46 protein-coding genes, 2 pseudogenes and 1 riboswitch (1 of these 49 running past the window's edge) are annotated in these 57,671 nt (G+C 53.3%); of the genes and pseudogenes, 28 read left to right on the top strand and 20 right to left on the bottom strand.

Annotated elements, in window-relative coordinates:
- The 5 genes from HMPREF2954_RS04150 to HMPREF2954_RS04130 form a co-directional block, all read left to right on the top strand.
- On the top strand, window positions 1-628 hold the 3' portion of the coding sequence (locus HMPREF2954_RS04150) for a BPSS1780 family membrane protein (RefSeq protein WP_045073972.1). The gene continues 299 nt to the left of window position 1, outside the view; only the last 628 of its 927 coding nucleotides appear in the window; the start codon falls outside the window, past its left edge; the stop codon is at window positions 626-628.
- Window positions 629-883: 255 nt separating this feature from the next.
- Entirely contained in the window at window positions 884-2,143 is a 1,260-nt protein-coding gene (gene rho, locus HMPREF2954_RS04145; RefSeq protein WP_003741568.1) for a transcription termination factor Rho, read from the top strand.
- Between the two features lie 96 nt (window positions 2,144-2,239).
- Window positions 2,240-2,638, top strand: coding sequence for an HIT family protein (locus HMPREF2954_RS04140; protein ID WP_045073970.1), 399 nt, complete (start codon window positions 2,240-2,242; stop codon window positions 2,636-2,638).
- Window positions 2,639-2,739: 101 nt separating this feature from the next.
- Window positions 2,740-3,930 (top strand): LD-carboxypeptidase, encoded by a 1,191-nt coding sequence (locus HMPREF2954_RS04135; protein WP_070689015.1) that lies wholly within the window; start codon window positions 2,740-2,742, stop codon window positions 3,928-3,930.
- 163 nt (window positions 3,931-4,093) lie between these two features.
- The gene (locus tag HMPREF2954_RS04130) at window positions 4,094-5,689 is read left to right on the top strand and encodes a peptide chain release factor 3 (protein WP_045073965.1); all 1,596 of its coding nucleotides are present in this window, start codon (window positions 4,094-4,096) and stop codon (window positions 5,687-5,689) included.
- A gap of 61 nt (window positions 5,690-5,750) precedes the next feature.
- Here the strand turns inward: HMPREF2954_RS04130 and HMPREF2954_RS04125 are convergent, their stop codons facing one another.
- From HMPREF2954_RS04125 to bioA, 3 genes are read right to left on the bottom strand one after another with little or no spacing between them, the layout of a single operon-like run.
- On the bottom strand, window positions 5,751-6,296 hold the full coding sequence (locus tag HMPREF2954_RS04125) for a chorismate--pyruvate lyase family protein (protein ID WP_052673333.1): 546 nt from the start codon (window positions 6,294-6,296) through the stop codon (window positions 5,751-5,753).
- A 3-nt stretch (window positions 6,297-6,299) separates the two neighbouring features.
- Complete coding sequence (gene bioD / locus HMPREF2954_RS04120; protein ID WP_045073962.1) at window positions 6,300-6,968, bottom strand: dethiobiotin synthase; 669 nt, start codon at window positions 6,966-6,968, stop codon at window positions 6,300-6,302.
- The gene (gene bioA, locus HMPREF2954_RS04115) at window positions 6,965-8,257 is read right to left on the bottom strand and encodes an adenosylmethionine--8-amino-7-oxononanoate transaminase (RefSeq protein ID WP_045073960.1); all 1,293 of its coding nucleotides are present in this window, start codon (window positions 8,255-8,257) and stop codon (window positions 6,965-6,967) included. The genes bioD and bioA overlap by 4 nt, the downstream gene beginning before the upstream one ends.
- Window positions 8,258-8,451: 194 nt before the next feature.
- Here bioA and HMPREF2954_RS04110 point away from each other — a divergent pair, with 194 nt between their 5' ends.
- Complete coding sequence (locus tag HMPREF2954_RS04110) at window positions 8,452-10,530, top strand: lytic transglycosylase (RefSeq protein ID WP_070689014.1); 2,079 nt, start codon at window positions 8,452-8,454, stop codon at window positions 10,528-10,530.
- A gap of 468 nt (window positions 10,531-10,998) precedes the next feature.
- On the opposite strand, the gene HMPREF2954_RS04105 is transcribed toward HMPREF2954_RS04110, so the two are convergent.
- Genes HMPREF2954_RS04105 through HMPREF2954_RS04095 form a run of 3 tightly spaced genes read right to left on the bottom strand, consistent with a single transcriptional unit; the run spans window position 10,999 to window position 16,989 of the window.
- Window positions 10,999-12,417: an efflux transporter outer membrane subunit gene (locus HMPREF2954_RS04105; protein WP_141744898.1), complete on the bottom strand. Its 1,419-nt coding sequence runs from the start codon at window positions 12,415-12,417 to the stop codon at window positions 10,999-11,001.
- A gap of 55 nt (window positions 12,418-12,472) precedes the next feature.
- Entirely contained in the window at window positions 12,473-15,685 is a 3,213-nt protein-coding gene (locus tag HMPREF2954_RS04100; RefSeq protein ID WP_045073952.1) for an efflux RND transporter permease subunit, read from the bottom strand.
- 11 nt (window positions 15,686-15,696) lie between these two features.
- The gene (locus tag HMPREF2954_RS04095) at window positions 15,697-16,989 is read right to left on the bottom strand and encodes an efflux RND transporter periplasmic adaptor subunit (RefSeq protein ID WP_009311020.1); all 1,293 of its coding nucleotides are present in this window, start codon (window positions 16,987-16,989) and stop codon (window positions 15,697-15,699) included.
- Between the two features lie 235 nt (window positions 16,990-17,224).
- Between HMPREF2954_RS04095 and mtrR the strand changes: the two genes are divergently transcribed.
- Complete coding sequence (mtrR, locus tag HMPREF2954_RS04090) at window positions 17,225-17,860, top strand: multidrug efflux system transcriptional repressor MtrR (protein ID WP_003764635.1); 636 nt, start codon at window positions 17,225-17,227, stop codon at window positions 17,858-17,860.
- 69 nt (window positions 17,861-17,929) lie between these two features.
- Here mtrR and HMPREF2954_RS04085 read toward each other — a convergent pair whose 3' ends face one another.
- A complete protein-coding gene (locus tag HMPREF2954_RS04085; protein WP_045073945.1) occupies window positions 17,930-19,336 on the bottom strand; it encodes a DEAD/DEAH box helicase in 1,407 nt (468 codons plus the stop codon).
- Window positions 19,337-19,795: 459 nt separating this feature from the next.
- Between HMPREF2954_RS04085 and HMPREF2954_RS04080 the strand changes: the two genes are divergently transcribed.
- Window positions 19,796-20,044 (top strand): hypothetical protein, encoded by a 249-nt coding sequence (locus HMPREF2954_RS04080; protein WP_003757173.1) that lies wholly within the window; start codon window positions 19,796-19,798, stop codon window positions 20,042-20,044.
- Between the two features lie 185 nt (window positions 20,045-20,229).
- Here HMPREF2954_RS04080 and HMPREF2954_RS04075 read toward each other — a convergent pair whose 3' ends face one another.
- On the bottom strand, window positions 20,230-20,871 hold the full coding sequence (locus tag HMPREF2954_RS04075) for a GrxB family glutaredoxin (RefSeq protein ID WP_045073943.1): 642 nt from the start codon (window positions 20,869-20,871) through the stop codon (window positions 20,230-20,232).
- A 75-nt stretch (window positions 20,872-20,946) separates the two neighbouring features.
- Here HMPREF2954_RS04075 and HMPREF2954_RS13375 point away from each other — a divergent pair.
- Both HMPREF2954_RS13375 and HMPREF2954_RS04070 read left to right on the top strand, forming a co-directional pair.
- Window positions 20,947-21,143, top strand: a pseudogene (locus tag HMPREF2954_RS13375) (hypothetical protein); the annotation flags it as partial.
- Window positions 21,144-21,184: 41 nt separating this feature from the next.
- Window positions 21,185-23,398: a RelA/SpoT family protein gene (locus tag HMPREF2954_RS04070; RefSeq protein ID WP_045073940.1), complete on the top strand. Its 2,214-nt coding sequence runs from the start codon at window positions 21,185-21,187 to the stop codon at window positions 23,396-23,398.
- 276 nt (window positions 23,399-23,674) lie between these two features.
- Here HMPREF2954_RS04070 and nqrM read toward each other — a convergent pair whose 3' ends face one another.
- Window positions 23,675-23,896 carry a (Na+)-NQR maturation NqrM gene (gene nqrM / locus HMPREF2954_RS04065; protein WP_003757168.1) on the bottom strand — a complete coding sequence of 74 codons (222 nt, stop codon included), beginning with the start codon at window positions 23,894-23,896 and terminating at the stop codon, window positions 23,675-23,677.
- Between the two features lie 38 nt (window positions 23,897-23,934).
- The gene (locus tag HMPREF2954_RS04060; RefSeq protein ID WP_045073987.1) at window positions 23,935-24,984 is read right to left on the bottom strand and encodes an FAD:protein FMN transferase; all 1,050 of its coding nucleotides are present in this window, start codon (window positions 24,982-24,984) and stop codon (window positions 23,935-23,937) included.
- 92 nt (window positions 24,985-25,076) lie between these two features.
- Window positions 25,077-25,186: riboswitch (SAM-I-IV-variant riboswitch) on the top strand.
- A 191-nt stretch (window positions 25,187-25,377) separates the two neighbouring features.
- Here HMPREF2954_RS04060 and metK point away from each other — a divergent pair.
- The 5 genes from metK to HMPREF2954_RS04035 all read left to right on the top strand — a co-directional run bounded on the left by metK (window position 25,378) and on the right by HMPREF2954_RS04035 (window position 29,175).
- Entirely contained in the window at window positions 25,378-26,547 is a 1,170-nt protein-coding gene (gene metK / locus HMPREF2954_RS04055; protein WP_045073985.1) for a methionine adenosyltransferase, read from the top strand.
- Between the two features lie 166 nt (window positions 26,548-26,713).
- Window positions 26,714-27,442 carry a pyridoxine 5'-phosphate synthase gene (gene pdxJ, locus HMPREF2954_RS04050; RefSeq protein ID WP_045073938.1) on the top strand — a complete coding sequence of 243 codons (729 nt, stop codon included), beginning with the start codon at window positions 26,714-26,716 and terminating at the stop codon, window positions 27,440-27,442.
- Window positions 27,443-27,494: 52 nt separating this feature from the next.
- On the top strand, window positions 27,495-27,872 hold the full coding sequence (gene acpS, locus HMPREF2954_RS04045; RefSeq protein WP_003755026.1) for a holo-ACP synthase: 378 nt from the start codon (window positions 27,495-27,497) through the stop codon (window positions 27,870-27,872).
- Window positions 27,873-27,947: 75 nt separating this feature from the next.
- Complete coding sequence (locus HMPREF2954_RS04040; protein WP_045073935.1) at window positions 27,948-28,751, top strand: NUDIX domain-containing protein; 804 nt, start codon at window positions 27,948-27,950, stop codon at window positions 28,749-28,751.
- A 1-nt stretch (window position 28,752) separates the two neighbouring features.
- The gene (locus HMPREF2954_RS04035) at window positions 28,753-29,175 is read left to right on the top strand and encodes a hypothetical protein (protein WP_036490984.1); all 423 of its coding nucleotides are present in this window, start codon (window positions 28,753-28,755) and stop codon (window positions 29,173-29,175) included.
- A gap of 83 nt (window positions 29,176-29,258) precedes the next feature.
- Here the strand turns inward: HMPREF2954_RS04035 and HMPREF2954_RS04030 are convergent, their stop codons facing one another.
- Window positions 29,259-29,942 carry a 2,3-diphosphoglycerate-dependent phosphoglycerate mutase gene (locus HMPREF2954_RS04030; protein ID WP_003766223.1) on the bottom strand — a complete coding sequence of 228 codons (684 nt, stop codon included), beginning with the start codon at window positions 29,940-29,942 and terminating at the stop codon, window positions 29,259-29,261.
- 183 nt (window positions 29,943-30,125) lie between these two features.
- On the opposite strand from HMPREF2954_RS04030, the gene HMPREF2954_RS04025 reads away from it, so the two are divergent.
- Together HMPREF2954_RS04025 and HMPREF2954_RS04020 are read left to right on the top strand one after the other, a co-directional pair.
- On the top strand, window positions 30,126-30,698 hold the full coding sequence (locus HMPREF2954_RS04025; protein WP_070689013.1) for a UbiX family flavin prenyltransferase: 573 nt from the start codon (window positions 30,126-30,128) through the stop codon (window positions 30,696-30,698).
- A 100-nt stretch (window positions 30,699-30,798) separates the two neighbouring features.
- Window positions 30,799-32,091 (top strand): valine--pyruvate transaminase, encoded by a 1,293-nt coding sequence (locus HMPREF2954_RS04020; RefSeq protein WP_045073930.1) that lies wholly within the window; start codon window positions 30,799-30,801, stop codon window positions 32,089-32,091.
- A 70-nt stretch (window positions 32,092-32,161) separates the two neighbouring features.
- Here the strand turns inward: HMPREF2954_RS04020 and HMPREF2954_RS12885 are convergent.
- Window positions 32,162-32,275, bottom strand: a pseudogene (locus tag HMPREF2954_RS12885) (IS5/IS1182 family transposase); the annotation flags it as partial.
- A 60-nt stretch (window positions 32,276-32,335) separates the two neighbouring features.
- Between HMPREF2954_RS12885 and HMPREF2954_RS04015 the strand changes: the two are divergent.
- From HMPREF2954_RS04015 to katA, 5 genes are all read left to right on the top strand, one after another.
- On the top strand, window positions 32,336-34,555 hold the full coding sequence (locus tag HMPREF2954_RS04015) for a TonB-dependent receptor (RefSeq protein WP_045073928.1): 2,220 nt from the start codon (window positions 32,336-32,338) through the stop codon (window positions 34,553-34,555).
- Between the two features lie 215 nt (window positions 34,556-34,770).
- Window positions 34,771-35,535 (top strand): ABC transporter ATP-binding protein, encoded by a 765-nt coding sequence (locus tag HMPREF2954_RS04010; protein ID WP_045074339.1) that lies wholly within the window; start codon window positions 34,771-34,773, stop codon window positions 35,533-35,535.
- 150 nt (window positions 35,536-35,685) lie between these two features.
- A complete protein-coding gene (locus HMPREF2954_RS04005; RefSeq protein ID WP_231574646.1) occupies window positions 35,686-36,597 on the top strand; it encodes an iron-siderophore ABC transporter substrate-binding protein in 912 nt (303 codons plus the stop codon).
- A complete protein-coding gene (fhuB, locus tag HMPREF2954_RS04000) occupies window positions 36,591-38,558 on the top strand; it encodes a Fe(3+)-hydroxamate ABC transporter permease FhuB (protein WP_052673336.1) in 1,968 nt (655 codons plus the stop codon). The genes HMPREF2954_RS04005 and fhuB overlap by 7 nt, the downstream gene beginning before the upstream one ends.
- A gap of 298 nt (window positions 38,559-38,856) precedes the next feature.
- On the top strand, window positions 38,857-40,371 hold the full coding sequence (katA, locus tag HMPREF2954_RS03995; RefSeq protein WP_070689012.1) for a catalase KatA: 1,515 nt from the start codon (window positions 38,857-38,859) through the stop codon (window positions 40,369-40,371).
- A 440-nt stretch (window positions 40,372-40,811) separates the two neighbouring features.
- Here the strand turns inward: katA and glmS are convergent, their stop codons facing one another.
- The gene (glmS, locus tag HMPREF2954_RS03990) at window positions 40,812-42,650 is read right to left on the bottom strand and encodes a glutamine--fructose-6-phosphate transaminase (isomerizing) (protein ID WP_045074332.1); all 1,839 of its coding nucleotides are present in this window, start codon (window positions 42,648-42,650) and stop codon (window positions 40,812-40,814) included.
- Between the two features lie 519 nt (window positions 42,651-43,169).
- Here glmS and gdhA point away from each other — a divergent pair.
- From gdhA to HMPREF2954_RS03975, 3 genes are all read left to right on the top strand, one after another.
- Complete coding sequence (gdhA, locus tag HMPREF2954_RS03985; RefSeq protein WP_039406668.1) at window positions 43,170-44,507, top strand: NADP-specific glutamate dehydrogenase; 1,338 nt, start codon at window positions 43,170-43,172, stop codon at window positions 44,505-44,507.
- Between the two features lie 139 nt (window positions 44,508-44,646).
- Complete coding sequence (locus tag HMPREF2954_RS03980; RefSeq protein ID WP_045074329.1) at window positions 44,647-46,008, top strand: M16 family metallopeptidase; 1,362 nt, start codon at window positions 44,647-44,649, stop codon at window positions 46,006-46,008.
- Window positions 46,009-46,144: 136 nt separating this feature from the next.
- Window positions 46,145-47,059, top strand: coding sequence for a patatin-like phospholipase family protein (locus tag HMPREF2954_RS03975; protein ID WP_045074326.1), 915 nt, complete (start codon window positions 46,145-46,147; stop codon window positions 47,057-47,059).
- 336 nt (window positions 47,060-47,395) lie between these two features.
- Here the strand turns inward: HMPREF2954_RS03975 and ccsB are convergent, their stop codons facing one another.
- The 3 genes from ccsB to HMPREF2954_RS03960 form a co-directional block, all read right to left on the bottom strand.
- Window positions 47,396-48,583, bottom strand: coding sequence for a c-type cytochrome biogenesis protein CcsB (gene ccsB / locus HMPREF2954_RS03970; protein WP_045073541.1), 1,188 nt, complete (start codon window positions 48,581-48,583; stop codon window positions 47,396-47,398).
- Entirely contained in the window at window positions 48,573-50,528 is a 1,956-nt protein-coding gene (locus HMPREF2954_RS03965) for a cytochrome c biogenesis protein ResB (protein ID WP_045073620.1), read from the bottom strand. The genes ccsB and HMPREF2954_RS03965 overlap by 11 nt, the downstream gene beginning before the upstream one ends.
- Before the next feature lie 306 nt (window positions 50,529-50,834).
- Entirely contained in the window at window positions 50,835-51,461 is a 627-nt protein-coding gene (locus HMPREF2954_RS03960; RefSeq protein WP_003759506.1) for a c-type cytochrome, read from the bottom strand.
- 200 nt (window positions 51,462-51,661) lie between these two features.
- Here HMPREF2954_RS03960 and yihA point away from each other — a divergent pair, with 200 nt between their 5' ends.
- A complete protein-coding gene (gene yihA / locus HMPREF2954_RS03955; RefSeq protein ID WP_045073544.1) occupies window positions 51,662-52,315 on the top strand; it encodes a ribosome biogenesis GTP-binding protein YihA/YsxC in 654 nt (217 codons plus the stop codon).
- Between the two features lie 245 nt (window positions 52,316-52,560).
- On the opposite strand, the gene HMPREF2954_RS03950 is transcribed toward yihA, so the two are convergent.
- From HMPREF2954_RS03950 to HMPREF2954_RS03935, 4 genes are all read right to left on the bottom strand, one after another.
- A complete protein-coding gene (locus HMPREF2954_RS03950) occupies window positions 52,561-52,998 on the bottom strand; it encodes an ExbD/TolR family protein (protein WP_039406683.1) in 438 nt (145 codons plus the stop codon).
- A gap of 3 nt (window positions 52,999-53,001) precedes the next feature.
- Window positions 53,002-53,661, bottom strand: coding sequence for a MotA/TolQ/ExbB proton channel family protein (locus tag HMPREF2954_RS03945; protein WP_039406686.1), 660 nt, complete (start codon window positions 53,659-53,661; stop codon window positions 53,002-53,004).
- A 69-nt stretch (window positions 53,662-53,730) separates the two neighbouring features.
- Window positions 53,731-54,660: a TonB family protein gene (locus HMPREF2954_RS03940; RefSeq protein ID WP_045073547.1), complete on the bottom strand. Its 930-nt coding sequence runs from the start codon at window positions 54,658-54,660 to the stop codon at window positions 53,731-53,733.
- A 493-nt stretch (window positions 54,661-55,153) separates the two neighbouring features.
- Window positions 55,154-55,618, bottom strand: a complete 465-nt coding sequence (locus HMPREF2954_RS03935) for an Rrf2 family transcriptional regulator (RefSeq protein WP_039406692.1) — start codon at window positions 55,616-55,618, stop codon at window positions 55,154-55,156.
- 169 nt (window positions 55,619-55,787) lie between these two features.
- Between HMPREF2954_RS03935 and HMPREF2954_RS03930 the strand changes: the two genes are divergently transcribed.
- Window positions 55,788-56,168: a hemerythrin domain-containing protein gene (locus HMPREF2954_RS03930; RefSeq protein WP_045073551.1), complete on the top strand. Its 381-nt coding sequence runs from the start codon at window positions 55,788-55,790 to the stop codon at window positions 56,166-56,168.
- A 111-nt stretch (window positions 56,169-56,279) separates the two neighbouring features.
- Window positions 56,280-57,437, top strand: coding sequence for an NnrS family protein (locus tag HMPREF2954_RS03925; RefSeq protein ID WP_045073553.1), 1,158 nt, complete (start codon window positions 56,280-56,282; stop codon window positions 57,435-57,437).
- Window positions 57,438-57,671: the final 234 nt, after the last annotated feature.

Genomic DNA, 57,671 nt, shown 5'->3' with positions numbered 1-57,671 from the left:
AGGCTTTTGTTTCCTCGGTGGCATCGTGCTGCTTGCAGCCCAAACCGCGCAAGGTAAGAATTTCAACTTCGGCTCTCTGTTTGCCGGATTTTCGATTAAAAAAAGCGGAGCATTCCTGATTCTTTTACTGCTGAGTATCGTCGTATGCCTGCTTTTAGCTTTGGCCGTTGTTATTCCTTTCAGCATATTCGCCAACGGAAATTTCTTAAGGGCAGACTTTATGCCGGCCTTTCCGATTTTATTTATTATCCTGTTGGTTATTATCGCCATTTACTCCATGATGTTTTGGCTGGCTCCCGCCTTTGTCATGTTGGAGGATATGAACCCTGTTGCCGCTATTAAGGCCAGCTTCAATGCCTGCCGCCGCAATATCCCAGCCCTGCTGGTATACGGCTTAATTTGGCTGGGTATCGGTATCGCGTTTTGGTTCATATTTATGATAGTCATGATTTCCGCATTTGCAACAGAAGCATCAATACAGCAATCAACCGCGCTCTCCGGCCCTTTCCTTATTTTGTTCTTCATCTTCTTATTGATTACTTACCTGGTTCTCTACCCTGTAGCAATGATCGGCATATACACCGCCTATCGCAGTATTTTCCCCCAAGGTCGTCTGAACAAATACTAATCTTTCAGTAGAAGATCGTTGTTTCTCCTAAAAGTCGTCTGAAACCTATTTCAGACGACTTTTTCAATTCAATGTTGCCGGCCATGCAACAAAACCTATGCCATACAAACCTTGCCCCGCCTAAATTTGACACCCGCCCTCCGACTGCCTACAATTCAGGTTTCTCAAAAATCACCGTACATTCCGTACACCATTCTTTTCAGACGACCTCTGTCTTCCGAATTCCATTCTTTTCCAATACAACTGTCAAAAATCATGCACGTTTCAGAACTACAAACCCTACACATTTCCAAACTCTTGGAAATGGCAGAAGAACACGGCATTGAAAACGCCAACCGTTTCCGCAAACAAGACCTCGTATTCGCCATTGTCCGACAAATGATGAAGCAGGGCGAAAGCTTCACCTGTTCCGGCACGCTCGAAATCCTGCCCGACGGCTTCGGCTTTTTACGCAGCGCAGACACCTCCTACCTCGCAGGTCCCGACGACATCTACGTCTCACCCACGCAAATCCGCCGCTTCAACCTGCATACGGGCGACACCATCGAAGGTAGCGTACGCGTACCCAAAGACAACGAACGTTATTTTGCACTCGTCCGCCTCGACAGCATCAACGGCGATCATCCCGAAGTCTGCAAACACAAAATCCTCTTCGAAAACCTCACCCCGCTTTTCCCTACTAAACAGTTCAAACTCGAGCGCGACATTAAAGCTGAAGAAAACCTTACCGGCCGCGCCATTGATTTAGTGTCCCCCATCGGTCGCGGACAACGCGCCCTGTTGGTTGCGCCGCCGAAAACCGGTAAGACCGTGATGCTGCAAAACATCGCCCACGCGATTACCGCCAACTATCCCGATGTCGAACTCATTGTCTTGTTGATTGACGAACGTCCGGAAGAGGTTACCGAAATGAGCCGTTCCGTGCGCGGCGAAGTGGTTTCCTCCACCTTCGACGAACCGGCGCAGCGCCATGTTCAAGTGGCCGAAATGGTGATTGAAAAAGCCAAGCGTATGGTGGAACACAAAAAAGACGTGGTCATCCTGCTTGACTCGATTACCCGCCTCGCCCGCGCCTATAACACCGTCGTGCCGACCTCCGGCAAAATCCTCACCGGCGGCGTAGATGCCAATGCCCTCCACCGCCCCAAACGCTTCTTCGGCGCAGCGCGCAATGTAGAAGAAGGCGGCTCGCTCACCATTATTGCGACCGCTTTGGTAGAAACCGGCAGCCGCATGGACGACGTAATTTACGAAGAATTTAAAGGTACAGGCAATATGGAGCTGCACCTCGACCGCCGCATGGCGGAAAAACGCCTGTTCCCCGCCATCAATATCAACAAATCCGGCACACGCCGCGAAGAGCTGCTGGTACCGAACGACCAGTTGCAGCGCATGTGGCTCTTACGCAAATTCTTGCATCCGATGGACGAAATCGAGGCCACCGAATTTTTGGTGGGCAAACTCAAAGATTCCAAAAACAACGACGATTTCTTCGAGCTGATGCGCGGAAAATAAAATCATCGAAGGTCGTTTGAAAACGATGGATTAAGTTTTCAGACGACCTTTCTCCTTTCCGACAAACCGTTCCCTCATATCCAAACGAGAAAACCCATGACCTGCCCCATCTGCACCGCAGACAACGAAGACATTTTGCTGCGAACCCCAAACCTGCGCGTCATCGCCGTCCACAACGAAGCCTCAGCCCCGGCATTCTGCCGCGTCATCTGGAACGACCACATCGCCGAGATGACCGACCTTTCAGCCGCCGAACGCGCCGAAATCATGGAAATGGTGTATAAAGTCGAAGCCGCCATGCGCCAGGTATTCCGTCCCGCCAAAATCAACCTTGCCAGCCTGGGCAACGTCGTCCCCCATCTGCATTGGCACGTCATCGCCCGCTTTGAAAACGATGCCAACTTTCCCGCCCCGATTTGGGCAGCCCCCGTCCGCGAACACGGCATGACCCTGCCGGACCACTGGACGGAACAAGTCAAAGCCCTGCTGGCGTAACGTTCAGACGACCTCAATAGGCGTATCGGATACCGCATATCAACCAATTTTCAGACGACCCTGCCGACAAGGTCGTCTGAAACCCAACCAAAGGAAACCATATGACTTGGCAAACCTCCCGCCGCCATTTCCTCCGCGCCTGCTCCGCCGCAGCCGGAGCCGGACTGCTGCAAGCCTGCGGCACCGGCACTACCGTCACCCCGTCCACTCAAACCGGCAACACAGCGAAAGCCCAACCCGTGCAGCCCAAAACCAACCATCCCCCACGCTCCGGCGACAACCTCCTCCGCGTCGTCGCCCCCTCCGGCTTTGCCGAAGACCCCAACCGCGTCAACGCAGGCTTGACCCGCCTCTATAACGCAGGTTTTACCGTGACCAACCAACAAGCAGGCAGCCGACGCTATCAACGCTTCGCCGGCTCCGACGCCCAACGTGCCGCCGACTTCCAAGAGGTCGCCACCGGCCGCGTTGAAACACCCAAAGTCCTCATGGGCTTGCGCGGCGGCTACGGCGCGGCACGCATCCTGCCGCAAATCGACTTCGCTTCACTCGGCGCCAGAATGCGCGAACGCGGCACCTTGTTCTTCGGCTTCAGCGACGTTTGCGCCGTCCAACTCGCCCTGCTCGCCAAAGGCAATATGGCAAGCTTCGCCGGCCCTATGGTTTACAGCGAATTCGGCAAACCCGAACCCAGCGTCTTCACCATGGATTCGTTCATCCGCGGCACCACCAACAACGTCAACATTATCGACGTTCCCACCATCCAACGCGCCAACATCAACGTCGAGGGCACTTTGTGGGGCGGCAACCTCAGCGTCCTAGCCTCCCTCGCAGGCTCGCCCTATATGCCCGACATCCAAGGCGGCATCCTGTTCGTCGAAGACGTCAGCGAACAACCCTACCGCATCGAACGCATGTTGAACACGCTTTATCTTGCAGGCATCCTGCAAAAACAACGCGCCATCATCTTCGGCGACTTCCGTATGGGCACCATCCGCGATGTGTACGACTCAAGCTACGACTTCTCCGCTGTCGTCAACCACGTCTCACGCACCGCCAAAGTCCCCGTCCTGACAGGCTTCCCCTTCGGACACATTACCAATAAAAGCACCTTCCCCTTGGGTGCACATGCCAAAATCCACAGCACTGCCAACGGCGGCTACACCGTAACCTTTAGCGGCTACCCTACCCTGAACCCCGCCGCCCTAACCCTCAACAACCTGCTGCCCCCGCCTATGCCCACCTTTGACGGTGCTACTTACAGCCCCATAGTCGAAGAAATTACCGAATAAACAAGATGCCGATCCAAGAGAAGGTCGTCTGAAAAGCTTTCAGACGACCTTTTTTATCCCCTAATCATTGAACCGATTAATGTTTTTTTGTACAATCCCCGCCATCTCAACCATTCCTCAGGCCGTCGGAAAAGCGGCCTGAACCTTTTTGCAAAGAAAGCCCATGTCCCAAGAAATCCTCAACCAAGTGCGCCGCCGCCGCACGTTTGCCATCATCTCCCACCCCGACGCGGGTAAAACCACGCTGACCGAAAAACTGTTGTTGTTTTCAGGCGCGATTCAGAGCGCGGGTACGGTAAAAGGCAAGAAAACCGGCAAATTCGCCACCTCTGACTGGATGGAAATCGAGAAGCAGCGCGGCATTTCCGTGGCATCAAGCGTGATGCAGTTCGACTACAAAGACCACACCGTCAACCTCTTGGACACGCCGGGACACCAAGACTTCTCCGAGGACACCTACCGCGTTTTAACCGCCGTGGACAGCGCATTAATGGTCATCGACGCGGCAAAAGGCGTGGAAGCGCAAACCATCAAACTCTTGAACGTCTGCCGCCTGCGCAATACGCCGATTGTGACGTTCATGAACAAATACGACCGCGAAGTACGCGATTCTTTGGAATTGCTGGACGAAGTGGAAAATATTTTAAAAATCCGCTGCGCACCCGTCACATGGCCTATCGGCATGGGCAAAAACTTCAAGGGCGTGTACCACATCCTGAACGACGAAATCTATCTCTTTGAAGCGGGCGGCGAACGCCTGCCGCACGAGTTCGACATCATCAAAGGCATCAATAATCCCGAACTGGAACAACGCTTTCCGCTGGAAATCCAGCAGTTGCGCGACGAAATCGAATTGGTGCAGGCGGCTTCCAACGAGTTCAATCTCGACGAATTTCTCGCTGGCGAACTCACGCCCGTGTTCTTCGGTTCGGCGATTAACAACTTCGGCATTCAGGAAATCCTCAATTCATTGATTGACTGGGCGCCCGCGCCGAAACCGCGCGACGCGACCGTGCGCATGGTCGAGCCTGACGAGCCGAAATTTTCTGGATTTATCTTTAAAATCCAAGCCAATATGGATCCGAAACACCGCGACCGCATCGCCTTCTTGCGCGTCTGCTCCGGCAAATTCGAGCGCGGCATGAAGATGAAACACCTGCGCATCAACCGCGAAATCGCCGCCTCCAGCGTGGTTACATTCATGTCGCACGACCGCGAGCTGGTGGAAGAAGCCTACGCAGGCGACATCATCGGCATCCCGAACCACGGCAACATCCAAATCGGCGACAGCTTCTCCGAAGGCGAACAACTGGCGTTCACCGGCATCCCCTTCTTCGCGCCCGAACTGTTCCGCAGCGTCCGCATCAAAAACCCGCTGAAAATCAAGCAACTGCAAAAAGGTTTGCAACAGCTCGGCGAAGAAGGCGCGGTGCAGGTGTTCAAACCCATGAGCGGCGCAGATTTGATTTTGGGCGCGGTCGGCGTGTTGCAGTTTGAAGTCGTTACCTCGCGCCTCGCCAACGAATACGGCGTAGAAGCCGTGTTCGACAACGCATCCATCTGGTCGGCACGCTGGGTATCGTGCGACGACAAGAAAAAACTGGCGGAGTTTGAAAAAGCCAATGCGGGCAATCTGGCGATAGACGCAGGCGGCAACCTCGCCTACCTCGCCCCCAACCGCGTGAATTTGGGACTCACGCAAGAACGCTGGCCGGACATCGTGTTCCACGAAACGCGCGAGCATTCGGTGAAATTGTAATAGATTAAAAAGGTCGTCTGAAAACCGTTTCAGACGACCTTTCCTTATATTGCCGCGACGTTTAGCGCACGATCCGCGCCAACCCCGCCAAAAAATATTCCGTCAGTTCCAACACCTCGCCATCCCAATCAAAATAAGACCTGCGGGCGGCGACAGGTCGTCTGAAATCGTCCTGACCGCCGGCGTTTTCCATCAGGCAAAACTCGAACGCCGAACGCTTCAGCGGCAACGTGCCGTCAAACAGCCGCTCGCCCAAAGGCTGCGTGCCGCAATCCAATACGCCGCGCCAGGCTTGCGATTGCAGGCTGCACGCGCTGCGCGCCTGTACGACGGGAACGCCGTCCAAACGCAGCAAAACATCGCGGACAAATTGCGGGGCGGCGGTTTCGGCATGGTTTTCGCCAGATGAATTACCCAGCCCGTCCAATTCGCCCATATACAGCACTTTTACCGTAAAGCTGCCGCCCAAGGCGCGTAAAGCGGTGGTCAGCGATTGCGCTTGGCACAAGGCGGCGGCGCGTTCGTTCCAGCCCTGCGGCAGTTCGTCGGGAAGTTTGTCTTGCCAATTCAAAAGGGGATTCATGGGATTTAGATTGATGTGTTTCATGTGTTAATCGTTTTCAGACGACCTTTCGTCCGTCTCCACCTTATCCAACTCCATCCACTCCGCATCGGGAAAATCTTTTTTCAGACGACCCTTTAGATATGCCAAGCTGTCTTGGGCGATGTGTTTGTCACGGCTGTCGTGGATGTGGTTGAAAATCAGGCTATGCAGGCTGATGCCGTATTGCTTGAGTGCGGCGAAGCTGAGCAGGGTGTGGTTAATACTGCCGAGCCGTCCGCTGGTAACAAGAATGACGGGATAATCCTGTTGCTGAATATAATCAATGGTCAACAGGTTTTCCATCAGTGGAACCATCAATCCGCCCGCGCCTTCGACCAAGATGATTTCGTATTGTGCTGCTAGCTGCTGCGTGGCGGTGCGGATTTTGTCCAAGTCCAAAGTCCTGCCGTCCAGACGGGCGGCGAGGTGGGGCGAGGCGGGATAGCTGAAGATTTCGGGCATGGTCAGCCGCTGTTTGTCGGCTTCCTGCATGGGTATGCCCATGATTTTGCGGTGGACGGCGATGTCATCGGCGATGTTTTGGCAACCGGTTTGCACGGGCTTTTGCGTGATCACGCTTTTGCCCCGCTGCAACAATTGTTTTGCCAACATACCGGTGGCGACGGTTTTGCCGATGTCCGTGTCTATGCCGCTGACGAAGTAAACGCCTTTCATTTACTGTGTTCCTTCAAGATTTGTACGGTTTTGTCGACAAGTTCGGTCAAGAGGTCGTCTGAAATGATGTAAGGCGGCATGAGGTATACCAGCCTGCCGAATGGGCGCACCCAAATGCACTGCGCCACGCAGTCCGCTTGAAAACGCGCCATATCCACGCCTTTTTCCAGCTCGATCACGCCGATGGCACCCAAAACGCGCACGTCTTTCACGCCGCGAATGTCCCATGCGGTTTTCAGACGACCTTTCAGGATGCTTTCGATGCGGCGGATATTTGCCTGCCAATCTTGGGACAAAAGCAGTTTGACCGAAGCGCAGGCAACGGCACACGCCAGCGGGTTCGCCATAAAGGTCGGGCCGTGCATGAACACGCCCGCTTCGCCGCGCGAAATCGTTTCGGTGACTTTTTGCGAAGTGATTGCCGCCGCCAGCGTCATATAGCCGCCGCTCAAGCCCTTGCCGATACACATAATATCCGGCACGACCTCCACGTGTTCGCAAGCAAACATCTTGCCCGTGCGCCCGAATCCGGTGGCAATTTCGTCAAAAATCAACACGATATCAAATTCGTCGCACAAATCGCGCAAACCGCGAAGATACTGCGGATGATAAAAATACATGCCGCCTGCGCCCTGCACGACCGGTTCCAAAATAAAGGCGGCGATATCCGCATGATGCGCTTCAAACAAGGCGCGAACAGGCTGCAAATCCGCCTCATCCCATTCATCGTCGAAACGGCTTATCGGATTATCGACAAAATAACGCTGCGGCAACGCGCTGCCGAAAATATGGTGCATCCCCGTTTCCGGATCGCAGACGGACATCGCGTTCCAAGTATCGCCGTGATACCCGCGCCGCACCGTCGCGATATTCTGCTTCGCCGTCAAACTCCGCGCCTGCTGGTATTGCACCGCCATTTTCAGCGCGACTTCCACCGAAACCGAACCCGAATCCGCATAAAAAATACGGTCCAGCCCCTGCGGTAAAATCCCGACCAATAATTTGCCCAGCTCCACCGCCGGCTCGTGCGTCAAACCGCCGAACATCACATGCGACATTTGCTTAATCTGCGCCTCAACCGCCTGATTCAAAACGGGATGATTGTAGCCGTGTATCGCACACCACCAAGACGACATCCCGTCAATCAGCCGCGTACCGTCCGCCAATTCGATATGCACGCCCTCCGCACGGCGCACCGGATACACAGGCAACGGGGCGGTCATGGACGTATAGGGATGAAGCAAGTGGGCGCGGTCGAAATCGAGCAGGGAGGAATTTTTGGAAATCATAGGATGTTCTTTATAGCATGTTCTTTTGCTTAATCTGATTTTAACGGCATATATACGCAAACCGCCGTATTTTCGCGACAAATTTTATCATTAAGCTCCAGTCATATGTAAATTACCCTCATATCCTTGACGTTCACATGAATCAGACAGTAACATCGCGGAGACTGAATAATATATATTGATAATTGACTACTATGGCAAAACTGAAAACCATCGCCCTGACGCTGTCCGGTTTATCCGCCGTTTCCGGCGCGGCCGCCGCACAAAACGCCACTCCCAACCAAACAGGTATGGCAATGATGCGGCTCAATTCTGCCCTTCTCGACCAAGCCAAAGCCAAAACTTTCGGTTCCGGCAGCCTGTGGGCTTCATTGAAAAAAGACTTCCGCATGAGCGAAGTCAATTCCGAGCTGGTCCGCCGCCACGAAAGCAAATTCGCCGCAAACGGTGCCTATTTCGACCGCACCATCACGCGCAGCAAACCTTATATGTACCATATTGCAACCGAAGTAAAAAAACGCAATATGCCCGCCGAAATCGCACTCCTCCCCTTCATTGAAAGTGCATTCGTCACCAAAGCCAAATCCCACGTCGGCGCATCCGGCCTGTGGCAGTTCATGCCGGCAACCGGCCGTCATTTCGGCTTGGAAAAAACACCTTTGTATGACGGCCGCCACGACGTATATGCCGCGACCGACGCCGCGCTGAACTACCTGCAATATCTGCACGGGCTGTTTAACGACTGGTCTTTGGCTTTGGCTGCATACAACTGGGGCGAAGGCAATGTAGGCCGCGCCGTCAACCGTGCCCGCGCACAAGGCCTGGAACCCACTTACGAAAACCTGCGTATGCCGAACGAGACACGCAACTACGTTCCCAAATTGCTGGCTGTCCGCAATATTGTCGCCAGCCCCCAGACTTTCGGCATGAATATCAGTGAAATCACTAATCAGCCTTATTTCCAAACAGTCAGTATTGACAAACCCATCGACAACAGCACCATCGCCCGCCTTGCCAATATCAGCGAGAGCGAGCTGCTGACATTGAACCCTGCCTTCAACGCACCTGTCTTCATCCCGAAAAACAACCGCAAATTATTGCTGCCCGTTTCCGCCGTATCCGCATTCGAAAAAAATTACCGCAATGCAAACCCCGAGACACTGCTCTCTTTCAATGCTTATACCTCGGCCCGCAATACCAATCTGAACACGATTGCGACAGAAACCGGGATGAGCGTTGCCGAAATCAAACGACTGAACGGCTTAAACGGCAATTCGCTGTCTGAAGGACGTACCATTTTGGTTGCACAAACCGATACTGCTACCAAACAGGATATGATTAATTTCATCGATACTGACAATACTCCGGATACCTACCGTTCGAATATGCCGACAATGGCTCCGATTCAAACGGCAGAACTCAAAACCGATACAGTCAAAAAAGTCGTCGCCCCTGCCAATACGGTTGCACAAGAACCTGCTCCAACAACCTTTGATTTTGTTGCCAATACCAAAGCTGCAACTGCCCCTATCGCCGCCGATGCCGTTACAACCGCCCAACCCCGTGTAGAACGCGTTCAAACCGTACAATCCACGGAAGCCAAACCTGCTACGGACACAACTGTCATTGCGGCGGCCGAGCCTGCACAACCTGCCTTAACCTTAACAGAACCTCAGGTCGTGGCATCGGCAAAATCAGCTACTCCTTCCGCTCCTTCAGCAGTCGAAGAACCTGACCAAATGATGGTATTGCTTGCCGATGTTGACTCACGCCTGCAAAAAGCAGAAGAGGATCAAACCACTGTTGCTCAAAATATCGATACGCTTCATCAAGAAGTTGATGCAGCCAAAGCACGCAGCGAACGTATTGCCGAAAATATTGCCAAGCATCAAAGCCGTACTGAAGCACGACTGGCGAGGGCAAATAATCAATCATCTGCCCAGCCGACAACTATGGCAGGTATGCACCGCGTAGCTGATGGGGATACCCTGTTCAATATTTCCAAACGCTACAATTTAAGCGTTGCCGATTTGATTGTGGCCAACAACATCAAAGGCAGCAATATCCGCAAGGGTCAGCTGTTACGCGTTAGCGCGGCTCCGGTCAAAACCCGTAAAAATAACATTCAAAATGTTTCTTATACAGTCCGCAGAGGCGATACGCTCAATACAATTGCCAACCGCTTTAACGTAGATGTCAACGATATCCGCCGCTGGAATAAAAATACCCGAACCGTTACCCCAGGTCAGCGTTTGAAATTGATGGGCAGCTAACCGTATAATCAAACAGCAAAGGTCGTCTGAAGTTTTCAGACGACCTTTTTATATCGTGAATCGTAATAGGAAATACCTAATCATATTTATTCTGCACAAACAGGAATCCTGACCTCAGATTGTCAGTCATACTTAAAAATTGCCGTAAGCTCAAACTCCTAGATACCTGCCTGCTAGCCCAGTCCATCCATATTGTATCCATGCCAAAATATAAAAACGTCGTCTGAAAACTGGATATCCGGTTTTCAGACGACGTTTTTAATGCCGCTTATTTCGAACAGAGACCTTTGCAATAACATAGGTTACTAAAATTTTATGCTCAATCTCATTTCCAAAATGCAAAACCTTTCTGATTTTTCCTACTTTTTGCTCAATATTAGGAAGGTTTTAGTCAATTGAAATTTTTTGGCACATTTTTATACGTCAAATTTCGTTAACAGACTATTTTTGCAAAGGTCTCGAACAGTCTTACTGCTGCGCGGCAGGTTGGCTAACGGTTTCGCGTTTCAAACCGCCGCCGAGTGCTTTATAGAGGTCGGCGAGGTTTTCGAGGCGGGTGAGCTGGTTGGCAAGCAAAGCGGTTTCTGCGCCATAGCTGCTGCGTTCTGCGTCAAGCAGGTCAAGGGCGTTGGATACGCCATGTTTGTAGCGCAGGCTGATGAGGCGCAGGCTGTCATTATAGGCGCGGCTTTGCTTGCTCAACGCTTCATAGCTTTTATCCAACTGTTCACGCGCAACCAACGCATTGGAAACATCTTTGAATGCGGATTGAACAGCGGCTTCATAAGCAACGATTTGTGCCTGCTGGCGTAGTTTGGCTACGTCAAGATTGGCTTTGTTTGTGCCCCAGTCAAAGATAGGCAGAGTGATGGATGGTGCAAAAGCCCAAATACCCGTGCCGCTCTTAAACAGGCCGCTCAACTCGCCGGAAGCGGTACCGACAGAACCGGTCAGGCTGATACGTGGGAAAAACGCCGCACGTGCCGCACCGATATTGGCATTGGCTTGTTTGAGCGCGTGTTCGGCCGCACGGATATCCGGACGGTTAAGCAACACATCCGAACTCAAACCGGCAGGCAGTTTGGTCAATTTGAACTGTTTGCTCAAAGGCAAACCGGCAGGCAGGTCTTCGGGCAAAGGTTGATTAATCAACATAGCCAAGGAATTGCGCGCTTGCTCGCGGTTTTTCACCGCAGAGGCGTAATCCGCTTTGGCCGATTCAATCAGGGCTTCCTGTTGGCGCAAATCAACGGCGGAAATCACACCAGCCTTATGGCGTAATTGCGAGAGCTTGTAAGTCGCTTCACGGGTTTGCAATACGCGTTGTGCCAATGCCATGGTTTCTTCGGCGTAGCGTTCGTTAAAGTAGGCTTTGGCAACGGTAGAAATCAGGGTCAGATGCGCGGCATCGCGGTTGGCGGCAACATTGAAATAACCTTGCAACGCGGCTTCGCTGGTACTGCGGACACGGCCGAAAAGGTCAAGCTCATAAGAAGCCGCGCCCAACCCCACGCTGTATTGGCTGCTGACGCTGCCGCCGCTCAAACTGCCTTGACGCGAACCTGTACCGCTAGCATTGACGGTTGGCAACAAATTATTACGCGCAATCATATATTGCTTGCGGTAGATTTCCGCATTCAGTGCGGCTGTGCGCAAATCGGTATTGCGTTCCAATGCGATGTCGATCAGGCGGTGAAGGCGCGGATCGGCAAAGTAATCCTGCCAACCCAATTCAGCGGCACGGATACCGTCGTCAACAGTATCGTATTTAAACGTATCGGCAACGGCAACTTGAGGCTGCTCATATTTCGGCATCATGGTACAGGCCGACAAAGCCACAGCAGCGGCAACGGCGGTCAGTACAGGTTTGAATGTAATCTTCTTCATTTTAGAATCCTTTAGCATTTTGAGGCCGTCTGAAAATTTTCAGACGGCCTTTGCTTTAGTGCTTGTCTGAATCGTGTTTACCGTCTTCAATCATGCCGGCTTCAGCGGCGTGTTTGGCGGCCATCTCATGCTCGTGTGCGGTTTCTTTAAAGAATTTGCGCACAACCACATAGAACAAAGGCACAAGGAACACAGACAGAATCGTACCGATCAACATACCCCAGAACACGGTCGTACCAATCGCACGTTGGCTGGCGGAGCTGGCACCGCTGGCAACATAGAGCGGTACCACGCCCAAGATGAAGGCGAACGAAGTCATGATAATCGGACGGAAACGCAGGTGTGCGGCGGCAAGCGCGGCTTCAATCGCGCTCTTACCCTGCGCTTGCAGGTCTTTGGCGAACTCGATAATCAAAATCGCGTTTTTCGCACTCAAACCCATCACCGTAACGAAACCGACTTGGAAGTAGATATCGTTGGCGTATGCCGGAATACTGCCCAGCAGCGCTTCAAACATATTGCGCCCCGTAACGCCCAATGCCGCGCCAATCAAGCCCAACGGAATCACAAGGATAACTGCCAACGGGATAGACCAGCTTTCGTACAAAGCAGCCAATACCAAGAATACAGCGGCAGCGGCCAATGCGTACAACACGACGGTTTGCGAGCCGCCTTTGGCCTCTTCACGAGACTGGCCGCCCCATTCCAGACTGTAACCGCCGCCCATGTCATCAACCATTTGCTGTACCGCAGCCATGGCCTGACCGGAAGATACGCCATTAACAGGCGAGCCGGAAAGCTCCATTGCAGGATAACCATTGAAGCGGACGCTTTGTTCCATACCGTTTACCCAAGAAACAGTAGCAATGGTAGAAAGCGGTACGGCAACACCGGATTTATTCGGCACGGTCAAGTTCAGAATATCGGCAGGCTGCATACGGGCACTCGCATCAGCTTGTACCATCACGCGTTGCAGACGGCCTTGATTCGGGAAGTCGTTTACATAAGACGAACCCAAAGAAGAAGCCAAAGCAGTACGGATATCAGAGAACGAAATACCTTGTGCAGCTGCGGCAGAGCGATTGATGTCGATTTTCAACTGCGGCGCATCTTCCAAACCGCTCGCACGAACGGTACTTGGGTTAAACAAACCGCTTTTGCGCATTTTGTCAATCAGCTCATTGCGCTTGGCCAACAATGCAGCATGGCCGCTGTTGTTACGGTCTTGCAGGTAAATCGTCAAGCCGGAACCTGTACCCAATTCCATAATGGCTGGAGGCACAATCGCCAAACCGAAACCGTCTTTCAGCGTAGCCATCATCATACCGGTCAACTTACCGGAAATAGAAGTCGCATCGCTGCCCGGAGCAGTACGTTCGCTCCAATCTTTCAGAATGACAAAGCCCAAAGCCATGTTTTGACCGGAGCCTGAAAAACTGAAGCCGGAAACGGTAATAATGTTCTCAATCTCAGGTATAGATTTTGCCAGTTGAGTGATTTGAGCCAAAGTTGCATCGGTACGCTCTTTGGTTGCACCGGCAGGCAATTGTACGCTCAACATCAAGTTACCTTGGTCTTCAGACGGCAAGAAGGAAGTCGGCAGACGCATAAACAGGAATACGCCCACAACAGTCAAACCAATATAGACAACCATCATGCGCAAAGTCTTGCGCAAGACTTTGGCAACCCAGCCTTCATAGCCGTGTGTCCAGTTGTCAAATTTTTTGTTAAACCAACCGAAGAAACCTTTTTTCTCTTCGTGATGACCCTTCTGAATCGGTTTGAGCATGGTGGCACACAATGCCGGAGTCAGCGTCAAAGCAAGGAATGCGGAGAAGCCGATCGATGCCGCAATGGTCAGGGCAAACTGTTTGTAAATGTTACCGGTTGCACCGCTAAACATCGCCAGCGGCACAAATACAGACATCAACACGGCAGTAATACCGATTACCGCACCGGAAATCTGACCCATCGCTTTTTTGGTTGCAGCCTTAGGCGACAGACCTTCGCTCGCCATAATACGCTCAACGTTTTCAACGACCACAATCGCGTCATCGACCACAATACCGATCACCAATACCATCGCAAACATGGTCAATACGTTAATCGACATACCCATGTATGAGATAAAGGCAAAACCGCCCAACAGGGAAATCGGTACAACAATGGTCGGAATCAGCGTATAGCGGATGTTTTGCAGGAAGAGATACATCACTAAGAATACCAAAACAATGGCTTCCAAAAGCGAATGGATCACTTTCTCAATCGAAATTTCCACAAATTTGGAAGTATCGTAAGGAACTTTCCAGCTCATGCCGTCTGGAAAATACTTCTGCAAAACCGCCATTTTTTCTTTTACTGCAGTCGCCGTTGCCAAAGCGTTACCGCTGTTAGACAGCATCACTGCCATACCGGTGGTGTTCACGCCGTTCAAGCGTGTAGAAGTAGAATAGTCCTGCATACCCAAGCTGACTTTGGCAACGTCTTTCAGATAGACGTTCGAGCCGTCAGTATTGGATACCAAAATGATGTTGCCGAACTCTTCAGCAGTGCTCAGCTGACCTTGCGCTGTAACGGTCGCCGAAATGGTCTGACCTGCAGCCGCCGGCAAAGAACCGATGGAGCCTGCTGAGATTTGAATGTTTTGTGTCGCAAGCGCATTGGTTACCGTTGCAAAAGACAGGTTGTAGTTTTGCAGTTTTTTCGGGTCAACCCAAATACGCATGGCGCGTTGCGCACCAAACAATTGTACCTGCCCTACCCCGTCGATACGCTGCAGTTCAGGAATGATATTGCGCTGGGCGTAATCGTTCATTTCCTCAATGGATTGCTTTTCAGAAGAAAGCATGACCACTTGCAAGAAGTTGGAACGCGCTTTAGATACGGTTACACCATATTGCTGTACGGTAGACGGCAATGTGGACAACACTTCCGACAATTTGTTCTGCACGTCCACCTGCGCCAAATCTTCATCGGTCTCAGGTGTAAACGTCAGACTGACGCTGCCGCTGCCGCTGGAATTGGCAGAAGTCGTCATATAGTCCAAACCTTCCACACCGTACATATTACGTTCGATAACGGCCAGTACGCTGTCTTCCATTACCTGAGCAGAAGCGCCCGGATAAGTAGCGCGCAAAGTAATGGTCGGTGCAGCAACGGACGGATATTGGGAAATCGGCAGTTTTTGAATGCCGAAAATACCCGCTGCGATGATAAAAATCGCAATCACCCATGCAAAAATGGGGCGGTCAATAAAAAACTTAGCCATGGATGCCTTCCTTATTTAGCCGCAGATGCCGGTTTGGCTTCAAAGGTCATCTGAACGTCTTTTTTCGCTTCGGAAGCAGCTTTCGGAGCAGCTCCGGCAGCAGATGCCGCCGCATTTTCAGGAGATGTCCATTCTTTAGGCGTTACCTTTTTCGCGCCACTCATGGCGGCGATACTGGTGCCGTCCACAACGACTTTGTCGCCGTCGTTCAGACCCGCAGTGATAATCCAGTTGGTTCCCTGCTGCTGGGTGACTGTTACCTCGCGCGGCTCCATTTCGCCTTTGGCGTTCACAATCGTTACAGTATCTTTCGTACCGCGCGTTACTGCCTGCTGCGGCACGACGAAGGCATTGTCGGCAGCCACTTGTTCCATCAAGACGCGCACATAAAGACCGGGCATCAGGATATTTTTGTCGTTCGGCACTGAAGCGCGCAGCGTGATTTGTCCGGTCGTTTCGTTAACAGACGGATCGGAGAACAGCAAACGGCCTTTATGAGGATAAACTTCGCCGTTGTCGAACTTGATGCCCACTTCAATCGCGCCGTCCACGCCCGACAGCTTGCCCTCGGCAACCTGTTGGCGCAGCTTCATCACTTCGGTCGCGGATTGAGTGATGTTCACATACATAGGATTGGTTTGGCGGATGGTCGCCAGTACGGTCGTATCACCCGCGTTCAACAGCGTACCTTCGGATACTTTGGACTGCCCGATGAAACCTGAAATCGGCGCGGTAATGCGCGCCCTGTTCAGATTGATACCGGCAGATTTGATCGCCGCTTGCGCCGCTTTGACGCTTGCTTCGGCAGAACGTTTCGCCGTTACCGCCGCATCGTAGTCCTGTTTACTGATGGCATCGGCGGCAACCAGCGGTTTGTAACGCGCCAAGTCGGCATTGGCTTTGGCAAGGGTTGCCTGCGCGCTTGCCAATTGGGCGCGCGAGCTTTCCAGATTTGCTTCATAGGTGGAGCTGTCGATTTGGTAAAGCGGCTGCCCGGCGCGGACATAGCTGCCCTCTTGGAACAGGCGTTTTTGGATGATGCCGCCCACTTGGGCGCGGACATCCGCGGTACGCAGCGACTCCAACCTACCCGGCAGCTCGGTCGTCAGGGCAACCGTTTCAGGATGGACGGTAACGACACCGACCACAGGGGGCGGAGCTTCTTTTTGTGCAGCTGCCTGCTGCCCTTTTCCATCTTTTGCACCTTGCGTCGCATCGGTGCCTTTGTTACACGCCGAAAGAGCCAACGCAGTAGCGGCAGCGATTGCCGCCATGCGCATCACCTTAGAAGCATAAGAAGCCATTACTTTTCCTATCTATATAATGTTATGAGGTTTTACCCTATACTTTGTCATCATAGCCGATTTTTGGTTCCGAAACAACAATAACCTGCCTCAATATCCGGAGCAGGTCGTCTGAAAAATTATTTTATACTTGAGAGCCAATCTCAATTACAGGAGTCATTATACATACATGCTTGCATGGATACAAAGTATTTTTTATAATCCCCAACATTCCACTTAACTTGAAACAGGCATCATGCGGAAAACCAAAACCGAAGCCCTTAAAACCAAAGAACATCTCATGCTCGCCGCGCTGGAAACCTTCTACCAAAAAGGCATCGCGCGCACTTCCCTCAACGAAATCGCCCAAGCCGCCGGCGTGACGCGCGGCGCGTTGTACTGGCATTTCAAAAACAAAGAAGACTTGTTCGACGCCCTCTTCCAGCGCATTTGCGACGACATCGAAAACTGTATGCATCAGGACGCGGCCGATAGCGATGAACAAGAGTGGTCGCTTTTCCGCCGCACCTTGATGCACTTTTTCACACGCCTGCAAACCAACGACATCCACTATAAATTCCACAGCATCCTGTTTTTAAAATGCGAACACACCGAGCAGAACGCCGCCGTCATCGACATTGCGGATAAACATCAATCGATTTGGCGCGAGAAAATTACCGAAGTCCTGACCAAATCCATCGCACAACATGCCTTATCCGAAGATTTGGATACCGACATGGCGGTCATCTTCATCAAATCGATGCTGGACGGTCTGATTTGGCGTTGGCTCTCGTCCGACAAAAGTTTCGACCTTGCCCAAACCGCACCGCGCATGATTGACATCCTCTTGGATAATCTGAAAAACCACCCGCAACTGCGTAAGCAAAAATAACGGACCGTACACAAAAGGTCGTCTGAAATCTTTTTCAGACGACCTTTCGGGTTTTATGGGGAGCCGGCTTTATTTTGCGCCGTAATTGGGTTGCAGCAGGGCGCAGGGTTGGCGTTCCCTGCGGCTGCGGCGGCTGCGTCCGGCGATGGTGCCGCAGGCTACGCCGGGATCGGTTTTGTCGGCTTTTTGGGATTTGTCGCCGCGCTCGTTACGTTCATTGCGTTCGCTGCGGTTGTTCCGTTCGGAACGGTTTCTGTCGCTGCCGCGGCTGCGGGTTGGGGCGGCTTGGGTGTCTGCGGCGGTATCGCTGTCGGCGTCACTTCCCCACCAGTTCGGTTCGAAGCCTTCGATGCGTTCGACTGCCAAGTCGTTGCCGGTCAGCTCCTTGATGGCTTCAAACATTTTCTGTTCGGTTTTGTCCATCAGGGAAATGGCGACACCGTCCGCGCCCGCCCTGCCGGTGCGCCCGATGCGGTGGACGTAGTCTTCGGGTTGGGTCGGCAGTTCGTAGTTGATGACGAAGGGCAGCTCGGCGATGTCCAGTCCGCGTGCGGCAACGTCGGTGGCGACGAGGACGCGCAGGCTGCCTTCTTTGAAGGCGTTGAGGGTTTCGAGGCGGCTTTGCTGGGATTTGTCGCCGTGGATGGATTGGGCGGCAAGGTTGCGGCGCACGAGGTCGCGGGTGACTTGGTCGACGCTTTGTTTGGTTTTGCAGAATACGATGACTTGGTTCATCTGCAAATCGACAATCAGCCGCTCTAAGAGGTTGCGTTTTTTGAGCGCGTCAACGGCGATGATGTGCTGCTCGACATTGGCGCTGGTGGTATTTTGCGCGGCGACTTCGACGATTTCGGGCGCGTTCATGAAGTCTTTGGCGAGCTTGCGGATGGGGGGCGCGAAGGTTGCGGAAAAGAGCAGGGTTTGGCGTGGCTTGGGCAGCATCTGCATGATTTTGCGGATGTCGTCGATGAAACCCATATCGAGCATACGGTCGGCTTCGTCGAGGACGACGATTTCGACTTTGTTTAAATTGATGTTTTTCTGTTTGACGTGGTCAAGCAGCCTGCCGACGGTGGCGACGACGATTTCGCAGCCGGCGCGCAGGTCGGCGGTTTGTTTGTCCATGTTGACGCCGCCGAAAAGGACGGTATGCCGCAGCGGCAGGTTTTTGATGTAACCCTGCACGTTTTGGTCGATTTGGTCGGCAAGTTCGCGCGTCGGGGTCAACACGAGCATACGCACGGGGTGCATCGCGGGCGATGTGCTGGCGGTGGCGTAGCGTTTGAGGCGTTCCAGGCTGGGCAGCATAAAGGCGGCGGTTTTGCCTGTGCCGGTTTGGGCGGCGGCGAGCAAGTCGTGGCCGGCAAGTGCTTTGGGGATGGCGGAGGCTTGGATGGGCGTCGGGTTTTCGTAACCTTGTTCGGTCAGCGCGGAAACGATTTCGCTGCCAAGCCCGAGTGAGGCGAATGGATTCATGGCGGTATCTTTCTGTCCGGACGGGATGCGGAATGCCGCATGGGGTCGTCTGAAACGGGAGGATGTTTTGATAGTGTGTTTGATAGGATGCCGCCGGCAAAGTGTGCGGCCGGTTTACGGCAAACCGCAGAAGGGGGGATGTGGTCTCTGCGGCATGGAAAGGTAAGCGCGATTATGCCATAAAACCCTTGCGCCGCCCAACGGCAGGCGGTCGGGGCGTTGGGATTGGGCGGTGTTGCCGGAGTGGAAAGGAGATTTTTTACATTGCCATGCCGGCGGCGTTTATGTCCCTTAAATTTTTGAAACCGCTTATCATTTCCTGACGGCATTTACTGTCATAGTTCAAACTTATCAAAACCTTTCATATGTAAATGAAACTAAATCGTACTGATGAGACTCTGTTTTGAGACAGACGCAAATTTGCGCTGTAAACCATCAATCACAATAGGAATATACGACATGAAAACTTTATTGATCGCCGTTGCCGCTGCAAGCCTGATGCTGGGTGCCTGCTCTAGCAGCAAAACTACTGAAGAAGCTAAAACCCCTAGCGTAAGCGTTGAAGAGGCAATCGCTCAATGTCAACAAGCTTCCGGTGCAAACCAAGACCGCGCCGTGTTCGATGCATGTATGAAAGACAAAGGCTACCAACGCAGCGCCGCTGAAGGCGCAGCCGCAGCTGCTGCTTCTGCACCTGCCGCACAATAAGCACAGCTAGGAATTATTGATGTATCACCCGATCTGTTCGGGGTCATACATCAACAATTTCTCGCCATGCTTGTTCCGCCTGATTCCATTCACTCCCAGAAGGTAGGGCGGGCGCAAACGGAAAGGTCGTCTGAAAACTGTTTTCAGACGACCTTTCCGTTTGTTTTATCTGACGGATTCGGTTATTACAAGGCGCGGTCGAAATACAGCGGCACACCCGATGCTTCGCTCATGCGCAGCAGGTAGTCCATAATCTTCTGCGGCCACTCGATACCGCGCACGACGGTCAGGTTGCGCAATATCGGGAACACCAATATGTCCTCCATGCCGATTTCGCTGTTCAAGCCTGCTCCGCCTTCGGTCATCAGCGTTTCCAGTTCCGCCAAATCCCCGTTCAGCCGTTGCACATACTGACCGGTTTTCTCCAAATTGGCGGCGAAGCTGCCGATGCTTTTCTCTTTTTTATCCGTGAAATATTTCACCGCTTCCGGCGTTTCAAATTCGGGCAGCTCGAGTTTGATCACGCGCGGCTGGACAAGTTTCAGGTTGTATTCGCCCACCTTGTCCAACCATGCCTGGATTTCGGGGCGGGTTTCATCTTTCAGACGACCCTCGCGGTCAAGATAGCGGACAACGTCCAAACTCTCGCCCATAAACGAACCGTCTTCTTTTTGCAGGATGGGCACTTGTTTCGCGCCGATCATGCCGATCGGCGTTGCCTCGTCGTCGTTTGCCAGCACGACTTCTTCAACGTCCGCGCCAAACAGCCCAGCCGCCATCCGCGCACGCACGCAAAACGGGCAATGGTCGTAAATATACAGCTTCATCGGATACTCCTTTTCAAGTTCATCAAACGGACGAACCATATCATTTAAGGTCGTCTGAAACAACCCACTTACAGACAATATAGTGGATTAACTTTAAATCAGGACAAGGCGACGAAACCGCAGACAGTACATATAGTACGGAACCGATTCACTTGGTGCCTCAGCACCTTAGAGAATCGTTCTCTTTGAGCAAAGGCGAGGCAACGCCGTACTGGTTTAAAGTTAATCCACTATATCCCGCAAAACAGCCCGCAAATCCCTTTGGCAACCTGTTACAATAAACCTGTTTTTATCGAAACGAAAAGACACCATCATGACCGCCACCAGCCCGATTCAAGACACGCAAAGCGCGACTCCGCAAGAATTGCGCGAATGGTTCGACAGTTACTGCGCCGCGCTGCCGGACAACGATAAAAACCTCATCGGCGCCGCATGGTCGTTGGCAAAGGAACACTATCCCGCCGATGCCGCCACGCCGTATGGCGAACCGCTGCTCGACCATTTGCTCGGCGCGGCGCAGATGGTCAACGAGCTCGACCTGCTCTCCGATGCTGTCGCCGCAACCCTGCTTGCCGACATCGGACGCTACGTTCCCGATTGGAACCTCTTGGTTTCCGAACGCTGCAACAGCACCGTCGCCGAGCTGGTCAAAGGTGTGGACGAAGTGCAGAAACTCACCCACTTCGCCCGCGTGGACAGCCTCGCCACTTCCGAAGAACGCGCGCAGCAAGCCGAAACCATGCGTAAAATGCTGCTGGCGATGGTTACCGACATCCGCGTCGTGTTAATCAAACTTGCCATGCGCACCCGCACCATGCAGTTCCTCAGCAATATCCCCGACAGCCCTGAAAAACGCGCCGTCGCCAAAGAAACCCTCGACATCTTCGCCCCGCTCGCCAACCGTTTGGGCGTGTGGCAGCTCAAATGGCAGCTCGAAGACCTCGGCTTCCGCCACCAAGAACCCGAAAAATACCGCGAAATCGCGCTGCTTTTGGACGAAAAACGCACCGAACGCCTCGAATACATCGAAAACTTCCTCAACATCCTGCGTGGCGAACTTAAAAAATACAACGTTCACTTCGAAGTAGCCGGCCGCCCGAAACACATCTACTCCATTTACAAAAAAATGGTGAAGAAAAAACTCAGCTTCGACGGGCTGTTCGACATCCGCGCCGTGCGGATTTTGGTCGATACCGTTCCTGAGTGTTACACCACGCTGGGTATCGTCCACAGCCTCTGGCAGCCCATCCCCGGCGAATTCGACGATTACATCGCCAACCCTAAAGGCAACGGCTATAAAAGTTTGCACACCGTCATTGTCGGCCCGGAAGACAAAGGCGTGGAAGTGCAAATCCGCACCTTCGATATGCACCAATTCAACGAATTCGGTGTCGCCGCCCACTGGCGTTACAAAGAGGGCGGCAAAGGCGATTCCGCCTACGAACAGAAAATCGCCTGGTTGCGCCAACTCTTGGACTGGCGCGAAAACATGGCGGAAAGCGGCAAGGAAGACCTCGCCGCCGCCTTCAAAACCGAGCTTTTCAACGACACGATTTACGTCCTGACCCCGCACGGCAAAGTCCTCTCCCTGCCCACCGGCGCGACCCCCATCGACTTCGCCTACGCCCTGCACAGCAGCATCGGCGACCGTTGCCGCGGCGCGAAAGTCGAAGGGCAAATCGTGCCGCTGTCCACCCCGCTCGAAAACGGACAGCGCGTCGAAATCATCACCGCCAAAGAAGGGCATCCTTCCGTCAACTGGCTCTACGAGGGCTGGGTCAAATCCAGCAAGGCAATCGGCAAAATCCGCGCCTACATCCGTCAGCAAAACGCCGACACCGTGCGCGAAGAAGGCCGCGTCCAACTCGACAAACAGCTTGCCAAACTCACGCCCAAACCTAACCTGCAAGAGCTTGCCGAAAACCTCGGCTACAAAAAACTCGACGACCTCTACACCGCCGTCGGACAAGGCGAAATTTCCAACCGCGCCATCCAGAAAGCCTGCGGCACGCTGAACGAACCGCCGCCCGTACCGGTTAGCGAAACTACCATCGTCAAACAGTCCAAAATCAAAAAAGGCGGCAAAACCGGCGTTCTCATTGACGGCGAAGACGGCTTGATGACCACGCTTGCCAAATGCTGCAAACCCGCGCCGCCCGACGACATTGTCGGCTTCGTTACCCGCGAACGCGGTATTTCCGTCCACCGCAAAACCTGCCCCTCTTTCCAACACCTCGCCGAACAAGCACCCGAGAAAGTGTTGAACGCAAGCTGGGCGGCGTTGCAGGAAGGACAAGTGTTCGCCGTCGATGTCGAAATCCGCGCCCAAGACCGCTCAGGACTTTTGCGCGATGTATCCGACGCGCTCGCCCGCCACAAACTCAACGTTACCGCCGTGCAAACCCAGTCCCGCGACTTGGAAGCCAGCATGAGGTTCACGCTTGAAGTCAAACAAGTCAACGACCTCCCGCGCGTCCTCGCCAGCCTCGGCGACGTCAAAGGCGTGTTGAGCGTTACGCGCTTGTAAGGTGGAGCAAAAGGTCGTCTGAAAAACGGATTTCAGGTTTTTCAGACGACCTTTTTGGCGAGTTTGGTATCGTAATCGACATTGGAAATATCTGTCCTGTCCTTCCTGCTTGTACGGAAATGACGGCAATTTGAGCAGCTTTGCTAAATCGCTGTCTGCCTTTTAAAAACAGCCAAACTTGCAAATCAAAGGTCGTCTGAAAACTGCAATATGCGGTTTCAGACGACCTTTTGTGTTGCCAAGCTCAAAGTCAGGCTGAACCTGATTCGGGTAAGGTCAGTGATCGACGGTAATGCCTTTGCTTTCCTGCTGTTTCTGTTCGTCCAGTTTCTTTTGCAGCGTGTCGCACGGGGTGTCGCAGTCGCAGACTTTTTTCATGCCCAGCGAGGAGATGCCGCCGCAACTGCCTTTGATGGTGCGTTTGGAGAAAATATAGCCGACCGCCATACCGAGGATGACGAGGAGGAAGAGGCCGAAGGTGAGGAGTAGGGTTTTCATGATGGTGTTCCTGTGGGATGGATATGAGTCTGTAGATATTAATGGAGTAGTTTTTTAAACGCGCCGGACATTTCGGTATGGTAGCCGTTTTGGTCGCGGATAATCAGGAAAACGGCGAGGTTTTGCTGTTCGGCGAGTTTGAGGGCTTCGGTTTCGCCGAGTACGAAAAGTCCGGTGGACAGGCCGTCTGCGGTGGTGGCGTTGTCGGCGACGACGCTGATGGAGGCGAGGCGGTGCGACAGCGGGCGGCGGGTTTTGGGGTCGATGATGTGGGACAGCCGCCTGCCTTGCGGGTCAACGTGGAAAATGCGGTAGTCGCCGGAAGTGGCGAGGGAGCGGTTGTCGAGAGGGACGACGATTTGGGTGTTGCCGCCTTGGACGATGTTGGGCTGTTCGATGCCGATGCGCCAAGGTTCGCCTTGGGCGTTGCGGCCTTTGCCGTGCAGTTCGCCGCCGATTTCGACAAGGTAGTTTTGGATGCCGAGTTTTTCAAGTTCGCCTGCTACTTTGTCCACGCCGAAGCCTTTAGCGATGGAGGAGAGGTCGAGATAGGCTTCGGGTTGGGTTTTGGCGAGCGTGGCTTGTTTGCCGTTTTGCGTGAGGATGATTTTGTCCGTACCGGTTTGGGCGGCGGCTTTGTCGATTTCGGCCTGGGTGGGTTCGCGGGTGATTTCTTTGTTCGGTCCGAAGCCCCAAAGGTTGACGAGCGGGCCGACGGTTACGTCGAGCGCGCCTTGTGTGAGGCGGTTGAGGCGTAAGGCTTCGGCGGTTACGGCGGCGAAATCGGCGGAAACGGGCATGGGTTCGCGGGTTTCGCGCATTTGGTTGAAGCGGCTGATTTCGGAGTCTTCGCGGTAGGTGGACATTTGGCGGTTGACTTCTTCGAGTGCGCCGTCGATCTGTTTTTTTACGGCTTCGGGCGCGGGCGGGTTGGGGAGGTCGTCTGAAAGGTATTTGACGGTATAGGTCGTGCCCATCGTTTCGCCCTGAAGCACGGTTTGTTCGGATGTTTTCTTGCCGCACGCGCCCAGTGGTAAGGTAAGGACGAGGGCGGCGGCAAGGGCGGGAATGGCGGAGGGCAGGTGCATGATAGGGTGTTCGGGTGTTTTCAGACGACGTATTGTAACGTAAAACGCAAGGGCGCGCGGCTTGCGGGGGAAGGGCTTTTCTGCTAACATCCGCGGTGCATTAAGAGTTGGGAATTCCATGCCAACCTGCTTTTCAGACGGAAAGGTAAGGTGGACGGCTGCAAAGCCGATGTGGTCCGAGAGGGCAATTCAAATCCCCCCGCTTGATGCGGGAATTTTTTTGCCCGTATGTTCTGTGCGGGCAGGATTCCGAACCGCTTTATCCAAGTGGGAATATTTATCATTTGGATGGAGCGCAGGTGGAAATTTTGTTATGATTTCCGTTGTGGGATATATGATGAAACAACAGGTCGTCTGAAAGCAGACGGCTTGTTTTTGAAGGAAAATATTGAAATGAGCGAATATCTGTTTACTTCCGAATCGGTTTCCGAAGGCCATCCGGACAAAGTAGCCGACCAAGTGTCCGATGCGATTTTGGATGCGGTTTTGGCGCAAGACCCCAAAGCGCGCGTCGCGGCGGAAACTCTGGTAAACACCGGTTTGTGCGTGTTGGCGGGCGAAATCACCACCACCGCCCATGTGGACTACATCAAAGTCGCACGCGAAACCATCAAACGCATCGGCTACAACTCGTCCGAGCTGGGCTTTGATGCCAACGGCTGCGCGGTCGGCGTGTACTACGACCAGCAATCCCCCGACATCGCCCAAGGCGTGAACGAAGGCGAAGGCATCGACCTGAACCAAGGCGCGGGCGACCAAGGCCTGATGTTCGGCTACGCCTGCGACGAAACCCCGACCCTGATGCCGTTTGCCATCTATTACAGCCACCGCCTGATGCAGCGTCAAAGCGAATTGCGCAAAGACGGCCGCCTGCCGTGGCTGCGTCCCGACGCAAAAGCGCAGTTGACCGTGGTTTACGACAGCGAAACCGGCAAAGTAAAACGCATCGACACCGTCGTCCTGTCCACCCAGCACGATCCGTCTATCGGTTACGAAGAGCTGAAAAACGCCGTGATCGAACACATCATCAAACCTGTTCTGCCGCCCGAAATGCTGACTGCCGAAACCAAATACCTGATCAACCCGACCGGCCGCTTCGTTATCGGCGGTCCGCAAGGCGACTGCGGTCTGACCGGCCGCAAAATCATCGTCGATACCTACGGCGGCGCAGCTCCGCACGGCGGCGGCGCATTCTCCGGCAAAGACCCGTCCAAAGTGGACCGTTCCGCCGCTTACGCCTGCCGTTATGTCGCGAAAAACATCGTTGCCGCAGGTTTGGCAACCCAATGTCAGATTCAGGTTTCCTACGCCATCGGCGTTGCCGAACCGACTTCGATTTCCATCGACACTTTCGGCACAGGCAAAATCAGCGAAGACAAACTGATTGCCCTGGTTCGCGAACATTTCGACCTGCGCCCCAAAGGCATCGTCCAAATGCTCGACCTCTTGCGCCCGATTTACAGTAAATCCGCCGCCTACGGCCATTTCGGCCGCGAAGAGCCTGAGTTTACTTGGGAGCGCACCGACAAAGCTGCCGCATTGAAAGCAGCCGCAGGCGTATAAAAAAGCATATAAGGTCGTCTGAAAGGGAGTTTCAGACGACTTTCCATCCTTATGGCAACTGCAATTTTTCCCAATCAGCAAGGCAGCATGCGTCGGTATGCTGCCTTTTTCGACCAGAAAGATTACAATTAGCGGGTCGTCTGAAAATCCAAAGAAAGGACACATCATGCTCTTAGGTGTAAACATCGACCACATCGCCACCGTCCGCAACGCCCGCGGTACGACCTATCCCAGCCCCGTGGAAGCGGCATTGGTCGCGGAAACGCACGGTGCGGATTTGATTACCATGCACCTGCGCGAAGACCGCCGCCACATCAAAGACGCGGACGTGTTCGCCGTCAAAAACGCCATCCGCACGCGCCTGAACCTTGAAATGGCACTGACTGAAGAAATGCTGGAAAACGCGCTCAAAGTCATGCCGGAAGACGTGTGCATCGTGCCTGAAAAACGTCAGGAAATCACGACCGAAGGCGGTTTGGACGTTTTGGCGCAACAAGAAAAAATCGCCGGGTTCACCAAAATCCTGACCGACGCAGGCATCCGCGTCTCGCTCTTCATCGATGCAGACAACGATCAAATCCAAGCCGCCTATGATGTCGGTGCGCCCGTTATCGAGCTGCACACCGGCGCATACGCCGATGCACACAGCCACGCCGAACAAATCAAGCAATTCGAGCGTCTGCAAAACGGCGCGCATTTTGCCAGCGATTTGGGCTTGGTCGTCAACGCCGGACACGGCCTGACCATACACAACGTTACCCCCATCGCCCAAATCCTCGCCATCCGCGAGCTAAACATCGGGCATTCGCTGATTGCCCAAGCCCTCTTCCTCGGCCTGCCCGAAGCCGTCCGCCAGATGAAGGAAACCATGTTCAGGGCAAGAATGCTGCCTTGATAGGCGACACCCACCTTTTCAGACGACCTTCTCTCAACAAGGAGACCACCGCATGATTTACGGCATAGGCACAGACATCGTTTCCCTCAAACGCATCATCCGCCTGAGCAAAAAGTTCGGACAGGCGTTTGCCGAGCGCATCCTCACCCCCGAAGAGCTGCTCGAATTCCCGCAAGCGGGCAAACCCGTCAACTACCTTGCCAAACGCTTTGCCGCCAAAGAAGCCTTCGCCAAAGCTGTCGGCACGGGCATACGCGGCGCGGTTTCCTTCCGCAACATCGGCATCGGGCATGACGCATTAGGCAAACCCGAATTCTTCTACGCCCCCGCCCTGTCCAAATGGCTGGAAGAGCAAGGCATCAGCCGCGTCAGCCTCAGCATGAGCGACGAAGAAGACACCGTGTTGGCATTTGTCGTTGCCGAAAAATAAGACAGCACCCATTGGCAGGTCGGATTCCCAAATCCGACCTTTCCGGATTTTCAGACGACCTTTCTCCCCATTCCCATGACCCAAGACACCCGCCCCCTTATCCGCGTCGTTGCCGGCATCCTGCTCAACCAAGACGGCGACTACCTGCTCAGTTCCCGCCCCGAAGGCAAGCCCTATGCCGGATATTGGGAATTTGCCGGCGGCAAAGTCGAAGCGGGCGAAACCGACTTCCAAGCCCTGCAACGCGAGTTTGAAGAAGAACTCGGCATCCGCATCCTAGCCGCCACACCTTGGCTGACCAAAATCCATTCCTACGAACACGCCCGCGTCTGCCTGAAATTTCTATGGGTAAACCCCGACCAATGGACGGGCGAACCCCAATCCCGCGAAGGACAGGCATGGTCGTGGCAAAAAGCGGGCGATTTCAACGTCGCCCCCATGCTGCCTGCCAACGGTCCGCTGCTGCGCGCCCTCTCCGTCCCACGCCGGCTTCAAGGTCGTCTGAAAACCGGTTTGCACGGACAAAACAGCACCGGCGAATACCGCATCGCCCCCTACTCCCTTGCCGAGCCGCACCACGCCAACATCCTCATCTCAGAAACCGAACTGCGCAAACTCGGCAAGCTGCCCCAAGCCCAAAGCGTTTGGGTATCGATACACACCCGCGAACAATGGCAACGCGTACAAGATGCCGATGTCGTCGTTTGGCAAGTCAACGACGACGCAAGCGCACGGCAAGTGCTTGAAATATTGGAACAAGGCGTATCCGTTCCGCTGGTTGTCGCCGCACCCGAAACACTGGTTTCAAACTACCGCGACCGCTGGCTCTCAGCAGGCGCACACGCCGTCCTGTCCGACAATGACACCGAGGTCGTCTGAAATGGACAAAAACCGCAAACTCCTCCTCGCAGGCGTCCTCCTCATCCTCTTCGCCGCCGCCAAACTCCTGCTGCTGGATTGGTGGCAAAAACAACAGCCCCAAGCCCGCGCCGCCGAGTGCGACCTCATCAAAGGCTGCACCCTGCCCGACGGCTCGCACGTCCGCTCCACCCCCATCAGCCACCGCTCCGCCTTCGACATCACCGTCGAAAACACCCCGGCCGAAACACAGCAAGTCAGCATCAGCTTCAGCATGAAAGACATGGACATGGGCTTCAACCGCTATATGCTCCAACAACAATCCCCGCGCACCTGGCAAGCGCACCAAATCCACCTGCCCGTCTGCGTCGAAGGCAGACGCGACTACATCGCCAACATCACCATAGGCGGACAAACTTTTCAGACGACCTTTACCGCCCAATAGGCTTTCTACGCGTATTCAGACAAGAAAGATCGTCTGAAACCACAAATCAGGGTTTCAGACGACCTTTTTATTATCCGCAAAGCTTACAGATAGAATTTTTCAACCACTTTCAAATTGTCGTCCAATTTGTACACCAGCGGCTGACCGGTCGGAATTTCCAAGCCCATGATGTCTTCGTCGGAAATGCCTTCGATGTGTTTGGCCAATGCGCGCAGTGAGTTGCCGTGTGCGGCGACCAGGACGCGTTTGCCGCTCAGAAGCGCGGGGGCGATTTGGTCTTCCCAGAACGGCAGCACGCGCTCCAAAGTAACTTTCAGGTTTTCGCCGTCGGGGATGACATCGGCGGGCAGGTTGGCATAGCGGCGGTCGTTGTGCGCGGAGAACGGGTCTTTCGGATCGAGCAGCGGCGGCAGGGTGTCGTAGCTGCGGCGCCAGATGTGGACTTGCTCGTCGCCGTATTTTTCGGCGGTTTGTTTTTTATCCAAACCTTGCAGTTGGCCGTAGTGGCGCTCGTTCAGCCTCCAGCTTTTGATTTGCGGCACAAACAGTTGGTCGGATTCTTCCAAAACGATGTTGCAGGTTTTAATCGCGCGGGTCAGGACGGAAGTGAAGGCGATGTCGAACTCGTAACCTTTTTCCTTCAGTTTTTTACCGGCGGCGGCGGCTTCGGCAAGCCCCTGCTCGCTCAGTTTCACGTCGCGCCAGCCTGTAAACAGGTTTTTCGCGTTCCATTCGCTTTGTCCGTGGCGGATAAATACCAATTCCATGTCGTATGCTCCAATTTGAGGTCGGTAGAAGGGCTTATTTATAACATATTTCGGCTGCTTCTGCCGAACCGCCTCCCCTACCCTTGCCTTCAGTCAAACAGCCGCTGTTCAAAATATGAAACCTGCCTGTCAAGACGACCTGCTTTATAATGTTGCCAAAATACGCTTTTACGAAAGACTTTCATGACCCGACGTTTGATTATCGGCATCAGCGGAGCCAGCGGTTTCCAATACGGCATCAAGGCCTTGGCGCTTTTGCGCGCACACGATGTCGAAACGCATCTGGTGGTATCCAAAAGCGCGGAAATGACGCGCGCGCTGGAAACGCCGTATGAAAAAGACGAACTCTACCGCCTTGCCGATGTCGTCCATCCGATAAACCATATAGGTTCCGCCATCGCCAGCGGTTCGTTTAAAACCGACGGGATGCTGATTGCCCCTTGTTCGATGCGCACGCTGGCTGCGGTTGCAAACGGCTTCGGCGACAACCTGCTGACACGCGTGGCGGACGTAGTCCTGAAAGAGCGCCGCCGCCTTGTGCTGATGGTGCGCGAAGCCCCGCTCAACCTTGCCCATCTAGACAATATGCGCCGCGTTACCGAAATGGGCGGCATCGTCTTCCCGCCTACCCCCGCCCTCTACCAGCAGCCGCAAACCATAGACGACATCATCACCCACAGCACCGCCCACGCGCTTTCACTTTTAGGTTTCGACACCGGCGCCGTACCCGAATGGACGGGCGGAACATCTTCCTAAATATCAAAGGTCGTCTGAAACCCGTTTTCAGGCTGGCAGGAGACCCCTCACCATATCAAGCTGATATAATCCCCACCAATCATATTTACACGGAGTCATCATGCAGTTCTCGGCATTCGGCGAAAAATTCACGCAACACAGCGGCATCCTGCAACTTATGGACGACCTCGGCGACGCGCTCAAAAGCGACAGGCCCGTCAACATGCTCGGCGGCGGTAATCCGGCGCGGATTGCCGAAGTCAATGCCGTGTTCGCCGACGTATTTTCCAAACTGGCAGCAGAACACGCCGTCGAGAACATTGGTAACTACTCCAACCCCCAAGGCGATGCCGCGCTGATTGACGCGTTGACCTCCTTCCTCAACCGCGAATACGGCTGGAACCTGACCGCCGACAATATCGCGCTGACCAACGGTTCGCAGAACGCGTTTTTCTATCTTTTCAACCTCTTCGGTGGCAAATTCAAGGTTTCAGACGACCTTTCCGTAGAAAAAGCCATCCTGCTGCCGCTCGCGCCCGAATACATCGGCTATGCCGACGTGCATGTCGAAGGGCAGCACTTCGTTTCCGTCAAACCGAAAATCGAAGCTGTCGAACACGAAGGCGAAGAAGGCTTCTTCAAATACCGTGTGGACTTTGACGCGCTGGAAAGTCTGCCCGAGCTGAAAGAAGGCAAAATCGGCGCGATTTGCTGTTCGCGCCCGACCAATCCGACCGGCAATGTGCTGACCGACGGTGAAATGGCACGGCTGGACGCTTTGGCGCAAGAATACGGCATTCCGCTGATTATCGACAACGCCTACGGAATGCCGTTCCCCAACATCATTTACAGCGATGTTACGTTGAATTGGCACGAAAACATCATCCTTTGCTTCAGCCTTTCCAAAGTCGGCCTGCCGGGCGTGCGTACCGGCATCATCGTCGCCGCGCCCGAAGTCGTCAAAGCCGTCAGCAGCCTGAACGCGATTGTGAACCTGTCGCCCACCCGCTTCGGCGCAGCCATCGCAACGCCGCTGTTGCAGGACGGCCGTCTGAAACAGCTTTCAGACGACGTCATCCGGCCGTTTTACCGCAATCAGGCGCAAACCGCCGTCTCGCTGCTCAAGCGCGAGCTGGGCGCGTATCCGCTGAAAATCCACAAGCCCGAAGGCGCGATTTTCCTGTGGCTCTGGTTTGAAAACCTGCCCGTTTCGTCGCAAACCCTGTACGAAATGCTCAAAGCCGAAGGCACGCTGATTATTCCGGGCGAACATTTCTTCGTCGGCATCGACACGCAGGATTACCCGCACGCCCACGAGTGCATCCGCATGAGCATCGCTCAGGACGCGGAAACGCTGGAAAAAGGCATCGCCGCCATCGGCAGGGTGGTGCGCGGTTTGTATGACGCGGCGTAAACGGTAAAGTTGACAGCCATTCAGTCAAAAGGTCGTCTGAAAACAGTTTCAGACGACCTTTTATCATTTATAGTGAATTAACTTTAAACCAGTACGGCGTTGCCTCGCCTTGCCGTACTATCTGTACTGTCTGCGGCTTCGTCGCCTTGTCCTGATTTAAATTTAATCCACTATATTTTTTTGAAATGAAATTAATTTTCTTTTAGAATTAACCGTTACGACCGACTTTTGAAAGAAAATACAAATGATTAAGCCCGCTTCCAGACTCAGCATCCTCAGCCTCTCCCTCCTTGCCGTTTCGGCGGCATTTGCCTCAGACGAACCCCAAGTCCGAGAAACCGCCGAACTTGAAACCATCACCGTAACCGCCAGCGCGGACGCATCCAAGGGCGGTTTGATTCCTGCATTTAAGGGCGGACAGGTGGCGCGCGGCAGCCGCGTGGGTATTTTGGGCAATAAAAAAAACCTAGAATCGCCGTTCTCCAATACTGCTTACACCAATAGGCTGATTCAGGACAAACATGCGCGCAGCGTCGGCGACGTACTGCAAAACGACCCGACCGTCCGCGTTGCGCGCGGTTACGGCAATTTTCAGGAAGCGTATTTCATACGCGGCTTTGCCGCCGAATCGGACGATACCATGTACAACGGCCTTTACGGCATCCTGCCGCGCCAATACATCGCCACTGAGCTTTTCGAACGCGTGGAAGTCCAGCGCGGCGCATCCGCCTTCTTAAACGGCATGGCGCCGGGCGGCAACAATATCGGCGGCACGGTATCCGTATTGCCCAAACGCGCGTCCAATGAAGGATTGAACCGGCTGACTGCCAATTACGGCGCGGGAAAACGCGGTGGTTTGGCGGCGGACGTGGCGCGCCGTTTCGGACAAAATCAGGAATTCGGCGTGCGCGTCAATGCGGCGCACCATAACGGCAAAACCGCAATAGACGACGAAAAGTCCAAACTCAGCCTGGTCAATGTCGGCCTAGACTGGCGCAATGAAAATGCCCGCCTGTCCGCCGATTTGGGCTGGCAGGACAACAAGCTCAAAGCCACGCGTACCAATGTTACCCTGTCAGGCCTGACCGCCGTGCCGGCCGCGCCTGATGCCTCATCCAACTGGGCGCAGCCGTGGACGTATTCCAACGAGCGCGACTGGTTCGGCACAATGCGCGGCGAATACGATTTCAACGACAACCTGACTGCCTACGCCGCCTATGGCTTCCGCCGCAGCAAGGAAAACAACTCCTTGGCAAACCTGACCGTCAGCAACATCAACGGCAACGGCTCGATTTACCGCTTCGACAACGCGCGTAAAGACAAAATTGATACGGGCGAAGTCGGTTTGCGCGGCAAATTCAACACCGGCGCGGTAGAACACGAATGGGTTGCCGCCGCCAACCGCTTCCAGTCCTCGCGCAAAAACGCCTACATCATGGACTGGGGCAACCGCCACGCGACCAACCTCTACAACCCCTCCTACTATCCGCTGCCTGCCGCAAGCAACCCGATGTTTTCCGGCAACGACTTGGGCAATCCTGCCGTTACCGGCAAAACGCGCCTGACCAGCTTCGCGCTGGGCGACACCTTCAGCCTTTGGGACAAACGCCTGCAATTCACGCTTGGCGCACGCTGGCAGCAGCTTCACAATGAAAGCTACGCCTACAATACAGGCACGCAAACCGAAGACTACAAAAAATCGCGCATCAGCCCTGCCGCCGGCGCGGTTTACCGCATCACTCCCAACTGGTCGGTTTACGGCAACTACATCGAAAGCCTGAGCCAAGGCGCGACCGCCGCCTCAAGCGCGACCGTCAACGGTACGACCTACACCGTCAGCAATGCCGGCGAATCGCTGAAACCCTTTGTCTCAAAACAAAAGGAAATCGGCACCAAATATGAAGCAGGCGGTTTCGGCGCAGGCCTGACGCTCTTCCACACCGACAAACCGCGTTCGCTCTACGTTGTCGAAAACAACACCGCCCGTCTCACTTCCGAAGGCAAAGACCGCCACCAAGGTGCGGAAATCACCGTTTACGGGGAAGTCGCACAAGGTGTGAGGCTCTTGGGCGGCATTACCCTGCTCGATGCCAAACAGAAATCCACCGGCTCGTCCTCGACCGACGGCAAACGCACCATCGGTGTGGCCAAAACCCAGGCCAACATCGGCTTGGAATGGGAAGTGCCGAAAGTGCAGGGTTTGGCATTTGACGGACGCATGGTTTACACCGGTTCTTCCTACGCCGATGCGGCCAATACGCTTAAAGTCGGCGGCTGGACGCGCTTCGACCTCGGTGCGCGCTACCGCACCCAAATCGGCAGGCACGAAGCTACCTTCCGCGCCCGCCTCGATAATGTTGCCAACAAGAAATACTGGGCATCCGTCGGCGGATACCCTAACAACGGCTACCTGAACGCCGGCGCACCGCGCAGCTTCACCCTGTCGGCTTCGGTCAATTTTTAAGGGACGGGCGGCAAACGGCCTCCAACGGTCCAAAGGTCGTCTGAAACGTTTTCAGACGACCTTGGAGCCTGAAGCGTCCGACTTTGCCCTACGCTTTCGGACAACCGCCGTAAAACTCCGCCTTTGCGGCATCGGCACCGACAACGGGCAATGGGTTTTGCCGCTCCACCGCTTTCTCCGAATAACGTCAAACCCACCAAAAGGTCGTCTGAAACGTGTTCCAAATCCAAAACGCCACCTTCGCCATACCCGGCCGCTCGCTGCTGCACGACATCAGCGTCAACTTTTCCCCTAACCGCGTGTACGGCCTCATCGGTCATAACGGCTCGGGCAAGTCCACGCTGTTGAAACTGCTTACCCGCCAGCATGAACCCGCAGGCGGCAGGATATTGCTGAACGACAAAGAAATACGCGCCTATTCCGCCCGCGCATACGCCAAAGAAGTCGCCTATCTTCCGCAGCACCTGCCCGCCGCCACCGCGCTGACCGCGCGTGAGCTGGTTATGATGGGGCGTTATGCCTGGAGCGGGCTTTTAGGGCGCACGAACGATGCGGACAGACAGGCGGTGGAACAGGCGTTGCGGCTGACGCATACGGAAAAATTTGCCGATCAAATCGTCGATACGCTTTCGGGCGGCGAACGTTCGCGCGTCTGGCTGGCGATGTGCCTGGCGCAGCAAAGCCGCTTTTTGCTGCTGGACGAACCGCTTGCCGCTTTGGACATCGCCCACCAAATCGACGTGATGGCACTGGTGCGCAAGCTGTCTCGCGATTTGGGTTTGGGCGTCATCATCGTCATCCACGACATTAATCTGGCGGCGCAGTATTGCGATGAACTGGTCGCGCTCAAACAGGGACGGCTATTAAAAACGGGCAAACCCGCCGACATCATGACCGCAGAAGTGTTGAAAGACATTTACAGCGTCGATATGAACATCATCGCCCATCCTGAAAACGGCCGCCCCGTGGCATTGCCTTGACGCAGGCAAGCCGTCCCGCCGCATAAGCTCCGACCATAAAATCCGCCGCCCGAATCCAAACCGGATGACATCGCAGACCATTGTGGAATACCTGTATCCGATATGTTTCAGACGACCCTTTATTCAAAAACCGAAAGACCTTCCAAGCTGATGTCCCACCGCTTTTCAGACGACATTCCCCGCCTTGCCGCACGGCTGTTTTTTACCGCCGCCCTCCTGTTTTCCCTGCCTGCACCCGCCGCACCGCGCGTGGCGACTTCGGACTGGACGGTCGCCGAAACACTGACGGCGATGGGGCATCCGCCCGTCAGCGTCGCTGACCGCCGCGTGTACGATACCTGGGTGAACCATCCGCCGCTGCCCGCTGCCGTCAAGGAAGCGGGGCTGCGCTTCCAGCCGAATTTGGAGCGGCTGTATCAGATAAAGCCTGATTTTTTCGTGCAATCTTCCTGGTATGCCGCCGCCAAGTCCCAGTTTGAAAAAATCGCCCCGGTACGCGAAGTGGATTTCGGCACGGCAAAAGGCATCGAATATGCCCACACGGTCGAAGCCACGCGCAGGCTGGGTAAAATCATCGGCGACCCTGCCGCTGCCGAAAAGCTGATTGCCGGTACGGAAAACCTGTTTGCCCGCGCCAAACCCGCGCTTTCGGCATATCGCGGCCGCCCGTTTGCGGTGGTGCAGTTTGCCGACGGGCGGCATTTGCGGATTTACGGCAAGACTTCGCTGTTTCAGGCCGTGTTCGACAAATTGGGGCTGAACAATGCCTGGACGGGCAAAAGCAACGAATGGGGTTTCGAAAACATCACGCTTTTAGATTTAGCAAAGCTGCCGCCGGACACGCTGCTGATCATCGTCAAACCGCATCCTCAAAATACACGTGCAACGCTCGAAAAAAGCGCGCTTTGGCAACGCCTGCCGTTCAGCCGCCCTGCAAACCGCCGCATCTTCGAGCCGTCGTGGAGCTACGGCGCGCTGCCGTCCATGCAGCGTTTCACTTTGCAACTGATGCGTTCGATGTCGTCTGAAAACCCGTCCGCACAAAAGGAAGTCACATGGTAAAGATTTTCAGACGACCCCTGCCTATCCTTGCCGCCGCGTTGGCAATATCGTGCGCGCTGACGGCGTTTTGGATATTGAAGCTGGAATGGACGCTGCCGTGGCTGCGGCTGTTTGACCGTCCCGACAGCCTGCCTTTGGACGCACTGATGGTGCAGAACAACACCCTGCCCCGCATGGCGATGGCGCTGCTCGCGGGCGGCAGTACGGCGATGGCGACCATGCTGATGCAGCAGTTGATGCGCAATCCGCTCGCATCCGACAGTACGCTGGCAGTTAGTAGCGGCGCGCAGGCGGCTTTGGTGGCGGCGACCGTGTTCGCCCCTTCCTTCCTTGCATACGGCACGTCCGCCGTGGCGTTTGCCGGCGCAGCGGCGGCTTTGGGCGCGGTATTGCGGCTGTCGGCACGGCGCGCCCTGCAACCGCTCAGCGTCGTGCTGGCGGGTTTGGTGGTCAGCCTGTATCTGGGTTCCCTCACCGGTATCGTGATGCTGTTTTTCAGCGAAGAGACGCGCGGCGTGATGCAGTGGGGCAGCGGCTCCCTGGTGCAGGACAGTTGGCGCGATACGTTGGGGCTCTTGTGGCGGATTGCCGTTGCCGCCATACTTACCGCCTTTTTAATCAAACCGTTAAACATCATGAGCCTGGGCGACACGCAGGCGGAATCGGCAGGTATACCGGTGAAGAAAATCCGCCTGCTGTCTTTGGCGGTTGCTGCATTTTTGAGTGCGGGCGTGGTCGGCTTTGTCGGCATGATGGGCTTTGTCGGATTGGCGGCGGCGACGCTGGTGCGGCAAATGGGCGTACGCACGCTGTCCATGCGCCTGATTTGTTCCTTCATCGTCGGCGCACTGCTTTTGATGCTGACGGACAACGGCCTGATGCTGCTGAAACACTACCGCGGCACCGATCTGCCCGCCGGCGCTGTAACTGCCCTCGTCGGCGCGCCGCTTTTGTTGTGGCTGACGGCGAAAGCACCTCCGCGGCCTTCGTTTCAGACGACCTCCGATATTTCAACCGCCGCACCGCACGTCCCGCGCCTCTTGCGCTTTCTGCCGCTTATCGCCGTCGCCGTATCGGTATTGGCGTTTACGGTCGGACGCTATGACGAAACCCTGCGCCTGACCATAGACCCGGAATATTTCGTATTCCGCTACCCGCGCGTGCTGCTCGCCGCCGCCACCGGCACCATGCTCGCGTTGACCGGCGTCATACTGCAAAGGCTGACGCAAAACCCGATGGCGGGACCCGAACTCTTGGGCATCAGCTCCGGAACGGCATTCGGCGCGATGGCGGTAGTGATGCTGTTCGGCATTACCTCGGGCAGCGGCTGGTTTTGGTTGACAGGCATCGTTTCCGCTCTCGTATCCTTGGGGCTGTTGATGCTGTTCAACCGCAAAAACGGATTTACCCCCGAAAAAATCCTGCTTACCGGCATGGCGCTGGCCGCACTCGCCGATGCCGCCATCCGCATTTGGACGGCAAGCGGCGATTTCCGCGTACAACTGCTTTTATTGTGGATGTCAGGTTCGACCTATCAGGCAACGCCCGAATCCGCCCTTACTGTCGGCCTCCTCGCCGTCGCCTCGCTCCTCCTCATCCTCCCGCTGCAACGCTGGCTCGGACTGCTCAGCCTGAACGCGACAATCGCCCGCTCTGTCGGCATCAACGTCCCCCTCGCACGGTTGGTGCTGATCGTCTCAAGCGCAGCGTTAACCGCCTTATCCACCCTGCTTATCGGCCCCTTGAGCTTCGTCGGACTGCTTGCGCCGCATCTGGCCCGTATGCTCGGCGCACGCCTGCCCAAACAGCAACTTGCCGCCGCCGCACTCATCGGCGCATCGGTTATGATGACGGCCGACTGGCTGGGCAGGCAGGTAATGTTCCCTTACGAAGTCCCCGCCGGAATGATGGCCACGCTCATAGGCGGCGCATATTTCATGATGATGATGCGCAAGCTTTAATGCGAACGGAGATACAAAAGGTCGTCTGAAAACAGTTTCAGACGACCTTTTTCTATTTCATGCATTAATCAATAATAAAAATCTAACAAAAATCAAATCTCAATTAATAATAACAATATTAAATTGAAGTCATAGTTCCAATAGTCAAAACCTTTCTGTATAGTCCTATTCATAGCTTAAACAAAAGGAAAAATAAATGTCGATACAAGAAATTTATGAATGCCAAGAAACCGGCTACGAATATGCTTTTCGGCAAATCGTTTTATAAACCACTGACCATTTCACAAAGGAAATTATTATGACTGTCTCTAAATGTCCCGTAACCCACCTGACCATGAACAACGGCGCGCCCGTTGCCGACAATCAAAACAGCCTGACCGCCGGTCCGCGCGGCCCGTTGCTGGCGCAGGATTTGTGGCTGAATGAAAAACTCGCCGACTTCGTGCGCGAAGTCATCCCCGAACGCCGTATGCACGCCAAAGGTTCGGGCGCGTTCGGTACGTTTACCGTAACGCACGACATCACGAAATACACCCGCGCCAAAATCTTCAGCGAAGTCGGCAAAAAAACCGAGATGTTCGCCCGTTTCACCACCGTGGCGGGCGAGCGCGGCGCAGCCGATGCAGAACGCGACATCCGCGGCTTTGCGTTGAAGTTTTATACCGAAGAAGGCAACTGGGATATGGTCGGCAACAACACGCCTGTGTTCTTCCTGCGCGACCCGCGTAAATTCCCCGACCTGAACAAGGCGGTCAAACGCGACCCGCGCACCAATATGCGCTCCGCCACGAACAACTGGGACTTCTGGACGCTGCTGCCCGAAGCCCTGCACCAAGTCACCATCGTCATGAGCGACCGCGGCATTCCCGCCAGCTACCGCCATATGCACGGCTTCGGTTCGCATACTTACAGTTTTTGGAACGAAGCGGGCGAACGTTTCTGGGTGAAATTCCATTTCCGCAGCCAGCAAGGCATTAAAAACCTGACCAACGAAGAAGCCGCAAAAATCATCGCCGACGACCGCGAAAGCCACCAGCGCGACCTGTACGAAGCCATCGAGCGCGGCGAGTTTCCGAAATGGACGATGTACATCCAAGTCATGCCTGAAGCCGATGCGGAAAAAGTGCCGTATCATCCTTTCGACCTGACCAAAGTTTGGCCGAAAAAAGACTATCCGCTGATTGAAGTGGGCGAATTCGAGTTGAACCGCAATCCCGAAAACTTCTTCGCCGATGTGGAACAATCCGCCTTCGCACCGAGCAACCTTGTGCCCGGTATCGGCGCCAGCCCCGACAAAATGCTGCAAGCCCGTTTGTTCAATTACGCCGACGCGCAACGCTACCGTCTGGGGGTGAATTTCCGCCAAATCCCCGTCAACCGCCCGCGTTGCCCCGTCCACAGCAACCAGCGCGACGGACAAGGCCGCACCGACGGCAACTACGGCAGCCTGCCGCACTACGAACCCAACAGCTTCGGCCAATGGCAGCAACAGCCCGACTTCGCCGAACCGCCTCTGAAAATCAACGGCGACGCGGCGCACTGGGACTACCGCCAAGACGATGACGACTATTTCAGCCAACCGCGCGCCTTGTTCAACCTGATGAACGACGCGCAGAAACAGGCTTTGTTCGACAACACCGCCGCAGCCATGGGCGACGCGCCCGACTTCATCAAATACCGCCACATCCGCAACTGCCACCGTTGCGACCCCGCCTACGGCGAAGGTGTGGCGAAAGCCTTGGGGCTGACCATTGAAGACGCACAAGCCGCCCGCGCGACCGACCCCGCATTGGGTCAGCCTGGTTTATTGTAAATGGGAGGAGCCATGTGGATAGAGATTGAAGAATGGTTATCCCACGCAATCCGATACCGTAAACCGTAAACCGCCGACTTGGGCGTGATACGCAGATAGAGAAGTATTGTTAAGCATCCCTTTTTGGGGACGATATATAAGGTCGTCTGAAAAATTTGGGAATCCGTTTTTTCAGACGACCTTCTTTCAATCTCAAATCTGCCCTCTTAATCAGCGTAGGAAATGAATTAAGATACCGTCAAAGCAAACCGTAGCGCGGGTTCTACCCGCGAAACAGATGCAAGGTCAACTGTCCGATTCAGACTGACGGATAACAGACTTCGCGGGCAAAGCCCACGCTACGGGTTCGGTTTATCCAAAGCGCGCGTCGATTTAAAAAAGGTCGTCTGAAAACTTGAGAATCCAGTTTTCAGACGACCTTTTACCGTTCAAATCGGGCTTTATTCAACCGTAACCGATTTCGCCAGGTTGCGCGGTTTGTCTACGTCCGTGCCGCGTGCGAGGGCGGCGTGGTAGGACAAGAGCTGCACGGGGATGGTGTGCACGATTGGCGAGAGTACGCCGACGTGGCGCGGGGCGCGGATGACGTGCACGCCGTCGGTGGCGTTGAAATTGCTGTCCAAATCGGCGAAGACGAAGAGTTCGCCGCCGCGTGCGCCGACTTCCTGCATATTGGCTTTGACTTTGTCCAACAAGCCGTCGTTCGGCGCGATGACGACGACGGGCATGTTTTCGTCCACCAATGCCAACGGGCCGTGTTTCAATTCGCCTGCGGGATAGGCTTCGGCGTGGATGTAGGTGATTTCTTTCAGCTTCAACGCGCCTTCGAGGGCAATCGGGAAGTGGATGCCGCGGCCTAAAAACAGTGCGCTGTTTTTCTTGGCGAATTTTTGCGCCCATGCGGCAATTTGCGGCTCAAGGTTGAGAACGTGTTGGATGCTGCCGGGCAGTTGGCGCAGTTCTTCGACGTATTCGCTCGCTTTTTCGGCGGAAACCAAACCGCGCTGTTTGCCCAGCGTCACCGCCAAGCCAAACAATACAACCAGTTGCGTGGTGAACGCTTTGGTGGAGGCGACACCGATTTCTGCACCGGCGCGGGTGTACAGCACCAATTCGCTTTCGCGCGGCAGGGCAGATTCCATGACGTTGCAGATAGACAGGCTGTGTTTGTGCCCTAAGGATTTCGCGTATTTCAGGGCTTCCATCGTGTCCAAGGTTTCGCCGGATTGGGAGATGGTGATGATCAGTTGTTTCGGATCGGCAATCACGTCGCGGTAGCGGTATTCGCTGGCGATTTCGACATCGGTCGGGATTTTGGCGATGGATTCGAGCCAGTATTTGGCGGTCAGCGCGGCGTAGTAGGACGTGCCGCAGGCGAGGATTTTGATGCTGTGGATGTCATCGAACACTTCGCGTGCGTTCGCGCCGAAGTTTTCGGGTTCGAAGCCGCCGTCAAGGAAGACTTCGGCGGTATCGGCGATGGCGCGCGGCTGCTCGTGGATTTCTTTCTGCATGAAGTGGCTGTATGGGCCCAATTCCAGTGAAGCGAGCGACAGTTCGGATACTTTGACGGTGCGTTGGGTTTCGGCACCAGTCTTGTCGATCAATTTGTCGATACCGTTCGCACTCAATACGGCGATGTCGCCGTCTTCCAAATAGGCGATGCGGCGGGTAAAGGCGATGACGGCGGACACGTCGGAGGCGATGAAGGTTTCTTGGTCGCCCAATGCCACCAAGAGCGGGCAGCCCATGCGTGCGACCACCATTTCTTCAGGTTTGTCCTGCGCCATCACGGCGATGGCGTACGCGCCGTGGAAACGGGCGGTGGCAGCGCGGACGGCTTCAAACAGTTTGCCGCCGTTTTGGGTGTATTCGTGATTGACACTGTGAGCGATGACTTCGGTGTCGGTTTGCGATTCGAAGGTGTAACCCAAGGCTTTGAGGCGTTCGCGTTCGGCTTCGAAGTTTTCGATGATGCCGTTGTGGACGACGGCAATCATGCCGCCGGAGATGTGGGGGTGGGCGTTGGGTTCGGTCACGCCGCCGTGGGTCGCCCAGCGGGTATGGCCGATGCCGATATGGCCGAACACGCCTTTTTCGCGCGCGGCGTCCTCCATCAGCTGCACGCGGCCGACACGGCGCACGCGTTTGATTTTGCCATCCATATTCACGGCGATACCCGACGAGTCGTAGCCCCGATATTCAAGGCGTTTGAGACCGTCGGTCAGAAAATCGACTACATTGTGATTGGCGCGGATAGCGCCGACGATACCGCACATATAAGTTCCTTAGTATCTAAAGTTGAAAAAAGACAAGACGCCGGCTTCCGTACGCCTTGCCCGCACATTATATCAGAGCGAAATATATCATACTGAATTATAAGGGGTAGCTTTAGAAAGCTGACTACATCCTTTACCTAGACATCTATTTAATAACAAGGTTCATCTTTCAATATGTTATTTTCCTTCTTACCCTGTTTTCCAAGGGTAATTTTCGTAAAATTGTTGACAATATTGACCGTTTTCACATGAAATTTTGCGCTGAATCGAATTTTTTACACTCTCTCGTTTCAAATTTCTAGTTTAATTACTTAGAATATATAACCAATTTATTTTAAAATTATGGAATTTTCAAAAATATTTTTATATTTTATTGGCTATATATACCAAATAATAAAATTCTCAAAAAAATAATGTCAACAATTTTCATCAAAACCGCTTGGCAGGCAAAAAAATTAGGTTTATATTGCTTTCCACAAATTCATCATCCTTTCCAATCTAATCCACAGGGAGCATAAAATGACCGATTTGAACGCCTTGTTTGCCAACCTCAAACAACGTAACCCCAATCAAGAGCCGTTTCACCAAGCGGTTGAAGAAGTATTCATGAGCTTGGGCCCGTTTTTGGCAAAAAACCCGAAATACACCCAACAAAACCTGCTTGAACGCATCGTCGAACCTGAGCGCGTCATTATGTTCCGCGTCACTTGGGTGGACGACAAAGGACAAGTCCAAGTCAACCGCGGCTACCGTATTCAAATGAGCTCCGCCATCGGCCCTTACAAAGGCGGCTTGCGTTTCCACCCGACCGTCGATTTGGGCGTATTGAAATTCCTCGCCTTTGAACAAGTGTTCAAAAACGCCTTGACCACCCTGCCTATGGGCGGCGGTAAAGGCGGTTCCGACTTCGACCCCAAAGGCAAATCCGACGCCGAAGTGATGCGTTTCTGCCAAGCCTTTATGAACGAACTCTACCGCCACATCGGCCCGAACACCGACGTACCTGCGGGCGACATCGGCGTAGGCGGCCGCGAAATCGGCTTCCTCTTCGGTCAATACAAAAAAATCCGCAACGAATTTGCCTCCGTCCTGACCGGCAAAGGCCTCGAATGGGGCGGCAGCCTTATCCGTCCCGAAGCGACCGGCTACGGCACCGTGTACTTCGCCCAATCCATGCTGCAAACGCGCGGCGATTCGATTGAAGGCAAACGCGTGCTGATTTCCGGCTCCGGCAACGTCGCACAATACGCCGCCGAAAAAGCCATCCAACTGGGTGCGAAAGTGCTGACCGTTTCCGACTCCAACGGCTTCGTCCTCTTCCCCGATAGCGGCATGACCGAAGACCAACTCGCCGCGCTTATCGAGCTGAAAGAAGTCCGTCGCGAACGTGTTTCCACCTATGCCAAAGAACAAGGTTTGAAATACTTTGAAAACCAAAAACCGTGGGGCGTTGCCGCCGAAGTCGCCCTGCCCTGCGCGACCCAAAACGAATTGGACGAAGAAGCCGCCAAAACCTTGCTGGCAAACGGCTGCTACGTCGTTGCCGAAGGTGCGAACATGCCTTCTACTTTGGGCGCGGTCGAGCAGTTCGTCAAAGCGGGCATCCTGTATGCGCCGGGCAAAGCCTCCAACGCCGGCGGCGTGGCAACTTCAGGCTTGGAAATGAGCCAAAACGCCGTCCGTCTGGCTTGGAGCCGCGAAGAAGTCGACCAACGCCTATTCGACATCATGCAAAGCATCCACGAATCCTGCCTGAAATACGGCACTGAAAACGGTAAAACCAACTACGTCAACGGTGCGAACATCGCCGGTTTCGTCAAAGTCGCCGATGCGATGCTGGCGCAAGGCATTGTGTAAGTCTCATTGTCCTGACTTTAGGATGTGGAAAGGTCGTCTGAAAACCTTGAATCGGGGTTTTCAGACGACCTTTTTTATAGCCTGAGGGCAAATTTATTGTTACAGTCTGTCCATTGCCATTTATTTATTAGGAGCCATTATGCTGAGCCGTTACGTTTTTCTATCTGCCTGCCTCCTCTCTTGCGCCACCTTCGCACAAACCTTGTCCCAAACCCTGCCCAACGGTCTGAAAATCATCGTCAAAGAAGATCGCCGCGCACCTGTCGCCGTTTCTCAAATTTGGTACAAAGTCGGCAGCGTGGATGAGAAACCGGGCAAAAGCGGATTAAGCCACGCCTTAGAACACATGATGTTCAAAGGTACGCCTTCCGTACCATCAGGCGAATACAGCAGCCGCATCGCCCGTTTGGGCGGCGATGACAATGCCTATACCAACCGCAGCGAAACGGTATATTACGCCAATATCGCCTCTGCCAACTTGCCCGAAGTCCTCAAACTTGAAGCCGACCGGATGCACAACCTCAATTTCAGCGATAAAGAGTTCGCTAACGAAATGAACGTTATCCGAGAAGAACGCCGCCAGCGTACAGAAGACGATGCCGGCGGGAAGATGTGGGAGCAAATCTACCTGAACAGCTTCACCCTACCCTCCATGAAAGCCTCCGTTATCGGCTATATGGAAGACCTGCACACCTTGCGTGCCGACGATTTGCGTGCTTGGTACAAACAATTTTACGCACCCAATAATGCCGTTTTGGTCATCGTCGGCGATGTCGATGCCAAACAGACCCTGCGCACGGCGGCAGGATTGTTCGGCAAAATACCGCGTAAATCTTTGCCTGAACGGAACAACCTGAAAGCCGAACCGGTCAAACGCGCCCCTTCCTTTGCCCAAGCTTCCTCTCCCGTAACCCGTCAACCGTTGGTTGCCACCAGCTGGCGCGTTCCCGCCCTCTCCCGCCTTAACGACAAGCTGCCTTACGCCTTGGATGTCCTGACCGACGTTTTGGCGGGCAACACCTCCAGCCGTTTGGACAAAAACCTCGTACGCGGTAAACAGACCGCATTAAGCGCAAATGCCCATTACGACCTGCTCAGCCGCGAAATGCCGCTTTTCGGTGTATTTGGAATGCCTGCTGAAAACGTATCCGCAGAAACCCTGCTTACGCAGATGAAGTCCGAAATCAAAGACATCGCCGACAACGGCATCAGCAAAGAAGAACTCGACCGCATCAAAGCACAGGCATTGGCGGGGGAAATCTACGCGCGCGACTCTATGGTTTCACAAGCTTCGCTGATGGGTCGTTTGGAAGCGCGCGGGTTCAAATATTCCGATGAAGCCGCAATCCGCCGCCGCATACAGGCCATAACCGCCGAAGAAGTACAACAAGCCGCACAAATGCTGACGGACGACCGTTCAAGTACCGTCATCATCATGCCGGAAACCGCCCCTCCCGCACCGGCAGACTATACGGCAGTAAAAAAGCCTGAAAAACAATGACAAACCGTTTTCAGACGACCTCTTGCTGTGCGATAATGCCAAACGATAATATCTTAACGTAACCGATAAGATAAAATTTACCGTGTTCCATTATCACCCTGGCAAAACATCCTTCTTACACAGAGGTCGTCTGAAAATGAAATCCTCCTTTTCCTCCGTTTTCCGTACCGCGCTGACCGTCTCTTCCGTTCTGATCCTCAGTGCGTGTCCAAGCAACACTTCCCCCGTCAACCCGCCGCGGCACAACACCCAAATCACCCCTCCCCCCAAACCGCAGGCAGTCGTTGCTTTAGCACTCGGCGGCGGCGCATCCAAAGGGTTTGCCCATATCGGCATCATCAAAGCCCTCAAACAAAACGGCATCCCCGTCAAAATCGTTACCGGTACGTCGGCAGGCGCCATCGTCGGCAGCCTGTATGCCTCCGGCGCAAGTCCCGACCGTTTGGAATTGGAAGCCGAAATTCTCGGCTCAACCGATTTGGTCGATCTGACCCTATCCACCAGCGGCTTTATCAAAGGACAAAAACTGCAAGACTACATCAACCGCAAAGTCGGCAATCGCCCGATTCAAGACTTCCCGATTAAATTCGCCGCCGTCGCCACCGACTTCGAATCTTCCAAAGCCGTCGCCTTCAACCGCGGCAATGCCGGACAGGCAGTCCGCGCATCCGCCGCCATCCCCAACGTGTTCCAACCCGTCCTGATCGGCGGCCGTCGATACGTTGACGGCGGACTGACCCAGCCCGTACCCGTCAGCGCGGCAAAAAAACAGGGAGCAAACTTCATCATCGCCGTTGATATTTCCGACAGGCCGTCTAAAAACCTCAAACAAGGCTTTTTCTCCTACCTCGACCAATCCATCAACGTCATGTCGCAATCTGCCCTGCAACATGAATTAAGCCAAGCAAATGTCGTCATCCATCCCCAAGTCTTGGACTTAGGCGCGGTCGGCGGCTTCAGCCAAAAACAACGTGCCATTGCCGAGGGAGAACGTGCCGCGAAAGCCGCCATTCCTGAAATACGGCGCAAACTGGCAGCTTACCGCTACTAAGCCTTTAGTGCTTTATGCAAAGAAAAGGTCGTCTGAAAATATAAAACTATTTTTAGACGACCTCTGTTTAAGGGAGCTGGCATACTCCCTTTTTTCTTACGGGTGCGATCTCTGTTTTATAGTGGATTAAATTTAAATCAGGACAAGGCGACAAAACCGCAGACAGTACAGATAGTACGGCAAGGCGAGGCAACGCCGTACTGGTTTAAAGTTAATCCACTATAAACCGAAGCTATCAAAGCAAAAGGGGGACAAGCATGCCCTGTATTTTCAAAAAAGGTCGTCTGAAAACCATATAAGCTTTTCAGACGACCTTTCTTTATTGTGCTTTGACGCTTACAAGGTGCCGTAAGAGTGCAGGCCACTCAGGAACATGTTGACGCCGATGAAGGCGAAGGCGGTAACGAACAATCCGATGACTGCCCACCATGCGAGGATTTTGCCGCGCCAGCCTGCGACGAGGCGCAGGTGCAGCCAGACGGCGTAGTTGAGCCAGACGATGAATGCCCAAGTTTCTTTCGGGTCCCAGCTCCAGTAGCGTCCCCATGCGTCGGCAGCCCACAGTGCGCCGAGGATGGTGGCGATGGTGAAGAACAGAAAGCCGACGGCGATGGCTTTATACATGACTTCTTCGATGACTTGCGAATGCGGCAGCCATGATTTTTTGCCGGCGTTTTCGTTTCTCAACGCCCAAAGTTCGGCGATGCCGAGCATGGCGGCGATACAGAATGCGCCGTAGCCGATGAAGTTGGCGGGGACGTGGATTTTCATCCACCATGATTGCAGGGCGGGAATCAGGGGTTGGATGGTGTGTGCTTCGCGGGAAAAGCTGTACCAAAGGACGAAGCCGACAACGATCGCCATGAAGCTGAAGACAAAACCGCCGAGTTTTTGTACGGCGAAACGGGCTTCGTAGTAGAGGTACATCAGGGCGGTGATGACGAGGAAGAGGATGAAGACTTCGTAGAGGTTGGAAACGGGGATGTGTCCTGCGTCAGGGCGCAGGAGGTAGCTTTCGTGCCAGCGCACTAGAAGTCCGGTAAAGCCTGCGACGGCAGACACCCAGGCGAATACGGAACCCATACCGAGCAGGGTGTTGGTGGCGACGTTTTTGCGTTGTGCCAGTACGGCGCCGGTGATGTAGGCGAAGAGTGCGAAGAAGACGAAGGCGCATTGCCACATAATCGCGGACTGGCTGCTGAGGAAGTATTTGAGCAGGAAGTCGTCGGCGTGTTTGATTTCGCCATCGTAGAGCATGACGGCGCCGTATGCGAGGACGGCACACAAAGGTACAAACCAGCGCATGGGTTTGAAAAACCAGCCTAAAAAGACGGTAATGCCCGCGCTTGCCCACAAAATCACCATTTCGTAGATGTCCATGGTGTGCTGGATGCGGGTTTGGGCGAAGAATGCGCCGGCTGCGGTCAGGAGGGCGAATATGCAGTCGACCGTATTCAGGGACTTGAGGAACGATTTGTGCGTCAGCAGCTCGTGTTCGGGTAGGGGGTTATGGTTATGCGTCATGGTTCAAATCTTTCGCCAGTCGTTGCAGGCTTTGTGTATGTTGCGGAAACTCTTTTTGCAGGTCGCGCTCGTTGCGGCTGGAAGACATGGCAAAGCGGATGCGGTCGTCTGAAAACAAAACCCACGCACGTTTCTCGCGGATGTAGAACATAAATATCGTGCCGAGAACCAGCAAAACAGAGCCTAAATAGACTAAAAATGCACCGGGCGAACGGGTCATTTGCAAGCCGGAAGAGCGGACTTCTTCAAAGCCGTCCAGTTGCAGGAGCATGGGTGCGGGATATTCGGTCAGGCCGGTATAGGCGTCCATACTGTGCAGCAGGAAGCGGTTGCGCGCTTCGTCTTGAGGCCACTCGGTCAGCTTGTATTTTTGGATGGTTTCTTCCAATACGGCATTCATGACACCAAACAGCATTTCGTAAAAATATCCCTGCATTTTTTCCTGCTGCTCTTTGGGGATGTTTTTAGTGATAAATTCGTCCAACGCCAAATAGCCGCCTTTCGCAAAAATGCCCAAGGTGTTTTCGGCGGCAAGGGTAAATTGCTCGCGGATGTTTTCGGGCGCGTTCAAGGTGGCGTTTTGGATGACGGTTTTGCGTGCGGTTTCGTCTTTCAAGAGTTCGCGCATTGCCATGAAGGTATCGGGTTTGGACGTTCTATCGGCAGGAATGCGCAACCAACGGTATTGTTGTTCCAGACCTGTGCGCGTGCCGGTAATGAAGAAATAATCCTGTTCTTGTTTAACAGGCAGCATGTAGTTTTTATATTCCACAGCCTGACCCGCTTTGTCGCGGATTCGGTAAACAACGGACGGGCCGATGTTGGTATATTTTTTGTTCTCTTGGGACACGGCGCGTACGTCGTTAATCGCAGATTGTAGGGTTTGCTCTTTTTCAGACGACTTGCCCATGTCTTCTACGTTCATAGACGTGAATTGGTCAAACTCCAGTTTGTAGGACGTATTGCCGATGTCGAGCGGGAAATCGCGCATAGACGTCGCCCTGAGCGTTACCGGTTCGCGGCTTGAGTTGCCCAAATTCCAGGCTTTAAATTTCAAATCGGAGCCGCCGTCGGCAAAGCTCGCTTGATAGATGGTGATACCGTGCAGTGTCAGCGGATGGTTGACGCGGATGGTGTGTTCGGATTTTTTGCCGCTTTCCTTGTCGGTAATTTCCAAATCGCTGGCAAAATCACGCGGCATCCCGGTATTGTAAAAGTCGATGTGGAATTTCTTCAGCTTCACGTCAAACGGCAAATCCTGAACCAGCATCCCGTTGTCGGCATTGAGGAAGACCACGTCCGCGCTTTGCCCTTCGGTAATGTTCACATTGCCGCGGAACGACAGGTTCGACGTACCCAAAATGCTTTCCGGTTTGAAGTCTTTGGCATAGACGGAATGATTGTCCGGTACGACGCGTCCGGTCAGCATACCGATTTTCAGCAGAAGGTTGCTGTCTATCAAGCCGCCCAAGCAAATCACAATCAGCGCGGTATGGGCAAAAATATAGCCCCACTTGTTCATCGCCCCTTTTTTGGCGGCAACCAAAACCGATCCGTCTTCGCGCGTTACGGTTTTGCAGCTGAAACCTTGTACTTCGAGATAACGCTGGGCGATTTCAGACGACATCTTGCCTTCCAAAACGGTCGAATGGCGCATCGCTGCCAATGATTTTTCTTTGGCGTTTTCACGGAATGATTTGATTTCACGAAGGAAAGGCGGAACATTGCGAATCAGACACAAGCTGGTCGATATCACCAAAAACATCATGATGACCACAAACCAAGCGGACGCATAAACATCGTACAAGCCTAAAAAGTTGAAAATCTGTGACCAAAACGGGCCGAATTTCACGACATAATTGACCTGCGGCTGGTTTTGCTGCAACACCGTCCCGATAACCGAAGCGACGCCCAAAAGGCTGAGCAAGGCAACGGCAAAACGCATGGAGCTTAAAAAAGCGAACCAAGGTTTGTGGATAAGGGGGACGGATGAAGGGGATTTGCTCATAGCGGTTTGATTTGATAAAGAATACGGGGAAGGTCGGGATTCGGAAGAGACCCGATTATCGAACGGCACGAAAAATAGACATGATGGGGCAAAAAGCCAAAGGCTGCCATTTGAAAATACTTATTGCCTCAAAAGCGGCGGCATACCATCGCACAAGGTCGTCTGAAAACAACCGCCCGAGGGCAAGCGTTTTCAGACGACCTTGATATTCACATCATCCGCAAACAGACGGATTGATAGGAATCAATGCAGACCTTGGATGAAGTTGGAAACCGCATTCAACTCTTCTTCGGTCAGGCGTTTGGCAATATCTTCCATAATCGCGTTTTTGCGTTGTCCGGATTTATAAGCCTTCATTTGATCGACCACATAAGACATATGTTGGCCGCCTAAGCGCGGATATGCGCCGATTTCGGTACCGCCGCCCGGAATGCCCGCGCCGCTGGGGCCGTGGCAGGACATACAGGCAGGAACTTTTTTATCCACCAAACCGCCTCGGTAGATTTTGCCGCCCAAAACAGGATCATTTTGTTTCGGGTTAGCCTCGCCGGATTTGGCCTGTTGTTTGGCATAGAATGCAGATACATTCAGGATGTCTTGCTCGGACAGGTTCATCACCATAGGTTTCATCACAGCGGCGGAACCGTTTGTACGTTTGCCTTCTTTAATATCCAAGGTTTGACGGTAGATATAGGCACTGTGTTGCGCGGCGAGCTTGGGATACATGGCGATGCCGCTGTTGCCGTCCGCCGCATGACATGCCGCACAAATGGTAGTAGCCACTTCTTTGCCTTTTGCAATATCCGCTTTCGGGGCAGCGACAGCCGCGCCGGCAGCCAAAACCAAGGCCGCTAAAGTCAATCGTTTCATGGAGTGCTCCTGATTACAGCATTGCATACCGCGACAATGCCTTTTTTATACTCAAAACGCCGGATAAATTTTACCCGATAAAAACCGATAATTCTATAAACGTGCTATTCTATACTAGATTTACATTAAATTACTACCATGTTTCGCAACATGGACACGGCAAATTCTGCCACTCCATCCTAGGAAACAAGGAAATACGGATGAACCTCTTTCAGAACGCCAAATTCTTCACCACCGTCAACCATCTCAAAGACCTGCCCGACACGCCCGCAGAAATCGCATTTGTCGGACGAAGCAACGCAGGCAAATCCAGCGCGATTAATACCCTGACCAATCATGTCCGGCTCGCTTACGTCTCCAAAACGCCGGGTCGAACCCAACACATCAATTTCTTCGAATTGAGCAATGGCAGCTTCATGGTCGATTTGCCGGGTTACGGTTATGCGCAAGTTCCCGAAGCCATCCGTACGCATTGGGTCAAACTCTTGGGCGACTATCTCCAACAACGACGCCAGCTCATCGGCTTGGTGTTGATTATGGATGCGCGCCACCCATTGAAAGAGCTAGATTTGCGGATGCTGGACTTTTTCCATATCACCGGCCGCCCTGTGCATATTTTGTTGTCGAAAGCCGACAAGCTGTCGAAAAACGAGCAAATCAAAACTTTAGGCGCAGTCAAAAAATCTCTCAAGCCCTATATGACCCGTCAACGCATCAGCGTACAACTATTTTCCAGCCTTAAAAAGCAAGGCATAGAAGAAGTCAACCAAGTCGTCGGCGGATGGTTTGCTACGCATCAAGAAGAAATGGACAACTTGAATATCGGAAATCCGGAAAATTCCGAGTCATTGTAATCGGTCGTAGTATGGTCTGCATTGACGGGACGCAAATCCGTACTGTTCCTGTTGTATTTAACACGAAAGGTCGTCTGAAAACGCTTGGTAGTGATTCAGACGACCTTTATCACTTCCCCAGCCTACCACCTGCCCGATGCTTACCTTGTTGAGGAAGATAGCAAAGCAAAGAGTGGCAACCCATTATAAAAAGGTCGTCTGAAAAGCCTTTAGCCTTTCAGACGACCTTTTATCTGCTGATAATCCTATTGCGCCTTAGTTTCAGTTACAAAGCCGATTTTACTGATACCGGCTTCACGCGCAGCTTCGAGCGCCTTATTGACGTATTCGTACTCGACTGCTTTATCAGCCGCAATTGCTACGATCGTATCCGCATTTTCCTGCTTCTCGGTTTTCAAACGTGAAATCACCGTATCAATATCGACTTTAGTCGCAGAATCACCACCGACATAGTAGCTGCCGTTGGCATCTATCGTCAGTCGCAGCGGGTCTTTAGGCTGCTTTTCCTTCTGCTTTGCCGCTTTTTCCGAAGCGGTCGGCAATTCCAAAGGAATCGAGTGGGTCAATACGGGCATGGTGATCATGAAAACGATCAACAACACCAGCATAACATCGACCAAAGGCGTAACGTTGATGTCCGACATCGGCGCGTCATCGCCGGAATTCATTGAGCCGAATGCCATAATTTAGTCCTTTTGATTCAACAGGCGGACGTGTAAATCGTGTGCGAAAGCGTCCATATCTTGAGAGAGGGTTTTCTTACCGCGATTGAGGAAGTTGTACGCCAAAACAGCAGGAATGGCAACAAACAAACCGGCAGCAGTAGATACCAACGCCTCACCAATCGGACCGGCAACGGCAGCAATACTCATTTGTCCGCTTTGACCGATATTGATTAAAGCATGGTAAATTCCCCAAACCGTACCGAATAAGCCGATAAATGGAGCGGTTGCACCAATGGATGCCAAAGCAGTCATACCGTAGTCAAACTGGCGCATGGCTTGCTCCATACTGTTTCGGATCTGAATGACGAGGTATTCGTTCAAAGGCAGTTCGGTAGTAAGTGTTTTCGCATTGCTTTGACGATAGCTTTGGTAGGCACGCAGGGATTCGTCCGCCACACGGCTCATCGGTGAATCAATGCTTTTCACTTTTTGTACCGCTTCCGACAGCGTAAAAGCATTTAGCATTTGCGTTTTTACTTCAGCATTGGCACTTTTGGCTTTTTTCAGTTTGATAGTGCGCAGGATAATCAGGCACCAAGTAACAATGCTCATCACCAGCATCAGTACGAATACACTAATCAGGACGAAATCGCCTGACTCAAACACTAATTTCAAATCCATAATTTTTCCAGATTAAAAATAAAATTAAAAAATTTCTTTTTTGTCAAAATACAGGTAATTCGCGTTCATTTACTGAAGTTGGAAATTAATTTTACCCCGGTATTCTGTCAAACGGTTTGTAGGGTATCTGCTGCCGGCGGCAGTAGCTGCCTTCCTTGCTGCATTATCCAAACGTTGGAATCCGCTACTTTTAGTTACGGTAACTTTTACAACCTTACCACCGGGCTGAACAAGAATAGATAAATGAACTACTCCTTCCTCCCCATTTTCTAGAGAGAGGGGTGGGTAAGCCGGGGTAGGCAGGAAACCTTTATCTACGACAGCAGGAGGGCCACCGCTTCCACCTCCTGCACCTCCGCCGCTACCGGTACCTGATCCATGCTCACCTTTGGCACCGCCACTGCCTGATCCACTGCCCTCACCGCGTCCGCTGCCGGTACCTTTCGTACCGCCACCACTTCCTTTACCCTCACCGTGAAGGGCCTTACCTTCTCCACTGCCTTTTCCGTTTTCCGCAGTATTCGGACCGGTTTTAGTACCGGTGTATTCCGAAGCTTGAGGTGCAGGCTTAGATTCTGTTTTAGGTTCAGGCTTAGGCTCTGGGCGTGGCTCCGGTTTAGGCTCAGGTTTGGGTTCCGGCTTAGGTTCAGGTTTCGGTTTTTCAACCGGCTTCGGCTTCTCTTTAGGCTGCTGGATATCAGCATCCTCTTTTTTCGTCACCACCGGCTTGATAACAGGCTTTGTAGGCTCAACCGGCTTGGGTTTCGGTTTTGGCTTTTCAGGCTCAGGGATCTTTTCCGGAGCCGCCGGCGCACCTTCGCCCTCAGGACTACCGTCTCCACCACCATCGCCGCCCAAATCTGCCAAATCGACAAACTCAATATTCATCATTTCCGGCACAGGCGGCTTGTGTGCCTGCCATAACAACGCGACCAAACCCGCGTGGATCAAAACCACCGAGATGACGACAGAAGGAGTTAAAATTCGTTCTTTATTCATAATCAACGCATGATAATAGCAACAATTTGTGTTTGCAACCCATTTTTACATTTGTTTTTTAGTGAATATCCATTTAAAAATATTTCCTCATTTTAATATCATACGCATGATTTTTTGATATTGCTATTCATTATCATAGCAGGCAAAAGAAAAAGAGGACTTAATGCCTCAGTTGATTGGATTAGAATGTATTTAATGAAAAAAGTTCATCATCTAACCAGATTACGAACAAAAAAATCACAATAACGAAACAAATTTAATGATATACAAATATATCTGATTGCGGCTTATTTTTTTCAGGCTTATTTTAGTCACTACAAATAGGAAACCCATGGAAATGGAAAGAAAATTTTTTACCTAGATTGGGTGATAAGCTGCCTGAAATAAAAACCTTACCTGTTCAAAATGTTACAATCATCAGAATAAATCAAATGTCTCCATCTTCGCCTAAGACGCAAACACCTATTGATAACTTAAATTTCATAAAATCGTATCATGCCGACTTATTACTCATTTTTTCTACAAAAATTTCAATTCTCGGCTCATACAACAAATCATAAGTCGGCTTGTTAAGCAAATCCTGCAAAGTAAACCCGTCCAAATGTGCAAAGAAAGCCTTAATCGCTCCGCCCAAAATACCGGCAAGACGGCAGGATGGCGTAATCAGACATTCATTGTTTTCTCCCATGCATTCGACAATCTGCATGGGTTCAAGATGGCGCACGACCGCGCCGACATTGATTTTATCGGGTGTGTCGGCAAGACGTAGTCCGCCTCCTTTACCTCTTATACTGGTCAGAAATCCGCCTTTGACAAGCGCGGTAACGACTTTCATCAAATGACTTTTGGAGATGTTATAGGCTTCGGCAATGGTTCCGATATTGACTAACGAATCGTCGTTTATGGCCGCATAAATCAATACCCGCAGACCATAATCCGTATGTTGCGTCAGATACATGGTTTTCTCTGTTTGAATATATTATTTTTTGGAACGGCGGCAGTGTGTCCTAAGGAGAACTGTCGCCGTTATGTGTTTGACTTTATATATGATTAAGTTTCATAATATCTGAAACATTTGAATTAATCCAGTGCAGTTTGATAATTTATTATCATTATAATCAAATATTATGAAGCCGTTAAAACGCCACCCAGCACTTATCGAACTTTCCCGCGAACACCATCACGCCCTTTCACTCTGCGTCCGCCTCCTGCGCGCGCCCGCTGAAAGCCATCGAACAGAGCTTGAAGCCCATTTCCTTGAATTGGAACCGCATTTTGTCGAAGAAGAAACCATGTTCGCCCCGCATTGGCAGAATATTCCCGTTGCGATGCGCGAACGTTTCGAAGCCGAACACGCCAAACTGCGCAGCATGATGGCAAATCCTGAATATCTTAACGAAGCATGGAACAAAGACTTTGCCGTTACTCTGCGCGACCATGCCCGTTTTGAAGAACGCGAACTGTTTCCCGCAGTCGAGCCGTTTTTGCCGGAACCCGAAGGAATCTGATAAAAAAGGTCGTCTGAAAAGTCCAAAAGCACGATTTTAGCGTTTTCAGACGACCCTCCTGTCCATTCAAACCTAAAACAAACCATTCAAAAAGCAAACCAAGGAACTACCATGACCGCCTTTTTCAAACACCCTGTTTGGGCAATGGCATTCCGCCCGTTTTACTCACTGGCGGCACTATACGGCGCACTCTCCATCCTGCTTTGGGGCTTCGGCTATACGGGTACGCCCGAGTTGTCCAATTTTTATTGGCACGCCCATGAGATGATCTGGGGCTATGCCGGACTCGTCGTCATTGCCTTCCTATTGACCGCCGTTGCCACTTGGACGGGGCAGCCGCCCACGCGCGGCGGCGTTTTGGCAGGATTGACCGCATTTTGGTTGGCAGCAAGGATTGCCGTTTTCATTCCGGGCTGGGGTGCAACCGCCAGCGGCATACTCGGCACGCTGTTTTTTTGGTACGGCGCAGTTTGCATGGCATTGCCCGTCATCCGTTCCAAAAACAAACGCAATTACGTCGCCGTATTCGCTATCGTCGTCCTAGGCTGCACGCATGCCGCATTCCACTTCCAACTGCATGCCGGAAACGCATCTGCACTGCTCAGCGGGCTGCAGTCCGGTCTGATTATGGTCTCAGGCTTTATCGGCCTTATCGGTATGCGGATTATTTCCTTCTTTACCTCCAAACGCCTAAACGTTCCGCAAATCCCCAGTCCGATGTGGGTCGCGCACGCGTCCCTCTGGTTGCCCATGCTGACTGCCATGCTGATGGCGCACCATGCCCTGCCTTGGCTTTCATCTGCTTTTGCCTTTGCAGCGGGCGTGATTTTTACCGTACAGGTTTACCGCTGGTGGTATAAAGCCGTTTTGAAAGAACCGATGCTGTGGATTTTGTTCGCAGGCTATTTGTTCACAGGTTTGGGATTGATTGCCATCGGTGCTTCCTACTTCCACAGCTCTTTCCTTAATCTTGGCGTACATCTCATCGGCGTCGGCGGTATCGGCGTCCTGACATTGGGCATGATGGCGCGCACCGCGCTCGGGCATACCGGCAACTCCATCTATCCGCCACCCAAATCCGTACCCGTCGCCTTTTGGCTGATGATAGCCGCCACTGTCATCCGCATCATTGCAACCTTCGTCAGCGGCACCGGTTACACCCACAGCATCCGCACTTCCGCAGTCTTGTTTGCCCTGTCCTTAATGCTTTACGCATGGAAATACATCCCTTGGCTCATCCGCCCGCGTTTGGACGGCAAGCCGGGTTAATTAAACCAAGTATATTAAACGAAAGGTCGTCTGAAACCTGTTTTAAGGTTTCAGACGACCTTTCGTTTTATCAATCAGACTCCCGTATCCAATACATCATATAGTGGATTAAATTTAAATCAGGACAAGACGACGAAACCGCAGACAGTACAGATAGTACGGCAAGGCGAGGCAACGCTGTACCGGTTTAAAGTTAATCCGAGACCTTTGCAAAAAAGCCTTTCCCCAAACAGC

Source organism: Neisseria sp. HMSC067H09 (assembly GCF_001814135.1).
Taxonomy (GTDB): domain Bacteria; phylum Pseudomonadota; class Gammaproteobacteria; order Burkholderiales; family Neisseriaceae; genus Neisseria.
Note: the sequence above shows the minus strand (reverse complement) of the source record. Positions and strands in the feature narration are given on the sequence as shown.

Excerpts from the sequence above, each read along its gene's own strand:
- HMPREF2954_RS03980 (WP_045074329.1), top strand. The coding sequence starts at position 44,647 with ATGCTGAGCCGTTACGTTTTTCTATCTGCCTGCCTCCTCTCTTGCGCC.
- bioA (WP_045073960.1), bottom strand. The coding sequence starts at position 8,257 with ATGATTTCCAAAAATTCCTCCCTGCTCGATTTCGACCGCGCCCACTTG.
- HMPREF2954_RS03935 (WP_039406692.1), bottom strand. The coding sequence starts at position 55,618 with ATGTATCTGACGCAACATACGGATTATGGTCTGCGGGTATTGATTTAT.
- bioD (WP_045073962.1), bottom strand. The coding sequence starts at position 6,968 with ATGAAAGGCGTTTACTTCGTCAGCGGCATAGACACGGACATCGGCAAA.
- pdxJ (WP_045073938.1), top strand. The coding sequence starts at position 26,714 with ATGCTCTTAGGTGTAAACATCGACCACATCGCCACCGTCCGCAACGCC.
- HMPREF2954_RS04105 (WP_141744898.1), bottom strand. The coding sequence starts at position 12,417 with ATGAAGAAGATTACATTCAAACCTGTACTGACCGCCGTTGCCGCTGCT.
- HMPREF2954_RS04100 (WP_045073952.1), bottom strand. The coding sequence starts at position 15,685 with ATGGCTAAGTTTTTTATTGACCGCCCCATTTTTGCATGGGTGATTGCG.
- HMPREF2954_RS04030 (WP_003766223.1), bottom strand. The coding sequence starts at position 29,942 with ATGGAATTGGTATTTATCCGCCACGGACAAAGCGAATGGAACGCGAAA.
- HMPREF2954_RS04095 (WP_009311020.1), bottom strand. The coding sequence starts at position 16,989 with ATGGCTTCTTATGCTTCTAAGGTGATGCGCATGGCGGCAATCGCTGCC.
- HMPREF2954_RS03960 (WP_003759506.1), bottom strand. The coding sequence starts at position 51,461 with ATGAAACGATTGACTTTAGCGGCCTTGGTTTTGGCTGCCGGCGCGGCT.
- ccsB (WP_045073541.1), bottom strand. The coding sequence starts at position 48,583 with ATGACGCATAACCATAACCCCCTACCCGAACACGAGCTGCTGACGCAC.
- HMPREF2954_RS03925 (WP_045073553.1), top strand. The coding sequence starts at position 56,280 with ATGACCGCCTTTTTCAAACACCCTGTTTGGGCAATGGCATTCCGCCCG.
- HMPREF2954_RS04040 (WP_045073935.1), top strand. The coding sequence starts at position 27,948 with ATGACCCAAGACACCCGCCCCCTTATCCGCGTCGTTGCCGGCATCCTG.
- HMPREF2954_RS04085 (WP_045073945.1), bottom strand. The coding sequence starts at position 19,336 with ATGAATCCATTCGCCTCACTCGGGCTTGGCAGCGAAATCGTTTCCGCG.
- HMPREF2954_RS04025 (WP_070689013.1), top strand. The coding sequence starts at position 30,126 with ATGACCCGACGTTTGATTATCGGCATCAGCGGAGCCAGCGGTTTCCAA.
- HMPREF2954_RS04060 (WP_045073987.1), bottom strand. The coding sequence starts at position 24,984 with ATGCACCTGCCCTCCGCCATTCCCGCCCTTGCCGCCGCCCTCGTCCTT.
- HMPREF2954_RS03975 (WP_045074326.1), top strand. The coding sequence starts at position 46,145 with ATGAAATCCTCCTTTTCCTCCGTTTTCCGTACCGCGCTGACCGTCTCT.
- HMPREF2954_RS04130 (WP_045073965.1), top strand. The coding sequence starts at position 4,094 with ATGTCCCAAGAAATCCTCAACCAAGTGCGCCGCCGCCGCACGTTTGCC.
- HMPREF2954_RS04140 (WP_045073970.1), top strand. The coding sequence starts at position 2,240 with ATGACCTGCCCCATCTGCACCGCAGACAACGAAGACATTTTGCTGCGA.
- fhuB (WP_052673336.1), top strand. The coding sequence starts at position 36,591 with ATGGTAAAGATTTTCAGACGACCCCTGCCTATCCTTGCCGCCGCGTTG.
- HMPREF2954_RS03950 (WP_039406683.1), bottom strand. The coding sequence starts at position 52,998 with ATGGCATTCGGCTCAATGAATTCCGGCGATGACGCGCCGATGTCGGAC.
- HMPREF2954_RS04135 (WP_070689015.1), top strand. The coding sequence starts at position 2,740 with ATGACTTGGCAAACCTCCCGCCGCCATTTCCTCCGCGCCTGCTCCGCC.
- HMPREF2954_RS04080 (WP_003757173.1), top strand. The coding sequence starts at position 19,796 with ATGAAAACTTTATTGATCGCCGTTGCCGCTGCAAGCCTGATGCTGGGT.
- rho (WP_003741568.1), top strand. The coding sequence starts at position 884 with ATGCACGTTTCAGAACTACAAACCCTACACATTTCCAAACTCTTGGAA.
- glmS (WP_045074332.1), bottom strand. The coding sequence starts at position 42,650 with ATGTGCGGTATCGTCGGCGCTATCCGCGCCAATCACAATGTAGTCGAT.
- HMPREF2954_RS03940 (WP_045073547.1), bottom strand. The coding sequence starts at position 54,660 with ATGAATAAAGAACGAATTTTAACTCCTTCTGTCGTCATCTCGGTGGTT.
- HMPREF2954_RS03965 (WP_045073620.1), bottom strand. The coding sequence starts at position 50,528 with ATGCGTTTTGCCGTTGCCTTGCTCAGCCTTTTGGGCGTCGCTTCGGTT.
- acpS (WP_003755026.1), top strand. The coding sequence starts at position 27,495 with ATGATTTACGGCATAGGCACAGACATCGTTTCCCTCAAACGCATCATC.
- HMPREF2954_RS04020 (WP_045073930.1), top strand. The coding sequence starts at position 30,799 with ATGCAGTTCTCGGCATTCGGCGAAAAATTCACGCAACACAGCGGCATC.
- HMPREF2954_RS04015 (WP_045073928.1), top strand. The coding sequence starts at position 32,336 with ATGATTAAGCCCGCTTCCAGACTCAGCATCCTCAGCCTCTCCCTCCTT.
- HMPREF2954_RS04070 (WP_045073940.1), top strand. The coding sequence starts at position 21,185 with ATGACCGCCACCAGCCCGATTCAAGACACGCAAAGCGCGACTCCGCAA.
- HMPREF2954_RS04005 (WP_231574646.1), top strand. The coding sequence starts at position 35,686 with ATGTCCCACCGCTTTTCAGACGACATTCCCCGCCTTGCCGCACGGCTG.
- katA (WP_070689012.1), top strand. The coding sequence starts at position 38,857 with ATGACTGTCTCTAAATGTCCCGTAACCCACCTGACCATGAACAACGGC.
- metK (WP_045073985.1), top strand. The coding sequence starts at position 25,378 with ATGAGCGAATATCTGTTTACTTCCGAATCGGTTTCCGAAGGCCATCCG.
- mtrR (WP_003764635.1), top strand. The coding sequence starts at position 17,225 with ATGCGGAAAACCAAAACCGAAGCCCTTAAAACCAAAGAACATCTCATG.
- HMPREF2954_RS03930 (WP_045073551.1), top strand. The coding sequence starts at position 55,788 with ATGAAGCCGTTAAAACGCCACCCAGCACTTATCGAACTTTCCCGCGAA.
- gdhA (WP_039406668.1), top strand. The coding sequence starts at position 43,170 with ATGACCGATTTGAACGCCTTGTTTGCCAACCTCAAACAACGTAACCCC.
- HMPREF2954_RS04035 (WP_036490984.1), top strand. The coding sequence starts at position 28,753 with ATGGACAAAAACCGCAAACTCCTCCTCGCAGGCGTCCTCCTCATCCTC.
- HMPREF2954_RS03945 (WP_039406686.1), bottom strand. The coding sequence starts at position 53,661 with ATGGATTTGAAATTAGTGTTTGAGTCAGGCGATTTCGTCCTGATTAGT.
- HMPREF2954_RS04110 (WP_070689014.1), top strand. The coding sequence starts at position 8,452 with ATGGCAAAACTGAAAACCATCGCCCTGACGCTGTCCGGTTTATCCGCC.
- nqrM (WP_003757168.1), bottom strand. The coding sequence starts at position 23,896 with ATGAAAACCCTACTCCTCACCTTCGGCCTCTTCCTCCTCGTCATCCTC.
- HMPREF2954_RS04125 (WP_052673333.1), bottom strand. The coding sequence starts at position 6,296 with ATGAAACACATCAATCTAAATCCCATGAATCCCCTTTTGAATTGGCAA.
- yihA (WP_045073544.1), top strand. The coding sequence starts at position 51,662 with ATGAACCTCTTTCAGAACGCCAAATTCTTCACCACCGTCAACCATCTC.
- HMPREF2954_RS04075 (WP_045073943.1), bottom strand. The coding sequence starts at position 20,871 with ATGAAGCTGTATATTTACGACCATTGCCCGTTTTGCGTGCGTGCGCGG.